Origin of the sequence: Alkaliphilus serpentinus (assembly GCF_009017255.1) — a bacterium.
GTDB classification, from domain to species: Bacteria; Bacillota; Clostridia; order Peptostreptococcales; family Natronincolaceae; genus Alkaliphilus_D; species Alkaliphilus_D serpentinus.
The window spans coordinates 1-57671 of sequence record NZ_WBZB01000002.1; the positions used below are offsets into that span (position 1 = coordinate 1).

The 57671-nt window shown below is 38.0% G+C and carries 46 protein-coding genes and 1 riboswitch (1 of these 47 running past the window's edge); of the genes, 2 read left to right on the plus strand and 44 right to left on the minus strand.

Annotated features, from left to right (window positions below; genetic code table 11):
- Positions 1 to 238: 238 nt before the first annotated feature.
- The 13 genes from F8153_RS00165 to whiA form a co-directional block, all read right to left on the minus strand.
- Positions 239 to 3700, minus strand: a complete 3462-nt coding sequence (locus tag F8153_RS00165; RefSeq protein WP_151864321.1) for a DNA polymerase III subunit alpha — start codon at positions 3698 to 3700, stop codon at positions 239 to 241.
- Between the two features lie 75 nt (positions 3701 to 3775).
- Positions 3776 to 4354 carry a nucleotidyltransferase family protein gene (locus F8153_RS00170; RefSeq protein WP_192929578.1) on the minus strand — a complete coding sequence of 193 codons (579 nt, stop codon included), beginning with the start codon at positions 4352 to 4354 and terminating at the stop codon, positions 3776 to 3778.
- Positions 4351 to 5115 (minus strand): selenium cofactor biosynthesis protein YqeC, encoded by a 765-nt coding sequence (yqeC, locus tag F8153_RS00175; RefSeq protein WP_151864323.1) that lies wholly within the window; start codon positions 5113 to 5115, stop codon positions 4351 to 4353. The genes F8153_RS00170 and yqeC overlap by 4 nt, the downstream gene beginning before the upstream one ends.
- A 314-nt stretch (positions 5116 to 5429) precedes the next feature.
- Positions 5430 to 5729 carry a protease complex subunit PrcB family protein gene (locus F8153_RS00180; RefSeq protein ID WP_151864324.1) on the minus strand — a complete coding sequence of 100 codons (300 nt, stop codon included), beginning with the start codon at positions 5727 to 5729 and terminating at the stop codon, positions 5430 to 5432.
- Positions 5730 to 5812: 83 nt separating this feature from the next.
- Positions 5813 to 8884: an AAA family ATPase gene (locus F8153_RS00185; RefSeq protein ID WP_151864325.1), complete on the minus strand. Its 3072-nt coding sequence runs from the start codon at positions 8882 to 8884 to the stop codon at positions 5813 to 5815.
- A gap of 235 nt (positions 8885 to 9119) precedes the next feature.
- Positions 9120 to 10454, minus strand: coding sequence for a type I glutamate--ammonia ligase (glnA, locus tag F8153_RS00190; RefSeq protein WP_151864389.1), 1335 nt, complete (start codon positions 10452 to 10454; stop codon positions 9120 to 9122).
- A gap of 180 nt (positions 10455 to 10634) precedes the next feature.
- Positions 10635 to 10757 carry a hypothetical protein gene (locus F8153_RS16505; RefSeq protein WP_279237087.1) on the minus strand — a complete coding sequence of 41 codons (123 nt, stop codon included), beginning with the start codon at positions 10755 to 10757 and terminating at the stop codon, positions 10635 to 10637.
- A gap of 169 nt (positions 10758 to 10926) precedes the next feature.
- A complete protein-coding gene (locus F8153_RS00195; RefSeq protein ID WP_151864326.1) occupies positions 10927 to 11544 on the minus strand; it encodes a cyclodeaminase/cyclohydrolase family protein in 618 nt (205 codons plus the stop codon).
- Positions 11538 to 12809 carry an imidazolonepropionase gene (gene hutI, locus F8153_RS00200; RefSeq protein ID WP_151864327.1) on the minus strand — a complete coding sequence of 424 codons (1272 nt, stop codon included), beginning with the start codon at positions 12807 to 12809 and terminating at the stop codon, positions 11538 to 11540. Before hutI ends, F8153_RS00195 begins: the two co-directional genes overlap by 7 nt.
- Before the next feature lie 5 nt (positions 12810 to 12814).
- A complete protein-coding gene (gene ftcD, locus F8153_RS00205) occupies positions 12815 to 13711 on the minus strand; it encodes a glutamate formimidoyltransferase (RefSeq protein WP_151864328.1) in 897 nt (298 codons plus the stop codon).
- A 105-nt stretch (positions 13712 to 13816) separates the two neighbouring features.
- Positions 13817 to 15841 carry a urocanate hydratase gene (locus F8153_RS00210; RefSeq protein WP_151864329.1) on the minus strand — a complete coding sequence of 675 codons (2025 nt, stop codon included), beginning with the start codon at positions 15839 to 15841 and terminating at the stop codon, positions 13817 to 13819.
- A gap of 27 nt (positions 15842 to 15868) precedes the next feature.
- Positions 15869 to 17548, minus strand: coding sequence for a formate--tetrahydrofolate ligase (locus F8153_RS00215; RefSeq protein WP_151864330.1), 1680 nt, complete (start codon positions 17546 to 17548; stop codon positions 15869 to 15871).
- Positions 17549 to 17758: 210 nt separating this feature from the next.
- Positions 17759 to 18706: a DNA-binding protein WhiA gene (gene whiA, locus F8153_RS00220; RefSeq protein ID WP_151864331.1), complete on the minus strand. Its 948-nt coding sequence runs from the start codon at positions 18704 to 18706 to the stop codon at positions 17759 to 17761.
- A 132-nt stretch (positions 18707 to 18838) separates the two neighbouring features.
- Here whiA and F8153_RS00225 point away from each other — a divergent pair, with 132 nt between their 5' ends.
- Entirely contained in the window at positions 18839 to 19003 is a 165-nt protein-coding gene (locus F8153_RS00225) for a DUF1540 domain-containing protein (RefSeq protein ID WP_151864332.1), read from the plus strand.
- A gap of 14 nt (positions 19004 to 19017) precedes the next feature.
- Here F8153_RS00225 and F8153_RS00230 read toward each other — a convergent pair whose 3' ends face one another.
- From F8153_RS00230 to fdhD, 10 genes are all read right to left on the minus strand, one after another.
- Positions 19018 to 19443 carry an NUDIX hydrolase gene (locus tag F8153_RS00230; protein WP_151864390.1) on the minus strand — a complete coding sequence of 142 codons (426 nt, stop codon included), beginning with the start codon at positions 19441 to 19443 and terminating at the stop codon, positions 19018 to 19020.
- A gap of 161 nt (positions 19444 to 19604) precedes the next feature.
- Positions 19605 to 20987 carry a tryptophanase gene (locus tag F8153_RS00235; protein WP_151864333.1) on the minus strand — a complete coding sequence of 461 codons (1383 nt, stop codon included), beginning with the start codon at positions 20985 to 20987 and terminating at the stop codon, positions 19605 to 19607.
- A gap of 150 nt (positions 20988 to 21137) precedes the next feature.
- Positions 21138 to 22397 (minus strand): gluconeogenesis factor YvcK family protein, encoded by a 1260-nt coding sequence (locus F8153_RS00240; RefSeq protein ID WP_151864334.1) that lies wholly within the window; start codon positions 22395 to 22397, stop codon positions 21138 to 21140.
- Positions 22397 to 23272: an RNase adapter RapZ gene (rapZ, locus tag F8153_RS00245; protein WP_151864335.1), complete on the minus strand. Its 876-nt coding sequence runs from the start codon at positions 23270 to 23272 to the stop codon at positions 22397 to 22399. Before rapZ ends, F8153_RS00240 begins: the two co-directional genes overlap by 1 nt.
- Before the next feature lie 29 nt (positions 23273 to 23301).
- Entirely contained in the window at positions 23302 to 24216 is a 915-nt protein-coding gene (murB, locus tag F8153_RS00250) for a UDP-N-acetylmuramate dehydrogenase (protein WP_151864336.1), read from the minus strand.
- Positions 24217 to 24315: 99 nt separating this feature from the next.
- Positions 24316 to 25671: an ABC transporter substrate-binding protein gene (locus F8153_RS00255; RefSeq protein WP_151864337.1), complete on the minus strand. Its 1356-nt coding sequence runs from the start codon at positions 25669 to 25671 to the stop codon at positions 24316 to 24318.
- 103 nt (positions 25672 to 25774) lie between these two features.
- Entirely contained in the window at positions 25775 to 26194 is a 420-nt protein-coding gene (locus tag F8153_RS00260) for a hypothetical protein (RefSeq protein WP_151864338.1), read from the minus strand.
- Position 26195: 1 nt separating this feature from the next.
- Entirely contained in the window at positions 26196 to 27128 is a 933-nt protein-coding gene (moaA, locus tag F8153_RS00265) for a GTP 3',8-cyclase MoaA (RefSeq protein WP_330577579.1), read from the minus strand.
- Positions 27100 to 27258 (minus strand): hypothetical protein, encoded by a 159-nt coding sequence (locus F8153_RS15875; RefSeq protein ID WP_192929579.1) that lies wholly within the window; start codon positions 27256 to 27258, stop codon positions 27100 to 27102. The genes moaA and F8153_RS15875 overlap by 29 nt, the downstream gene beginning before the upstream one ends.
- A riboswitch (molybdenum cofactor riboswitch) is annotated at positions 27232 to 27351 on the minus strand. It overlaps the preceding gene by 27 nt.
- 48 nt (positions 27352 to 27399) lie before the next feature.
- Positions 27400 to 28182, minus strand: a complete 783-nt coding sequence (gene fdhD / locus F8153_RS00270; RefSeq protein WP_151864340.1) for a formate dehydrogenase accessory sulfurtransferase FdhD — start codon at positions 28180 to 28182, stop codon at positions 27400 to 27402.
- A 174-nt stretch (positions 28183 to 28356) separates the two neighbouring features.
- Between fdhD and F8153_RS00275 the strand changes: the two genes are divergently transcribed.
- Positions 28357 to 28851: a ferritin-like domain-containing protein gene (locus tag F8153_RS00275; protein WP_151864341.1), complete on the plus strand. Its 495-nt coding sequence runs from the start codon at positions 28357 to 28359 to the stop codon at positions 28849 to 28851.
- A 27-nt stretch (positions 28852 to 28878) separates the two neighbouring features.
- On the opposite strand, the gene F8153_RS00280 is transcribed toward F8153_RS00275, so the two are convergent.
- The 21 genes from F8153_RS00280 to ftsX form a co-directional block, all read right to left on the minus strand.
- Positions 28879 to 29592, minus strand: a complete 714-nt coding sequence (locus F8153_RS00280) for a hypothetical protein (protein WP_151864342.1) — start codon at positions 29590 to 29592, stop codon at positions 28879 to 28881.
- A 407-nt stretch (positions 29593 to 29999) separates the two neighbouring features.
- Entirely contained in the window at positions 30000 to 32675 is a 2676-nt protein-coding gene (gene fdhF, locus F8153_RS00285) for a formate dehydrogenase subunit alpha (RefSeq protein ID WP_151864343.1), read from the minus strand.
- Between the two features lie 42 nt (positions 32676 to 32717).
- The gene (nuoF, locus tag F8153_RS00290) at positions 32718 to 34628 is read right to left on the minus strand and encodes an NADH-quinone oxidoreductase subunit NuoF (RefSeq protein ID WP_151864344.1); all 1911 of its coding nucleotides are present in this window, start codon (positions 34626 to 34628) and stop codon (positions 32718 to 32720) included.
- 18 nt (positions 34629 to 34646) lie between these two features.
- Positions 34647 to 35120, minus strand: a complete 474-nt coding sequence (locus F8153_RS00295; protein ID WP_151864345.1) for an NADH-quinone oxidoreductase subunit NuoE family protein — start codon at positions 35118 to 35120, stop codon at positions 34647 to 34649.
- A 511-nt stretch (positions 35121 to 35631) separates the two neighbouring features.
- The gene (gene hydF / locus F8153_RS00300) at positions 35632 to 36825 is read right to left on the minus strand and encodes a [FeFe] hydrogenase H-cluster maturation GTPase HydF (RefSeq protein ID WP_151864346.1); all 1194 of its coding nucleotides are present in this window, start codon (positions 36823 to 36825) and stop codon (positions 35632 to 35634) included.
- Entirely contained in the window at positions 36825 to 38132 is a 1308-nt protein-coding gene (gene hydE / locus F8153_RS00305; protein WP_192929580.1) for a [FeFe] hydrogenase H-cluster radical SAM maturase HydE, read from the minus strand. Before hydE ends, hydF begins: the two co-directional genes overlap by 1 nt.
- Before the next feature lie 21 nt (positions 38133 to 38153).
- Positions 38154 to 39527, minus strand: a complete 1374-nt coding sequence (hydG, locus tag F8153_RS00310; protein ID WP_151864347.1) for a [FeFe] hydrogenase H-cluster radical SAM maturase HydG — start codon at positions 39525 to 39527, stop codon at positions 38154 to 38156.
- Between the two features lie 21 nt (positions 39528 to 39548).
- Entirely contained in the window at positions 39549 to 39794 is a 246-nt protein-coding gene (locus tag F8153_RS00315) for a TM1266 family iron-only hydrogenase system putative regulator (RefSeq protein WP_151864348.1), read from the minus strand.
- Between the two features lie 202 nt (positions 39795 to 39996).
- Positions 39997 to 41736, minus strand: coding sequence for an NADH-dependent [FeFe] hydrogenase, group A6 (locus F8153_RS00320; RefSeq protein WP_151864349.1), 1740 nt, complete (start codon positions 41734 to 41736; stop codon positions 39997 to 39999).
- 25 nt (positions 41737 to 41761) lie between these two features.
- Positions 41762 to 43549, minus strand: coding sequence for an NADH-quinone oxidoreductase subunit NuoF (gene nuoF / locus F8153_RS00325; RefSeq protein ID WP_151864350.1), 1788 nt, complete (start codon positions 43547 to 43549; stop codon positions 41762 to 41764).
- A complete protein-coding gene (locus F8153_RS00330; RefSeq protein ID WP_151864351.1) occupies positions 43549 to 43929 on the minus strand; it encodes a (2Fe-2S) ferredoxin domain-containing protein in 381 nt (126 codons plus the stop codon). Before F8153_RS00330 ends, nuoF (F8153_RS00325) begins: the two co-directional genes overlap by 1 nt.
- 18 nt (positions 43930 to 43947) lie before the next feature.
- Complete coding sequence (locus F8153_RS00335; protein ID WP_151864352.1) at positions 43948 to 44421, minus strand: NADH-quinone oxidoreductase subunit NuoE family protein; 474 nt, start codon at positions 44419 to 44421, stop codon at positions 43948 to 43950.
- 367 nt (positions 44422 to 44788) lie between these two features.
- Complete coding sequence (gene hprK, locus F8153_RS00340) at positions 44789 to 45709, minus strand: HPr(Ser) kinase/phosphatase (protein ID WP_151864353.1); 921 nt, start codon at positions 45707 to 45709, stop codon at positions 44789 to 44791.
- Positions 45710 to 45974: 265 nt separating this feature from the next.
- A complete protein-coding gene (locus tag F8153_RS00345) occupies positions 45975 to 46166 on the minus strand; it encodes a PspC domain-containing protein (protein WP_151864354.1) in 192 nt (63 codons plus the stop codon).
- A gap of 158 nt (positions 46167 to 46324) precedes the next feature.
- Complete coding sequence (gene uvrC, locus F8153_RS00350; protein ID WP_151864355.1) at positions 46325 to 48193, minus strand: excinuclease ABC subunit UvrC; 1869 nt, start codon at positions 48191 to 48193, stop codon at positions 46325 to 46327.
- Between the two features lie 287 nt (positions 48194 to 48480).
- The gene (locus F8153_RS00355; protein WP_192929581.1) at positions 48481 to 49110 is read right to left on the minus strand and encodes a flagellar brake protein; all 630 of its coding nucleotides are present in this window, start codon (positions 49108 to 49110) and stop codon (positions 48481 to 48483) included.
- A gap of 59 nt (positions 49111 to 49169) precedes the next feature.
- Positions 49170 to 52028, minus strand: coding sequence for an excinuclease ABC subunit UvrA (uvrA, locus tag F8153_RS00360; RefSeq protein WP_151864357.1), 2859 nt, complete (start codon positions 52026 to 52028; stop codon positions 49170 to 49172).
- Between the two features lie 2 nt (positions 52029 to 52030).
- Positions 52031 to 54022 (minus strand): excinuclease ABC subunit UvrB, encoded by a 1992-nt coding sequence (uvrB, locus tag F8153_RS00365; RefSeq protein ID WP_151864358.1) that lies wholly within the window; start codon positions 54020 to 54022, stop codon positions 52031 to 52033.
- A 453-nt stretch (positions 54023 to 54475) separates the two neighbouring features.
- Positions 54476 to 55693 (minus strand): S41 family peptidase, encoded by a 1218-nt coding sequence (locus tag F8153_RS00370; RefSeq protein ID WP_151864359.1) that lies wholly within the window; start codon positions 55691 to 55693, stop codon positions 54476 to 54478.
- Positions 55694 to 55847: 154 nt separating this feature from the next.
- Entirely contained in the window at positions 55848 to 56996 is a 1149-nt protein-coding gene (locus F8153_RS00375; RefSeq protein WP_151864360.1) for a murein hydrolase activator EnvC family protein, read from the minus strand.
- A 23-nt stretch (positions 56997 to 57019) separates the two neighbouring features.
- Positions 57020 to 57671, minus strand: partial view of a permease-like cell division protein FtsX gene (gene ftsX / locus F8153_RS00380; RefSeq protein WP_151864361.1) — the 3' portion only. Its footprint extends 245 nt past the window's final position; only the last 652 of its 897 coding nucleotides appear in the window; the start codon falls outside the window, past its right edge; the stop codon is at positions 57020 to 57022.

Genomic DNA, 57671 nt, shown 5'->3' on the forward strand with positions numbered 1-57671 from the left:
TTGCTTCTGCAAATTTCCTCCTCAATTCAACATTTATAAGAACAAAAGCATTTCATGCATTAATTTTCTATGGTTAAATGCTTTTATTTTCCAGAGAACCCATGCGTTCTCTAGGACGCTTCCCTGTACTCTCCTTATTTTTATAAGGGGGAGGGGCCCCTTAAAATTCACCATTTAATAGGGGTAAAGAAATATTTCCTATTAAATAAATATAGCACATTTCTTATTTGAAATCCAGTTAATCTATAATAACACATTCTCTTCCGAAGGTCTCCTTCAGTCTGGTAATTAAATCCTCCTCCAGCTTAACCCACAGGTCTCTATGGGCCCTCATGGTTTTATTCTGGCTTTCTAAATAGATGTATATGGGTACACTTCCATGATATTGTCTTAACAAAGGTTTTGTACCTTCAAGTAGTGCCAGTTCTCTAGCTCCCTTTATAATAAGCTTTACCCCTTTAGCCTGCCCCTTAACAAGGGGCTTTATTTTATTGGAAAGAATTTTGGGAACTTCCTCTTCCTTAAAGTTTAATCCTCCCTCAACAATAATGGAGGAATCCACTTCTAAATACCTTTGAAACCTTGTATAGGTTTTGGGGAAAACAATACACTCAATTGTACCATACAAATCCTCTAAAGTAATGAAGGCCATTGTTTGTCCGTTTTTAGTAGTCTTTAAGCTCCTATCTATGATAAGGCCTCCAACCCTTACAGTATCTCCGTCCTTATAATTATACGCCGTTGGATCCTCTGCCATTTCCAGAAGCTGACTACTGGATAAATCAGTTTCCAGCTTTAGCTCCTTCTCCAACTCTGATAAGGGGTGTCCGCTAATGTATAGCCCTATTACCTCTTTTTCCATGCTCAGCTTCATTTTATCGTTAAATTCCTTAATATTGGGTAGAAGGTCCTCCTTAAAGGATATCGTCTCATCTTCAAGGACATCGAATAATGCAATTTGTCCTTTAATATTTCTTTTCTTATCATTGGAGACTCCCTCTAGTACTCCTTCATATATGGCCAACAGTTGAGCTCGGAAGGCCCCTAAGCAATCGAAGGCCCCACACTTAATCAGACTCTCCACAGCCCTTTTGTTCATATCCTTAGAATCTACCTTTTGACAGAAATCATAAAAGCTGATAAAGACTCCTTTTTCATCCCTAGCCCTGGCTATGGCATCAATAATAGATAATCCAACGTTTTTAACAGCAGCCAATCCAAAGCGGATTTTACCATCCTCTACAGTAAATTTGCTATAGCTTTTATTAATATCTGGCTTCAATACCTCTATTCCCATCCTTCTACAATCCTGAATGTAATGGGCCACCTTAGAGGTATTCCCCATAACGCTGGTCATTAGGGCAGCCATAAATTCTACCGGATAATATACCTTTAAATATCCAGTTTGGTAAGCCAATACAGCATAGGCAGCGGCATGGGATTTATTAAAGGCATAGTTGGCAAAGTCAATCATCTCATCATAAATCTCATTGGCAATTTTCTCTGGAACTCCATTTCGAAGGCATCCAGGAATTTCAACATTTCCATCCTCATCAATTTTTCCATAGATGAAATGCTTTCTTTCTTCCTCCATAACCTCCATTTTTTTCTTGCTCATGGCCCGACGTACAAGGTCGCTTCTTCCATAGCTGTAGCCAGCTAAATCTCTAACCACCTGCATAACCTGTTCTTGATAAACCATACAGCCATAGGTAACATTTAAGATTGGTTCTAAAAGCTTATGCTTGTATCGAATCTCAGAAGGATTATTCTTGCACCGAATGTAGGTTGGAATTGAATCCATAGGACCTGGCCTAAACAAGGAAATACCCGCAACAACATCCTCAAAGGAGGTGGGTTTTAGTTCCTTCATAAATTGAATCATCCCTGCACTCTCTAGCTGAAACAAGCCAAGGGTATCCCCTTTACTGATTAGCTCGTAGACCTTTTCATCCTCATAGCAGCTATTGGAAAAATCAATTTTAACTCCATGATTGGCCTCTATTAAATCTAAGGCATCCTTAATGACAGTAAGGGTTCTAAGACCCAAAAAGTCCATCTTTAATAGACCCAGCTCTTCTAGGGTTCCCATGGGAAATTGAGTGGTTACGCTGTTATCATGCATATATAGAGGCACATAACGGTCTAGTATATCCTTAGAAATTACTACACCAGCAGCATGGGTTGAAGCATGTCTCGGCATTCCCTCCAGCTTTTGGGCCATATCCAGTAAATATCTTGCCCCCTCATCATCCTCTGCCATTTGTCTAAGTTGCGGATTCACCTCTAAAGCCTTTTCTATGGTCATCCCGATGGCAAAGGGGATTTGCTTAGCGATTTGATCTACTTCGTTATAGGGCATATTAATAACCCTTCCAACATCTCTTATGGCGGCCCTTGCTGCCATGGTTCCAAAGGTGATGATTTGTGCCACCCTGTCTTCGCCATATTTCCTTTTTACATATTCTATAACTTCCTCCCGACGTTCGTAGCAGAAGTCAATATCTATATCCGGCATTGAAATCCTTTCTGGATTCAAGAACCTTTCAAATATCAGGGAGTATTTTATTGGATCAATGTCGGTAATCCCAAGGACATAGGCTACAATACTTCCTGCGGCACTTCCTCTTCCCGGTCCTACTGGGATATCATGATCCTTTGCATACTTAATAAAGTCCCAAACAATAAGGAAGTATTCAGTATAACCCATTTTTTCAATAACACCCAACTCATATTCCAAGCGTTCCACAAGCTCAGGGGTGGTTTCTCCATAGCGTTGTTTAAGTCCTTCATAACAAAGCTTCCGTAGGTATTCCTCCACCCTTCCTTCATTTGGATTGGTATATTGGGGCAAATGAATGGTATTAAAATCGAAGTCTACATTGCATCTCTCTGCTATTAATACAGTATTACTAATAGCCTCTGGTGCATATGGAAACAGGCCCTCCATTTCCTCCGTTGATTTAAGATAAAACTCATCATTAGGAAATTTTAATCGTTCTTGGTCCTCCAAAATTTTTCCCGTTTGAATACATAGTAAAATATCATGGGCCTCAGAGTCGTCTCTGTTGATATAATGACTATCATTGGTGGCCACAAGGGGTATACCGGTTTCTCGACTTAGCTTAACCAAATGATTGTTAATCTGTTTTTGCTCCTTTAATCCATGATCCTGAATTTCTAAGAAGAAATTGTTTTTTCCAAATAGCTTTTGTAGACTTAGGGCTTGCTCCTTAGCTTTATCATACAAACCCTTAAGCAGCAGCTGTTGGATATCTCCGGCCAAACAGCCACTTAGGCATATCAACCCTTTACTATATTCCTTTAATACATCATAGTCTATTCTAGGTTTATAATAAAAGCCCTTTGTATAGCCAATGGAAACCAGTCTAATTAAATTCTGATAACCCTCATGATTCTCTGCCAACAATACCAAATGCCCCATGTTTTTATCCAACACAGGGTCTCTATCCATTAAGCTCCTTTGAGCAGTATATACCTCGCAGCCAATTATAGGCTTTATCCCTTTTTTCTTAGCCATTTTATAAAAGTCCACAACACCGAACATTGAGCCATGATCGGTTATGGCAATGGACTTCATTCCAAGACCCTTTACATGATCCATCATTTTATGGATTGTTGTAAAGCCATCCAAAAGACTATATTCGGTATGGACGTGCAAATGAACGAAGTCACCCATTTTTTCACCTCATTTTTTACTCTAACTATAGCTTCTATGATAAAGCTTAATATCCTTTTTTACAATCCATTAATCCTACAACAACTTTGTTATTTTCTCGTAGGCCTCCTTGGTATCCACATCCATACCTAGATATTCTGCCTCTATTGGCAGAAAACCTACATCATCCTCTAAAGCCTCAATCAATCCTCTTCCTCCCGTATCCCCTTGAATTTCCAGTAAGCTTTCCTTTAAGGAGGCTGAGAACAAGGAAGGATTCCCCCGTCTACTGCCGTAGGTAGGGACAATAATGGATTTATCGCTGCTTTTAAACTCCTCTATAATTCTATTAATTACCCAACTCTCAACTAAAGGCTGGTCACCCACCATAAAAAGATATCCCTCTGCTTCCTTACTGGAATTTCGTATGCCTAGCTTCATGGAGGTGCTTTGACCTAAGTGAGAATTTTCATTGACAATTGCTTTGATGGCATATCGATCAGCAATTTTTTTCACCTCATGGTTTCGATAAATAAGGATGATTTCATCTAAAGATGAGGCTATGGCTGCCTTAATAACCCTTTCTATGGTGGGCACCCCACCAACAAGCTTTAAAAGCTTGTCTTCCTTAAACCTTCTGGAAAAGCCTGCCGCCATAATAATTCCACTGATCATCGATAACTCCTCCATAGCTTAATTGGATTCATGTCCTCCATTGCTGCTACAATAATAGTATCTAAACTATTATGTGAATCCTCCAATAGCTTAACCATTCCCTTTCCCAAAACTTCGTTGGTGTGACTCAGCTTATTAAACAAAAGTACTCTTTTACAATTATTTGGTGTATCCTTAAACAGCCCATTCTTATGAAGAACAAGGTTTTTCACCATTACTGGTGTAATCTCATCTTCAGGCCTTCCTCCAGTAATAAAACAAAATTCCTCTACCCTATGAACTGAGGTTTGGTTGATTCTAGTATATAGAGCATCTAATCCAATCACCCCAATATTGATGGTTGTTAAAGGATGAAGCATCGGTTCATGGGAAGCAGGGGCCTTAATAGGTCTGCCCTTTGAACCATCTGCCTCAATTAGTATTACATCAAATATTTCTGCAGCAATGATTTCTTCTAGGATATTAAAGGAAATGCCCAGTAGCTTCCCTTCTTTGTTAATTTCTTTACCGATTAAAGTTATTTCACCTTTTCCAATGTCCTTTAAAGGCTGTGGCATTCCTTCAGGGGCTAAAAAAAACCGATCAAAGGCATCTTCAGATGGAAAGTAAATTGCCGTGGTGGTGGTGACTAGAACCTTAAAGCCCTCATCCTTCATTTGCTGGGCCAGCCTAAAGATGGTTGTAGTCTTTCCTCCACCTCCCACAAGGGAGATGACTTCTCTTTTGTTTTTAGTTATTCCAAAGGCTTCAAGTAGTTTCATGAGATCACCCTTCTAATGAAATGTTGAATGACGAATGTTGAATGTTGAATTATTGATGCTTCGATGTATCGAAGCTAAAAATATTTAAAAATATATTATAATCAAAATGGTTTAAAAGAGTTCTAACTCATATAGTTTGCTTTCATTTTATTTATAGTTAATCAAATGGAATTTGCAGAAAGCAAATTCTACATCAATTCACCATTTAACATTAAACATTTAACATTATTTTTATATATTTTTTCTCTCTTTCATTATACCTCTTCTATACCAGATTTTTAAGAGAAAAAAAGAAAAGTCTCCAACTTGAGACTTTACTCATTTTTAAGGATAATTCTATATCTAGTGGGGGCTTCAGTGAGGGTTCCCTCCCAGCTGTCCTTTGGATAAGTAATAACCTGACGGCAGATGGCATCAGCTGCAGGATAAATTTTACTGTAGATTATGCTGATTTCATCCCCCTTTACTTCAACCTTTTTTATTTTTATTTTATATCCGGAGGTAGGTTTTTCACCCCAATGCAAAACAAGCTTCACTTTATTACCCTCAGTTGTGATAACTTCATAGGTTACATCATCCTGACGTTTTTTAAAATCTATAGATACCCGCCTCATACTTAACCTCCTTTATCCACCTTCATAAAATATATATTAAGGAGTTGCTCTATTTATTATCATTTTAGCCTAAAGCTTTTTAGTTATTGCAAGGCCTTATCATTTTTCTTTAATACCGCTAGGATTTCTGCTTCATAGCAGCCCTTAATCTGACTCAAATAATGTATTCCTTTGTCACAGTATTCCTTGAGGGGTAACTCCAATGCCTTGCTGAAGACCTTGTTTAGCTTGCTGCTATTTTCCATGTTGGCCTTGATTTCCGCCTTTACCCTATAAACCAAACCCTTCTCATAGGGATTTTTCATTCTTTCACTACATTCCTCAGCTTTTTTTAGCCTTTCAAGGGCTTTTTTATATTGCCCCTCTTTTATATTCAATATAGTCATGTAGCCCTCGGCTATGGATCGTCCCCAATGGAGGTCGAACTGCTGATAGAGTTTTAATGCATTGTTGAAGTATGTCTTGGCTCTTTCGTAATCCCCCATATCAAAGGCTGCCTGTCCTGCATTGGTATTAAAGATTGTTAAACCACCAGTAACCTTTTTTTCAGCACAAATTGCCATTGCTCTATCATAATACTTTAGGGCACTGGAAAACTTCATATTATATCTTCTTATTTCCCCTAAATAATTATAAACGGCTGCTACATTGAGAATGTATTTATCATCATATTTGCTAATATCCTCAAATAAATGGATGGCCTGCTGTAAAATTTCCTCTGCCTCTACGTATTCAAGGGCCATTATTTTACTTAAACCCTTTAACCGTAGCAATATTGCTGTTTCTGTTCTACTGTTAATTTCATCGGCTAACTTCAAGGCCTTTTCAATATATTCCTCCATTATACCTGTAGCATGGGTTTGAATACCATAATAAATCAGCTGCCTATAGCCCTTCAAAATGTATTCCTGATCACCAATGTCTTCTGCAAATCCAATCATATCCATAATGTTCTTGATACCCTTTTCATAATCCCCTTGCCTAATAAGGTATCTACCCTGCATATGTTGGAAGGCAATTTTTAGGCTTAAATATTCTTTTCTATCAAGATCCGTATCTTGAATCTGATTAAAGGATTCTTCTATTACTTTAATGGATTTTAATGCCTCATCAGAGGTTAAATACCAACTTTTTTCCTTTATTTTATAATTCTCACTAATAACAGGAAATAATTCATGACTATAATCCAAATAGGCATTTAGATTTTTTATTTGGTACTTAAGGGATAGGCTTAGATTTCCACTACTGCTAAAATGATATATTAGCCTTGAGTAGCTGAGAATATCACTTTTATCTCCCTTCAACTGTTTCTCTAATATCTGACCAATTCGGTTATGCAAGAATTTTCTCCTTGCAGGAGATAGCTGGTTATAGATAAACTCCCTCAGCTTTTGATGGGTGAATTGGTAGGCAATTTTATCTGATTCAGATGTTTCCGATATCAAGTATTTGTTTTCCAACTCCTCCATAGCCTCCAGAAGCTCCATTTCATCGATTCCCAACAGATCTTTTATAATATCCATGGAGGCCTTATCAAAGAATAAGGATATGATATCTAAAAGCCTTTTGCCCAATTGAGAAATATTTAGAAATCTGCTCTTTATGATATCCTGAAGCTTTGAGGACATTTCACTAAAGTTTCGATTTTCCCTTAGGGCGTTTAAATACTCCACGATGAAGAAGGTGTTACCCTCTGTTTCAGTAAATATTTTATCAATTAAATCCCTAGAAAAGCTTCTATTGGGAAGGGCTGCCTGCATGAATTCCTCTACTTGCTTTGCTGTAAACCTTTCTAATTTTATCTCTTCCAAAAGATTATACTTGTTAAGGAGGGTGATAAAACTATCGGTTCGGATGTCATACTCATTTCTACTGATACCCACCAGAAGTATTCTATTTTCCTTATCCTGATGAAGAAGATGCTTTAATAGGGCAATGCTTCGATTGTCCATCCATTGTATATCATCAAAAATCAGAAGAATTTTTCTGTTTTGACATAGCTTCCCAATTAAGCCTGAAATGGCATCCTCCACCAGCTTAAATTGCATATAATCCAGTTCTTCCACCAGATTTTCCTTGATGTTATCCTGATCAATTGCAAAAACGGGAAATACATAGCTTATAATATTGCTCCATATAATTGGAATTTCTATGCTTTCTTCCTTGATAATTTCTTTAATTCTTGCAAAAATAGGGTTCCATGGCTTTAGAACATAATCCTCCTCTGCCTGATAGCAGTTGGACTGAAAAACAAATAAATCCTTATGGTTTATTAAGGTTAGAAATTTTTCCTTTAAATTGGTCTTTCCTATCCCAGCTTCTCCGGTAATAATAACGGATTTATGGCCCTTGCCCTGTGAAAAATGATTAAAATTATCCATTAATAGCTTTAACTCCATTTCTCTGCCAAAGAAAAAGCCTTCGGAGGTGGAACTATTATTGGTCTTTTTGATGTTTCTGGCATCTATCAACTTCTCTAAGATCTTTTTACTGTCGCCATCGGGCTTTATTCCCATTTCTTTTTCCAGAATCTTTTCTAATCGATTATAAATTTCTATTCCTTTGTTATATGCACCCTCTTCCATATATTGATTCATCAATATTCGATAAGGCCTTTCATCAAAGGGATCAATGGTCATAATCAGTTTGCAATATTGTTCTACTATTTCATAGCCTTTAATCTGGCTCTCTTTATTAATTTCGTTGTAAAGTAAAGCTATATACAGATCTTTGTATAGCTCTCTCGTTGTATACATCCATTCTTCAAAGGCCTCTCCCTCTTTAAGGCTAAAGCCCTGTAAAAAGTCTCCAGTATAAGCTTTGATAGAGTGACTATTATGAAGTAAAAAGGTATCTATATCTGCCTCTATATGGATATCAGGATTCAGCATTACAACGGACTTTTGAGGAGATATGATAATATCTAAATTAAAGGCCTTTCGAATTTTATACATAGTATTCCTTAGATTTTTCTTTCCAACATCCTCAGGAACATCTGCCCAGAGTAAATTAACCAATTCATCCCTGGTTGCTTCCCTTTTATTACACACTAAATAGAAAAATAAAGCCTCAGCCTTACGAAAAGGAAATAATACCTTATGATTATCCATTATTACTGTTGGTGTATTAAAGAGCTTTACTTGTATTATCTTCACCTACTCCACCCTTTCCGTGGCCAATTCTGAAAAATATGTAAAAATATCGAAATCCAATTTGAACAATATAGTACAAAGATAAAAAGAAATTTGTATTAGAATATGGAGGTAATTCCTTAACCTTAATATATATATTCTTGATTTTTTCAGGAAGTCCTCCAAGTATTATTTAACACCTATACCTTACCTATAATAACATAAAAAACGACAAGGATTTTACCCTGTCGTTTATATTTTAATATAAGCTTAAATATTTTTCTAGCTCCCATTGATGAATTTCTTCATTATACTCTCGCCATTCCTGTTTTTTGACCTTAAGATATGTATTAAACACATGGTCTCCTAAGGTTTTTCGTACCAATTGGCTCTTTTCCATTTCATCTAGAGCTTCATTTAAAGAGGCCGGAAATCTCTTAATACCCTTTTTCTTTCTGGTTTCTTCATCCATCTCATAGGCACAACCATCATAATAGGGGGGGGGAGATATTTTATTATTGATTCCATCTAAACCAGCTGCTAATATCACCGCTAATGCCAAATAATGATTGGCAGTAGGATCAGGATTCCTTAACTCCACCCGAGTTGCCACGCCCCTTGAGCCTGGAATTCTTATCAAAGGAGTTCTATTACAAATTCCCCAAGCTACATCCGTTGGTGCCTCATAGCCAGGAACAAATCGTTTATAAGAGTTTACTGAGGCATTGGTAATTGCCGCCAGCTCCCTGCCATGCTCAATTAAGCCACCTATAAAATAATAGGCCTCTTGGCTTAATCCCAATTCATCCTCTTCATCATAGAAGGCATTTTTGCCATCCTTAAAGAGGGATTGGTTTATATGCATACAGGTTCCATTTGCCCCTCTAAAGGGCTTTGGCATAAAGGTGGCATGGAGGCCATGCTGCTTAGCTATAGTTTTAACAGCCAATTTAAAGGTTGTTATTTTATCGGCAGTGGCAAGGGCTTCATCATATTTAAAATCAATTTCATGCTGTCCTGGGGCAGCCTCATGATGGGATGCCTCAATTTCAAAACCCATTTTCTCAAGAAGTAAGCAGATATCTCTTCTTGCATCCTCTCCTAAATCCGTGGGGGCTGCATCAAAATATCCTGCATCATCATGGATTTTGGTGATGGGATTTCCCTTTTCATCCCTTTCAAAAAGGAAAAATTCCACCTCTGGGCCAACATAATAATCATAGCCCTGCTCCTTTAATTCACCTAAAACCTTCTTTAATATATTCCGTGGTCCACCGGTAAAGGGGGTGCCATCAATATTACATACATCACAAATGAGTCTAGCTGAGTTTCCATGGCTTCCTGTTCTCCATGGGAATATTTGAAAGGTTGAAGGATCAGGTTTTAACAACATATCTGATTCTTCCACCCGTTTATAGCCATCGATTGACGAGCCATCAAACATGATTTGGCCCTTTAGGGCTGTTTCCAACTGACTGGTTGTGATAGCAAGATTTTTTAGCTTACCAAATATATCTGTAAATTGTAGATTTATAAAGCGCACATTGTCTGCTTCAGCCCGACCAATTACTTCGTCACTACTTAAAGCTTTCACCAAAAATCAACTCCAATATTTTTTTACCTGTACAGGAGATTTTCTTAGTGTGATCACTCTATTAAATTTATCATAGATTGGGATTTTCTACAAACTACCCTAGTAAGCCTCTGACAAGGTAATCAATCCTTAATTGCTGTCTGGCCGACATAGCTTTATATTCTATAAAATACTTCTCCTTTAATCTGATATGATATCTATTACTCTGTTAAAGTCTTGTTTATAGGTGATTCTCTCTATAATCAATTGATATTCCTCTTTATCACCTTTTTTTCCTCTTTTGATTAGTAATTGATTATCCACCCTAACACCTCACTTCTATATATAAGAGTATACCACTAACCAAAAGGTTCATTAAATTATTTAAAATGGCATAAAAAAAATGGTAGACTCATTAACCCCTGAGAGATAGACCCCAGCCTTTAATGCTCCACCATTTTATAATATATTCTTAAATTTTAACCTGTTATGATTATAATACTACCTTAGATAAAATTCTACCTTCAACCTCAGTGGCCTTATCTTCTAATTCCTTAACCTTTGCAGTAGTCTCACTTACAAAGGCCTCATCCTTTATGGATGTAAGATTGATTTTCGTATTGAAAAGAGCTGACAATACTGCTGTTCTTGCCATCATTGCAGCTACAGCACCATCGGTAACCGCATTCTGATTACCCTTTACTACTACAGTTTCAATAATTCCCATCATATCAAAGGCAGTTTGAGCAACCTCCAATGGTACTAAAGCAGCTTTTTTAGTTGCTTCTTGAATGGCCTCTTTACGCTTTTCAATTTCTTCTTCAGTTTCCTTTGGAAGCTTAAAGGCTGCCATAACTTCATTGAAGGAATCTGCATCTTTATCAATATCAGCTAAAAGCTTCTCTCTAAGCTTTGAGGCCTCTGCTGCTATTCCCTTCATTTCTTCTTCAACCTCAACGTACTTTTTCTTTCCTACAGTTAAGTTTGCAACCATTTCAGTAAGGGCGGCAGCTGTTGCTGCAGACATTGCTGCAATACTTCCTCCACCTGGTACAGGATTACTAGATGCAGTTTCTTGTAAAAATTCATTAAGCTTCATGCTTGCTAACATAATAAATCTCCTCTCTTCTCTTTATCGTAAACTAGTTTTCCGTTTTTGATCACCTTTTCAACGGTACTTACTCCAATGTGATAGGGAATAAAGTGATAGGAAGGGAATTCTAATATCACAATATCTCCCCTTTTACCTTCGTCTATACTACCAATGGTATCAGCCATATCTAAGGCTGCTGCACCATTTATCGTAAAGGCCGTTATGGCTTCTTCAGTAGTCATTTTCATATATAAGGTAGCTAAGGCAATTATTAAGGGAATAGATTCAGTAAAGCAGCTACCGGGGTTTAAATCAGTGGCCAAGGCTACGGCGGAGCCATTATCAATCATTTCTCTTCCCCTTGCAAAGTTCTCCTTAAGACTAAAGGCCGTACCTGGTAAAAGAGTTGCTATTACTCCCCTTTCCGCCATTGCTTTTAAGCCCTCATCCGATGCCTGCAATAGGTGATCTGCAGATACAGCACCCAGTTCAGCAGCCAGCTCAGCACCACCTAACTGAACAATTTCATCAGCATGAAGCTTTAGCTTAAAACCCATTTCCTTGGCCCTAGTAAGTAATCTTCTAGATTGCTCTACTGAAAAAACTTTTTTCTCACAGAATATATCACAGAATTCTGCAAGGTTACCTTCGGCAACGATGGGAAGAACCTCATTTATCATATAATCAATAAATTCATCCTCTTTGCCTTTATATTCTACTGGTACTGCATGGGCTCCAAGGAAGGTTTTAACCACATCAATGGGATGCTTTTTATTGACCTCATCCATAGCCTCCAATTGCTTCAATTCCGTTTCTAGGTCTAACCCATAGCCGCTTTTCCCCTCTACTGTAGTTACTCCAAAGGTTAACATCGAATCTAGTCTCTTTAGTCCTGTCTTTACTAGCTCCTCCTTCGATGCTTCCTTTGTCATCCTTACGGAGCTTAGAATTCCTCCACCACGCTCCATAATTTCCATATAATTGGCACCCTTTAAGCGCCAAGAAAACTCCTCTGCTCGATATCCTCCAAATATTAAGTGGGTATGGGAGTCTACAAAGCCTGGCAATACAGCCTTACCCTTTGCATCTACCACTTGATAGTCTCCCTCATGATATTTTGCTAGAATATCTGCTGTTTTTCCAACGGCTTTTATAATCCCATCCTCAATTACAACTGCCCCATCCTCAATAACATGTAACTGGGACATCTCTTTACCAAACTTGGCCTTCCTGCCGCTACAGGTAACCAATTCATTGGCATTCTTTATTAATAGCCCCTTCATCTTCATCACTCCATTATTCTGGTTTCAAGTACCTGCTCCATTGAGAAATTCTCTACACCAAGATAGTAGACTGCTGTATCCACTAAGGCTTCCATAGGCAATAGTCCTATAATCTCGCTACCCACTACATTCACACCGTATCTTTTAGCTTCTATTTTAATTAATTCAAAGGCTCTATAAAGGGCGGTTTTTGTATAATCTGTCATGTTCATTGACACCTGCATCATACCTCGCTCCTTCAAGTCTATACCAATTGCCTTACAATATCGAAGACCTCCACCTAAGAATCGAACATTTCTAGCTATTTGGTTGGCAACCTCAAAATTGGTTGTATCTAGGTTTACATTAAAGGCCACCAAAGGCATTCTTGCACCAACGGCTGTTACACCTGCAGTTTCATGGATTTTGTCTGGTCCAAAGTCGGGCTTCCACTCAGGCTGGCCTATTTTTTCAGCCATACCCTCAAATTCGCCCTTTCTGATTTTTGCTAAATTTTCTCTTTCTGGATGGGTTGCAGCCTTTTCATATAGGAATATCGGTAGGTTATATCGCTTAGCTGCCTCCTGGGCAACCTCCTTTGATAGCTGAATTGCCTCCGTCATACTGACATTCTTTATGGGTATAAAGGGCACTACGTCCACCGCCCCCATCCTTGGATGCTGTCCTGTATGATTTCGCATGTCTATTGCTTCAATGGCCATACCCATTGCTTCTAGGATCGCTTCCTTTAATGGCTCCGGTTCTCCTACTACAGTTACCACCACACGATTATGGTCTTCATCTCTGCTATAGTCCAGAAGCTTAACACCATTTTTCCCCCTAAAGGGATGAATAATTCTCTCTATTTTGTCTAAGTCTCTTCCTTCACTGAAGTTCGGTACACACTGCACAATCTTATGCATTTTTTCAACCTCCCCAATAGATTTTTCAGGAATACTTAATGATCCATAGCCTCAATGAAGCAGGAAAACGTTTATTTTCCTGCCCCAAAGAGTTATTTAATATGTTTATTTCTTAAATGCTTTTTCAACTAGAGATTTCACCAATTGATCCTTTGGTATATAGGGTAAAGTGATATGTCCGTTATTTTGTGTCTTGTTAAATTCAATACTGGTGGTAATGGAGTTTTCGTTTCTAGCCCAAGCCCTTCTTGCAACTCCACCCATTACATCCCATGGCATTGCAGAGCTTAAGATTCTATCAACTCTTTCACTTCCATCCAGAACCATTCCGAAGCCACCATTAATAGATTTACCAATACCTACTCCACCACCGTTATGGAGGGCTATTAAACTCATTCCCCTTGCAGCATTTCCAGCAAAGCACTGGGTAGCCATTTCTGCCATAACATTACTTCCATCTTTTATATTAGCGGTTTCTCTAAAGGGTGAATCCGTTCCACTTACATCATGGTGATCTCTACCCAGCATAATCGGTCCTACTTCACCATTTCTAACCATTTCATTGAACTTTAGAGCGATTCTGGTTCTACCCTCTGCGTCCTGATAAAGGATTCTTGCTTGAGTTCCTACTACAAGTTGGTTTTCTTCTGCATCTCTAATCCAAACATAATTATCTCTATCCTGTCCACGTCTATTGGGATCAATGCAATCCATTGCAGCCTTATCTGTTTTTACCAAATCCTCATGATTACCGCTTAAGCATACCCATCGGAAGGGTCCATAGCCATAATCAAAAAGCTCAGGTCCCATAATATCTTCGACATAGGAAGGGAAAATAAATCCATCCTTTTCATCTACACCATTTTTGGATATTTCCTTTACTCCAGCGTCATATATTGCCTTCATAAAGGCATTACCATAGTCAAAGAAATAGGTTCCTCTATTAACCAGCTCTTTAATTAAATAAAAGTGCTTTGCCAAGGATTCATCAACCATTTTAATGAATCCATCTCTATCTGACTTAAGCATTTTTGTCCTTTCTTCAAAGGTGATTCCTTGAGGACAATAGCCACCCTCATATACTGCATGACAGGAGGTTTGGTCAGATAATAAGTCAATACTTATGTGATTATCTACTGCATATTGCAGTAAATCTATAATGTTACCATGATAAGCAATGGAGATGGGCTCCTTCTTCTCCTTATATTCCAATGCCAGCTTAAATACTTCCCTTAAGTCAGCTGAAACCATTTGAACCCAGCCCTGCTGATGTCTTGTTTCAATTCTTGATGGATCTACCTCAGCAATGATACCAATACCATTGGCGATTTCTATTGCCTTTGGTTGAGCTCCACTCATTCCTCCTAAGCCTGAGGAGACAAATATCTTTCCCTTTAGGTCTTCATCTTGTCCTAAGCCCAGCTTTTTTCGTCCGGCATTCAGGAGGGTATTAAAGGTACCATGAACAATTCCTTGGGGTCCAATATACATCCAACCTCCTGCTGTCATTTGTCCATAGCTGGCAACTCCCATCTGCTCAGCAATATCCCAATCCTTGATGTTATCAAACATTCCAATCATTAAGGCATTGGTTATAATAACCCTTGGGCTAATAGGGGATGACTTAAATAATCCCAATGGATGTCCTGACATAACCACTAAGGTTTCTTCAGTGGTTAAGTTTTCTAGATATTTCTTAATCAATTGATATTGCATCCAATTTTGACATACCTTCCCGGTCTCCCCATAGGTTATCAGCTCATATGGGTATAGGGCAACATCAAAATCTAGATTGTTGTCAATCATTACCTGGAAGGCTTTACCTTCCAGGCATTTTCCTTTATATTCATGGATTGACTTAGCCTTTATGTTACCATGGGGTCGAAATCGATAGCCATAAATTCTTCCAAGAGTGGTTAGCTCCTCCATAAACTCTGGAGCTAAGGTCTCATGAAGTTCCTCAGGGATATACCTTAAAGCATTTTTTAAAGCAATCTCCGTCTGCTGTGGAGATAGCTTAAATCCCCTATCAGGAGCCCTTCTAATACCCTCTACAAATGGAGGCATTTCTGGAAGTTGATTGTCTAGCTTAATGGTCATAGCCTCACTAATGACGGTGTTATTAATCATACACCTCTCCCCTTTCAATAAAGCATCTTAGAATAAACCAGAAATCTTTCCTTCCTTATCAACATCCATATTCTCAGCAGCAGGCACCTTAGGTAATCCAGGCATTGTCATTACTTCTCCGGTTAAGCACACGATAAACCCTGCTCCTGCCGATACTCTTACTTCTCTAACTGTAATTCTAAAGCCCTTTGGTGCACCCAATAATGCTGGGTTATCTGATAAAGAATATTGAGTTTTCGCCATACAGATTGGCATTTTATCTAGGCCAAGCTCTTCAAGCTTCTTAATTTCCTTCTTAGCCTTTGGTGTAAAGTCCACTCCATCTCCGCCGTAGATTTCCTTAACGATTCTTTCTACCTTAGCAGGGATAGATTCTTCTGAAGCATACAATGTCTTAAAGTTGGATTCACCCGCTTCAACCATTTTAACAAGTTCTTCAGCCATTTCTCTTCCGCCTTCTCCACCATTAGCCCAAACTTCATTAAGGGCAACGTTGATTCCTGCCTCCTGACAAAGGGAAATTAATTGCTCTACCTCAGCCTCTGTATCAGCTACGAATTTATTAACAGCAACTAATGCTTTTAAACCGAACTTTCTTATATTTTCAACCTGCTTTTGTAGGTTAACAAAGCCGGCCTTTAAAGCCTCAAGATTTTCTTGACCAAGATCAGCCTTGGCAACACCCCCATGCATTTTTAATGCTCTGATAGTAGCAACGATTACAACAGCTGAAGGCTTAAGGTTACCATATCTACACTTGATATCTAGGAATTTTTCAGCTCCTAGATCAGCTCCGAAGCCTGCCTCTGTTACTAAGTAATCTCCAAGCTTTAATCCAAGCTTAGTAGCCATGATACTGTTACAACCATGGGCAATATTGGCAAAAGGCCCACCATGGATTAATGCAGGAGTATTTTCAAGGGTTTGAACCAAATTAGGCTTTATTGCATCCTTAAGAAGCATTGCCATAGCTCCGTGAACGTTTAATTCTGCTGCAGTAACCGCCTTACCCTCATAGTTATAAGCTACAATCATCTTTCCAAGTCTTTCTCTTAAGTCCATTAGGTCATTAGATAGACATAAAACAGCCATAACCTCAGAAGCAACGGAAATCATAAATCCATCTTGTCTTGTATAGCCATTGGATTTTCCACCTAAACCTACGATTACTTCACGTAGGGCTCTATCATTCATATCTAGTACACGCTTCCAAACGATTTGATTGAAATCAATACCTAACTTATTTCCCTGGTGGATATGGTTATCTATAGCTGCTGATAATAAGTTATTTGCTGAAGTAATGGCATGGAAGTCTCCAGTGAAGTGAAGGTTAATATCCTCCATTGGAACTACCTGTGCATAACCACCACCTGCTGCTCCACCCTTTACACCAAATACTGGCCCTAAAGATGGTTCCCTTAAGGCGATAACGGTTTTCTTACCGATTTTGTTTAGGGCTTGTCCAAGACCAACGGTGGTTGTTGATTTTCCTTCACCAGCTGGAGTTGGGTTGATGGCAGTAACTAGAATTAGCTTTCCATCTGGCTTATCCTTTAAACGGTCAAAAATTTCTGGATTGATTTTAGCTTTATACTTTCCGTACAACTCTAATTCATCCTCTAAAATTCCCCATTCCTTAGCTACATTAGCAATGGGCTTCATGGTTGCCTGTTGTGCAATTTCGATATCACTTAGATACTTTGACATATGTAGTTCATCCTTTCTTTATTTAAATATTTTTATAAACCTATTTCTATTTGGTAGTCTACATAAAATTTATGATTTTATGCCCTACCACTACATTTTTTATTATATCAATCCACCGTCACCATATCGTCTACAGGATAGAATTTATTGCGAATTTTTTTAAAAATTCGCAATAAATATAAAAAAACAGGAGAGGATCCTGTTTTTTTGTTATTTATGTCTTATTCTATCTGCAAATTCGTCTATTTTCCTTAGCCTATGGTTTACCCCCGATTTTCCAATGGGAGGATTAAGCATTTGTCCCAGTTCCTTTAGGCTGGCATCTTGATTTTTCAATCTCAATTCAGCGATCTCCCTTAAATTTTCTGGAAGCTTATTAAGCCCTACCTGATCCTTAATCATCTCAATATTTTCTATTTGTCTCATAGAAGCATTTACGGTTTTACTTAAGTTTGCTGTCTCACAATTGACGATTCTATTAATATCATTTCTCATCTGCTTCATAATTCTTACATTTTCCAAATTCAGAAGGGCTGTATGGGCACCAATGATATTTAATAGGTCCACCACTTGATCCCCCTCCTTTAAATAGACTACAAAACTACCCTTCCTTGGGATAATCTTTGCAGTGAGCTGAAATTCTTCCATAACCCTTTTCAAAACCTCACTATGCTCTTTACTATTGGTGACAAACTCTAAATGATAGGTTTTTTCCGGATCACAAACTGATCCACCTCCTAGGAAGGCTCCCCTAAGATAAGCTCTTTTGCAACAATTATTCTTTATGATGGATGGAGGAATCTCATAGGTTATATCAAAGGAATCTTCAAATTTTTTTAAAATCCCTACCTTTTCAAGAATTAAATCTCCACCCATTTGATGGGTAATGACAATTAGATAATTGTTATTTTTTTTAAGTCTTGGATTTCTTCTCACCATCACCTCTGTGTGGATAGAAAAAACCTCTTTTATAAGTTTAAAAATCTTTCTAGCAATGGCTGGATTTTCTGTTGTGATATTTAAATTCAATTTTTGACTTCCCGCCAATTGAAGGGTTCCGCTCATCCTTATAAGAGCCGCCAGTTCTGCTAATTGACAGCATTTGTTATCGTCAAGGATTCTAGCTAATTCTCCTTTAGTTTTTGATGAAAAAGACATTTTCTTCACTACCTTTTTATGAATATTGATTTATTTTTCCCATATTGGACCATAAAAATTTTGAAATTATAAATCCTTTCCTTTTAGCCAATAATAAATTTGAAGGATATTAAAAAAATGGAGGTGTGTTTTATGAATCAGCAGCATCCATCTATGGAAGTTATGTGTCATGTCCACAACTGTAAGTTTAATGAGAATGACTATTGCTTTGCTCCTAAACTAGAAGTAAATCCTCTACAGGGCAGCGGAGCATCTAATTCAAAAGAAGCCCTTTGTACAACCTTCCAGCCCCGCTAAACCCTAATAAGACCTCACTTCTCTGGTGAGGTCTTTGTATATTCTTCAATGGCTTTTTTAATAATATCCTTTTCATCAGTATATTTGGCTAGGTCTACCACTCGATTAATATGTATGAATTTTGCCTCAATAAAGCCCTCTTCTTTTTGGGGTGTACAATTGATACTTCTTGATTGCATCAGAAACCAATGAACGGTTTTACTTATTTTATCATTATCCTCCCAGCTATTCTTATAGGTGTAGTGGATTTTTCCAAGGTACTGTATTACCTCTACCTTAACACCAGCCTCTTCAAGGACCTCTCTTATAGCTGTTTGCTCATAATCCTCATCAATTTCTACCTTCCCTTTTGGTAGAACCCAATCTCCATTATATTTTTTTAGCATTAAAATGGCATTGCCAAAAATCACTACTCCACCTGAACTAACTTCTTCCCGCACCTTCTCCACTCCTTTGTCTTTCATCTTCCAGTGCTTCTGCTTTTATGTAATTTTATCAAGTCTTATTTAAGTATATAATTAAATTATCATATTACTTAGATGATTTCAACATGATATATATAAAGGGAAAGCCATGGGTCTTCCCATGGCTTAGAAATTGATTATTCAACTGGCTTAAGCTTTGCTGTAAAATGTCTTAATACCTCAGGCTCATATGTAAATTCAAAGCCCTTTAAGGTATCTCTTCTTTTCCAAATTTCAATTAATGCATCAGCAACTACATCCATATGTCTATCAGTGTAAACTCGTCTTGGAATAGTTAATCTTAATAGTTCCATAGGAGATTCTAAATGTTCTCCTGTCTCAGGGTCTCTTCCTAATAAGAAGGATCCAATTTCAACTGCCCTTACGCCAGCTTCTTTATATAGCTCAACACATACAGCTTGGGCAGGGAACTGATAATAAGGGATATGGGGACAAAATTTCTTACAATCAACAAAAACCGCATGTCCTCCTACTGGTCTTTGAATAGGTATACCTGCATCAATTAATCTTTGACCAAGGTATTCTATCTGACCAATTCTATTTTCTAAGTAATCCTCTTCCACTACTTCCCTTAAGCCCCTTGCCAAGGCCTCCATATCTCTACCGGATAATCCACCATAGGTTGGGAAGCCTTCTATTGGAACAACCATTGATCGAACCATTGTATATAGCTCTTCATCATCCTTAATAGCAACCATACCGCCCATATTTACGATACCATCTTTTTTGGCACTCATAGTTAACCCATCACCATAGCTAAACATTTCTAAAATAATCTCAGCTACAGTTTTATTTTCATAGCCCTTTTCTCTTTGCTTAATAAAATAGGCATTTTCAGCAAATCTAGCTGCATCAAAGAAGACCCTTAAACCATAACGATCTCCAATTTCTTTAACTCCCTTGATATTCTCCATTGAAACAGGCTGCCCACCAGCACTGTTACAGGTTACAGTAACTAAAATAAAGGAGCAATTCTCAACACCCTTTTCCTTAATAAAGGCCTCAAGCTTTTCTAAATCAAAGTTTCCTTTAAAGGGATGCTCGGTTTCTGTATCGTATGCATCCTCTATAACAAAATTAACAGCTCTACCACCCTTTAGCTCTATGTGTGCTTTAGTAGTGTCAAAATGCATATTTCCTAGAACATAGTGGCCCTTTTGTTTGATCAAAAGGGGGAATAGTACATTTTCGGCGCCTCTTCCTTGATGGGTTGGAACAAAATATTTGTAACCAATAATATCATTTACACTCTTCTCTAGGTTATAAAAGTTTCTGCTGCCTGCATAGGATTCATCACCCATCATGATGCCTGCCCACTGCCAATCGCTCATGGCTCCTGTTCCACTATCGGTTAAAAGGTCAATATAGATATCCTCTGCCCTTAATGCAAATTGATTATAGCCAACTTCCTTTATTCTAGTTTCCCTTTCTTCCCTAGGGATTAGCTTTATTGGCTCAACCATTTTAATTTTATAGGGCTCTGCCTTTCTGTCGTACATATTTCATCCTCCTATCATTTGATTTATTAAAATTTTTTACTACTTAAAATTTTTTGTCATTTTATGAATTCTACAATTATTCTAAAATTCCTTCTAAAAATTTTGAATTTAATAAAACTATAATAGTATTACCTATTACCTGTATTCTTGCTACCCCTTTACCAGCCTTACGATAATCTTTGATAGCTTAATAGCATCATGTCTGACATAATCCTTCTTAATCTCGATTAAATTATCTTGAATAATATCAATATCCTTCGATTTTAATGAATTTCCATCTTCTTCTGAGAAACCAATTAGCTTAGCTCCTTCCAAAAGGTATTTTTCCCTTACCTCCTTAGGTATATCCCCAGTGTTAACAATTACATAATCTAAGCTAAGGCCACTACAATGATTATATAAGGCCTCTACATGCTTATAGGCCCCATATCCGTCGGTTTCGCCAGGCTGTGTCATAACGTTGGGAATATAAACCTTTATGGCTTCTGTATTTAAAAGGCTGTTTCTTATATTCTTAATTAGTAGATTAGGTATTATACTGGTGTATAGGCTTCCTGGACCAAGAACCACTATATCTGCATTCAGGATTGCTTCAACAGCATCTCCAACGGCTTCTGATTCCTTTGGCTTAATAAACACCCTTTCAATAGGACTCTTGTCCTCTAGACTCTTATAGGGGATATTGGATTCTCCCTTTATGATCCTTCCATTTTCCAGTTTTGCATAAAGGGTTACATTTTCTAAGGTTACTGGTAAAACCTGGCCCCTTACAGCTAAAACCTCACTCATGCTTTTTACTGCATCTTCAAAATTGTTACTTATACCATTCATAGAGGCTATAAACAGATTTCCAAAGCTTTGACCCTTCAAAGACCCTTCCTCAAATCTATATTGTAGCAGTTTCTCCATTGTGGGCTCCATCTCAGCAAGGGCCAGTATACAGTTTCTGATGTCCCCTGGCGGAAGCATTCCTAAATCCTCTCTAAGCTTCCCAGAGCCGCCACCATCATCGGCCACTGTTACAATAGCAGTAATATTAGAAGTGAATAGCTTAAGTCCACGTAGCAAAACAGATAATCCCGTTCCTCCTCCAATTACCACTACCTTTGGCCCTCTTGCCCTCAGCTTTATGTCGTGGACAAGATTGGGTTTCAGGGGCGTACCCCTCCCCTGAATTGAGATGCTTGTAGAAAATATGTTCATTATAGATGCCATAACCTTATAAAAACCAAAAATAGTAAGGGTTACACCTGCAACTCCAACCAACAGAGCAGTACCATTGGTAAAAGACCACTTGAAATCCCTCATTAAAACAGTAAAGGACAAGGCCATTAGGATTATTCCCGAAAAGCCAACTAGAGCCCATCTTTTTACTTGTAACCCTGGTCTCATCCACTGAATCCACTTCATTATTGTTTTTTCCTTTCCTTACCAATAAATGCGTCCCTATGATTTAAAATAACCCTATAGCCCTTGGCCTTAAGCTGTTGATGCATTAGGTGACTGATGGTTACCGATCGATGCCTACCTCCAGTGCAGCCTATGGCCAAAACCAGCTGGTTTTTACCTTCCTTTATATAATGGGGAATTAAGAAGTCCATCAGATCAAAAAGCTTGTTAACAAAGGTGACGCTTACCGGTGAATTCATTACATAATCTCTAATAACCTCATCATCTCCAGTAAAATCCCTAAGCTCTTCATCGTAATAAGGATTCGGCAAAAACCTCACATCAAAAACAAGGTCAGAATCTATGGGGATGCCATGCTTAAAGCCGAAGGATACTATAGAAATCATTAAATTATTAGAGTCATTGCCCTCAATATAAATGCTTTTTAGCTCCTCCTTTAGCTGAGAAGGTATTAATCGAGTGGTGTCGATGATGTTATTGGCCATTTTCTTTAAGTCCTTTAGCATTTCCCTTTCCTTCTCTATTCCCTCACTAATGGAGGCTTCCGGAGAAAGGGGGTGACTTCTTCTGGTTTCTTTAAAACGTTTTACTAAGACTTCATCACTGGCATCCAAAAATAGTACCTCAAACTGATGACCCAAATCCTGTAAATCCTTAAGACTTTTGGAGAGGTCATTAAAAAAGAGGCCTCCTCTAATATCTATCACCAGAGCAATTTTCTCAATTTTTCCCTGGGTTTGATTACATAGTTCCATAAACTTAGGGATTAATATTGGTGGTAGATTATCTACACAGTAAAAGCCAAAATCCTCCATATGTTTAACAGCTTGGCTTTTGCCGGCACCAGATAAACCTGAAATGATTACTGCCTTCATCAAAACACCTTCTTCCTATGGTCATTAAATTACTCCTCACCTATTAGCTTTATCTCTGTTTCAAGGTCAACTCCAAAGTTATTCTTAACTGTTTTTTGAATGTGCTTAACTAAATCCATAACATCCTTAGCTGTTGCATTACCTACATTGACTATAAACCCACAATGAAGCTCTGAAACCTGGGCCCCGCCAATACGGAAGCCTCTAAGATTGCTATCTTGAATTAGCTTTCCTGCAAAATACCCCTCAGGTCTTTTAAATACACTGCCTGCACTTGGCAAATGGAGGGGCTGCTTTGTGGTTCTTTGAAAATTTAAATCATCTACCTTTTCTTTAATAAGACTATATTCCTTCTCCTGAAGCTCCATCTCCACCTCCAGTACAATATAGCCTTCCTTCTGAATAATGCTGGTTCTATAGCCCATTCCCATCTCTTCAATTGATAGGTCAATAACATTGCCCTTTTTATCAAGGGCCCTTACAAGTTTAACAACATCCTTCATTTCACCGCCATAGGCTCCTGCATTCATGGTTACAGCACCACCTAAGGTTCCCGGTATGCCACTGGCAAATTCCAAACCACTTAGGCTGGCCTTTAAGGCATGCTTCGATAGGGTAGATAAAAGAATCCCCCCTTGGGCCATTATTTTATTACCTTCAAGGGTAATTTGATTAAAATTTTCGGCTATCTTTATTACAACACGTCTTAAACCCTTGTCGCTAATTAAAAGATTCGAACCATTACCCATTACAAAATACTCAATATCCTCTTCGTTACATATATGTATAATACCTTGGATTTCATCAATGGTTTTCGGTAGTAATAAGAAATCTGCAGGTCCCCCAATCTTAAAGGAGGTATGATTTTTCATTGGTTCATCCTGTAGAACATTCTCTTCCTTTATGACTTCTATAAATTGCTTTCTCAGCTGGGCTTTATTCATGTATATTCACTCCTATTATTAAGTGGTTGCAATCTATTATATCCATTTCGATTTATTTCAAGTATATACTTTTTTAGAATAAGGGTCAATTCCATGTAGTTAATTCCTCATTTTAAGGTTTATTAGGGCTTTTATATTATCTTCAGCATCCTTTAGGAGTTGAGGCACATTCTTCTTCCCTAGAAGCCCCTGATGAATTTCCTTTTGCAAGGCGGCGTCAATGTCCTTCCAATAGGGATGGGGTGGAATAATAATGGTGTTTTCCAAGGATGTATAAAGCATGGACATCATAGGATCTCCCATATAGATATTTCCTACAGAACTCTTCACAGGAAAAACCCCTAATCTATACAGTTGCTGCTGGTGGTCATCCTCAACTAAATGCTTTAAAAAGGCAACACACATTTTTAATTTCTCTTCCTCCTCTTGATGGCTAATTCCATAAGACCCAAAGGTGTTGCTCATTGATACAGGTTTGCCTAAAGCTCCGGTGGGAAATAATGCAACTCCATAACTAAATCCATTACCGCTGTTTCTAAGATTTTCAAGGACGTTTAAAGCCCAGGTCCCCGATGGAATTACAGCTACTCTTTGATCCTTATAAAAGGACTCCCACACTTGATTGGAGGTATTCTCTCCGAAGGCTGGATGGGTTACATGATATTGATACTTTAAATCCATCACCTTATTTAGGCCACTGATGGCTAAGTCTCCGTTAAACACATATGCTAGTTCTTCATTAATTACAGTAGCCCCATCACTTAAAAAAATCCCCCATAAATTATAATAGCCTGGACTTACAAAGCTATTGAAACCATAATAGTCTATTTGATCCCCACCCTTACTATCGAAGGTTAGTAGCTGAAGCTTTTCAACAAATTCCTCATAGGTCCAAATACCCTCTTTGGGTGGCTCTACACCCCGTTGCTGAAAGATGTCTAAATTTAATAGAAGGCCATAGGTATTCATCATCCATGGCATAGCCAAAATCTTTCCGTTATAGGTAACTGCCCTAATGGCCTCTTGTCTAAAGCTCCTTATTTCATCTACCGTCATATATTGATCTAAGGCTTCCAGCTTGCCACTGGCAATAATAGTGTAATCGCTTCCCACAGGTAGTATATCTGGAGGATTCCCAAGCTTTAAGGCTGTCTCCAGCTGCACAGGCCCCTTCTCCCAATCAATAGGGGTTAAATCTATATATACTCCGGGATATTTTCTTTCAAAGCTATTAATTTTCTCCCTTATCCATCTATACTGAGTACCCGTTAAGCGATCTAATCTGGGATAATCCCAAAGGGATATGATGCCCCTCCAGTAGGTTTCTTCTTGAGATTCATTGAAATCCACCTCAAGGGGCCTATTTCGGAAAAAGTAAAAGGGACCTAGAATAATAAAAATAAATAACAAGATAAACAATAAAAATTTAATTTGAAGCTTTCTTAATGAATTCATATATACCCCTCCCCTTAAATTTTATTCCCTAAGGAATACTGATATACTAAGGGGACAGAAAAACAGGATTTTTTTCCAAAAACTAAAGCCAATCTATGATAGATTAGCTTCTACTTCTGATTATCCCTTCATCTCCAACACAAACGCTACCCTCATGAAGGATTCTTCCAAAGGCTATCTCATCCCTGAGACTACATGGGTCACCCTTCTTTAATAAAGGACAATCTCTATGACAATCTTTGCCAGACTCCTCTACTAGAAAGACTGCATCTCCTACATGAATTTGTACATTTTTTTTGATATTGCCCGGGAAATCGACATCTAATACAAAGTTTCCTACAAATTTATTATGACAAAATCCTCTTTCAGTACTGTTTTCAATGGTATTATAGCCCCTTACTGATATAAAACTCACCTGTCTAGGTTTACTATCATCAAAGGTTCTAGGATTTACATGTATTTCATTAAGGGGGATGAATTTTTTATCTGTGTCCTTAATAAATATATAAGTGATTCTTCCCATCTTATCCCCCAATTTCCGACATGTTCCTTTTGCTAATCTCATGCCTATTTGAATATAAAAAGTGTCTTTCAGGTTTTTGCATGATTGAATTCTTAAGGACCTCAGCTATCTCCTGAGGATTGTTTCTAACAACCTGCATAATATCTATTTCATGGTTACTGTGGAGACAGGGCTTCAGCCTTCCATCACTGGTAAGTCTAATTCTATTACAGCTTCCACAAAAGTGACTACTGATGGGGTTGATAAAACCAACTCTTCCCTTTCCTTCTGGCAACCGATAATATTCAGCTGGACCTGAAGTCTTTTCATGGATGGGTATTAATTCTCCAATAGATTTCTTCACCTCATGGTTGGATATAAATCTCTCTGTAGCCCATTGGCTTGCCTCTCCTACCGGCATCAATTCTATGAATCTTACATCGATTTCGTCCTTCAAGGTTAATTGAGCAAAATCTACTACTTCATCATCATTAAAGCCTCCAATGATAACGGTGTTAAGCTTAATAGGGGTCATCCCTAAATTTATTGCCTCTTGAATACCATCTAATACCTTATATAGATCCCCACCCCTAGTTATCTCCTTAAACCTATTGGGTTTTAAAGAATCAATACTAATGTTTACTCGTTTTAAGCCCGCCCTTTTTAAATCCTTGGCCATATCCTTTAGGAATATTCCATTGGTTGTTAAAGCGATATCGTCAACTCCATCAATGGCAGCTACTCCATCTATTAGCTGAAGGATATCCCTTCTCACCAATGGCTCTCCACCAGTTATTCTAATTTTATTAATCCCTAGCTTTGCTCCTGCTTCAACTATTGATATGATTTCTTCAAAGGTGAGGATTTCCTTATGGAGCTTTTTATTACGAATGCCTTCCTCTGGCATGCAATATTGACATCTTAAATTACATAGGTCTGTTATAGATATCCTCATATAATTTATTCTTCTTGAATATATATCCTTCATCATCCTTCACCCCTTCATCCTTATACAAGATCCAATATAAAAGCCAGTCCTTGAAAGGACTGGCGAATTCATCAATTCCAGCTAATTTCCTTTCCAATAGAGGGAGGCAAAAGAATTTCTTCTTTAACCCGTCGGCCATTCTTCATAGATGGTGGTCCTTAGAAGGTAAGGCTCGGAAATTTGTTATTTTTATAATAATTATTTTTTAACAGTTTTTCTTATTATAGCATTTTTATGCTTAAAATGATACTCTATTTAAGTCATGATATATATTCATTTTCTTACCTCTAGCGAAACCTATTAGAGTAACCCCCAATTCCTTAGCTATACTATAGGTCAATTCAGTAGGGGCTGACCTTGAAATTACAACTGGTATTTCCCTCTTGCTGGTTTTTATTATCATCTCAGAGGATATTCTACCGCTGGTAATCAGTAGCTTATCTCCCAAGTTTATTTCTTTAAGGATAGCTTCTCCGATTATTTTATCTAGAGCGTTGTGTCTTCCAACATCCTCATGGAATAAAATAATGTTTTTATCGTCACATAAGCAGCAACTATGAACTCCTCCAGTATTTCTAAAGAGGGTTGACATTTGATTAAATCTACCCACAAGACTGTATAGTTCCTCTAAGGCAATACTTACATTCCCTTTAATTTTTTGGGTACCCAATGAATCAAGAACATTGTAGAAAATGGTTCCCTTACCACAGCCGGTTGTAACCGTTCTTTTTCCATAGAGCTTTTCAGTTATAGCTGAAACTTCTCTTATATTAATATATCCATGTCCTTTTTCTTCATCAATTCGAATATCTATTACATCCTCAATGGATTTTATGAAACCCTCTGAGGCTAAAAAGCCTATTAATAGGTAGTCAAGGCCTTTGGGGGTGCAAAGAAGGGTAATAAACTCATTACCGTTTACAAATATGGTAAATGGGTACTCTATAACTAGAATATCATCTACCTCATTAACAGTATCTTCAAAGACTTTATGAATTTTAATGGTTTTTACTTCATCCATATCATCAGCTCCAATGCTTTACATATATTTATATTATAACATTAGATGAAATTACAATTAATAATTAATAATTAGTAATTTATAATTGGAAATTTGCTAGGCAAATTCTTCATCAATTCAACATTTAACATTCAACATTAGATTATATTTTTTATGTCGAAAGGAGTAGTTAAAATGCAAAAATACATAAACATCCTTAAGTATGCCATGGAAATGGAAAAGCAGGGTCATCATTTTTACAAAACAAATGCTGAAAGATTCTCTTCTGCTACTGCAAAGGAGCTATTTGAAAGACTTGCCGAAGTTGAATTGGATCATTATCACTTTTTAGAGGAACAGTTGAATTATTATATAAAGTTTAATCAGCTACAGGATTATAGTTTAGATAGCAACCGTGAAGCAGATCTATTTGATAAAAGATTTGAAGCTGAGAATATTGAGCAGAGCCTTCACGATTCCTTAACCCCAGACTTAACCATTTTAAGAATGGCCTATCTTATTGAAAGGGATTATGCTGAATTCTATAAAAAACAATCTGAGGAAGCAGAGGATAAAAATATCGTAAAGCTTTTTAAAACTCTAGCAACCTGGGAGGAAGGTCACCAGGAGCTTTTCAAAGCTGAATATGATCGTCGGATGGAGGAGTACATTAATGGACAGTGGGGATAGGGGAGAGAGTCCAATGGCATTTATTAACTATACAGGTAGTAATGTTATTAGATACCCCCCTGCTACTAAGCTGGCAAAATTGGCTAATACGACATAGGCAAAAACTCTTTGTGGATGATGCTCCTTGACATAAGCCTTAAAGGCAAACCCTTCCACGATAAATACCCATAGTTCTCCAAAAAAGAGAGAAAATATAAGGTAGCTTTCCCAAGGATAGGAACCATTAAGCCAGATATTTAGTCCTCCTTGGGTAATGAGATTAATTACAATAAAGGCTAACCAAGACCTTTTATTTCTAAAACCCAGTAAAAAGAATATGAGGCCTTCAATTACAAGGGTTACCATCACCCTTAGAGAAACAAGTTTAATAGTCCTTGGTAAGGATTTTCCCTCTGTTAAAGATCGATCCTTTAAATTAAGGGTAAATACGTTATTGTAGGTTTTAAGAGAGTTATCTATTTCTATCTGAAAGCTGGTGTTACCTGAAACTACCTTGATATTATAATTCTTGGTATTCTTCAAATCTTCTAGATAAAAAGCATAGTAACTTTCTTTCATTTTCTTTGTTTTTCGTCCCTCTACAAAACTACCATTTTCCTCTATGCTTATTACCAAATCTACAGGCGGATTAGGAACAATAATAACGATGGATGGCGGTTCTGCAGCATTGCCATAGACTTCATAGGAAAATGGAAAAATAAGAACTACTACAAGAAAAAATGTGAATATCCCTTTGTTCATGGTTTTGATACCCCTTCGATAGATTATATACTTGATTATACCACAATTTCACAGAAGGAACTCTATATCAAGTGAACACTGAGCATAAATAGTTAGTAGGACAGAGGAGGGTTCTTCATGTAAGAACAAAAGCATTTCATGCGTTAACTTTCTATGGTTAAAATGCTTTTGTTTTCCACAGAACCCATGCGTTCCCTAGGACGCTTCGTTTTCGGTCGTCTCACCGTCTCGACGCCGTTCGTAGCATAGTGTCACTTATTCGTGACACAACTCACCTCTCCTTACTTTAATAAGGGGGTTACCCCCCCCTTAAAATCCCCCATTTAATAGGAAAAAAGAGAACTTTTTCCTATTAAACAAGAAAAATGCGACAGAGAAAACTGACCGTCCCCTGTCGCATTCTTAACTTATGCTAGTTTTTCAATTTTAACTCCACATACCTTCAGTTCTGGTATTTTCGAATATTTATCTAACACAGAACCGTTGGTTAAAACATTGGCTGCACCCTCTGCCCAGTGGAAGGGAATAAAGACAACCTTCTCTGAAACAATATCAGTGATTTTGGCCTTCGTCTCGATGGCACCCCTTCTAGATGCAACCTTCACCCTTTCACCATCATTTATACCCAGCTCTTCAGCTAACTTAGGATGGATTTCTACATAGCTCTCTGGAGCCTTTTGATTTAATCCTTCGGTTTTTCCAGTCATGGTTCTCGTGTGATATTGATACAATACTCTACCAGTGGTCATAACTAAAGGATACTCCTCGTCGGAAAGCTCTCCTGATGGGGAATAGCTAACGGGCATGAATAACCCCACACCCCTTCCACACCTTTCTTGATGAAGGATCTTTGTTCCCGGATGATCCTCCGTTGGACATGGCCACTGAATACCAACAGCATCGATTCTATCATAGGTTATTCCAGCATATTGGGGAGTAACCATCCTGATCTCTTCAAATATTTCTGAGGGATTATTGTATTCCTTGTTGTATCCAAGCTTATTCATAAGCTCCATCAGAATTACCCAGTCTGCTTTAGCAACTCCAGGTGCATTAACGGCTTTTCTAATTTTTTGAACCCTTCTTTCAGAATTTACAAAGGTTCCATCCTTCTCTGCAAAGGCAGCAGCAGGTAAAACCACATCAGCCAACTCTGCTGTTTCTGTTAAGAAGATGTCCTGGACCACTAGGAAGGTCTTCTTTAGGGCCTTTTCAACATGGGCAGTATCAGGATCAGATACCATTGGATTTTCTCCCATAATATACAGGACCTTGATGTCTCCGTGTTCAGCCCCATGCATAATCTCTGGAATTGTCAAACCAACCTCCTTTGATAAGTCAACTCCCCAAGCCTTTTCAAATTTTTCTACAACTTCAGCCTTTGTAACGGGCTGATATCCGGGGTATACATTTGGTAGGGCCCCCATATCACAGGCACCCTGAACATTGTTTTGTCCCCTTAAAGGATTCACACCTGTCCCTTCTCTTCCAAGGTTCCCAGTTAATAGCGCAAGGTTAGATAAGCTCATTACATTTTCTGTTCCATTATGATGCTGAGTTATACCCATGCAGTAGACAATACTTCCCCTTTCGGCTTGGGCATAGATTCTAGCAGCCCTTCTAATATCTTCTGGATCAACCCCACAAACCTCTGCAACCTTCTCAGGAGTATAACCCTCAACCAGCTTAGCAGTTTCTTCGAAATTCTCAGTTTTTTCATTAATATATTCCTTATCTTGAAGGCCTTCTTCAATGATTACATTCATCATGGCATTTGATAGGGCAATACTGGTACCGGGCTTAATTTTCAAGAATACATCAGCGTATTTGGCCAACTCAATTTCCCGAGGATCAGCAACGATTAGTTTTGTTCCCTTTTTAAGGGCTTGTTTAATTTGGGCCCCTATAACAGGGTGATTTTCTGTTGTATTAGATCCTGTAAGGAATATAGCATCCGCCTTCTTCACTTCACGAATACTATTTGTCATAGCTCCACTACCTAGTGTGATTGCAAGACCTGCAACCGTTGAACTATGTCAGAGACGGGCACAGTGGTCTACATTATTGGTGCCAACCACAGCCCTCATCAGCTTTTGAAGAAGATAGTTTTCCTCTGTTGTACATCTAGCTGAGGATAAACCCGCAACTGAGTTGGGTCCTAAGGTTTCTTTAGCTTCCGCTATTTTACTTGAAATTAATTCATAGGCCTCTTCCCAGGTTCCTTCTTCTAGCTTCCCGTTTTTCCTAATTAGAGGAGCCTTCAATCTATCTGGATGACCAATAAAGTTATAGGCGAATTTCCCCTTTACACAAAGGAGCCCTTCATTGGAGGGACCCATGGCGGGTTGAATTTCTACAATCTTGTTATCCTTAACCAATAGATCCATCTGACATCCTACACCACAATAGGAGCAGGTGGTTCTAACTGGGGAAGTCTCCCAATATCTAAACTTTTCTTTACTCTTGGGCACCAAGGCCCCTACTGGACAAACGGAAACACAGTTGCCACAGGAAACACAGGTGGATTCTTCTAAACCCTGATTAAAGGGTGTAGCTATGTGGGTTGGGAAACCCCTTTCTGCAAAGCCTATGGCATCGGTGCATTGTAGTTGAGAACAGACATATACACATTTGCCACATAGTATACATTTATTTTGATCGCTATAATAGAAGGGGTTGCTATTATCTATTTCAAACTCCTTTTTCGCACCACCATAGGAGCTTTCCTTTACATCATACTGAAAGCATAGGTCCTGCAAAGCACATCTTCCTGCTTGCTGACAGGTTAAACAGTCCAATGGATGGTTTGCCAACAATAAATCAAGAATTTCCTTTCGTGCTTCTACAACACCTTCGCTTTCAGTTTCAACCTCCATCCCCTCAAAGACTGGTGTGGTACAGGCAGTAGGTAGATTCCTGCCTCCTTTTACCTCAACAGTACAGATTCTACAAGATCCATGGGGTCTTAGCCTTGGATCATGACAAAAGGTTGGAATTTTAATACCAATTTTATTTGCAGCTTCCAGTATGGTTGTATCCTTTTCAACCTTTACTTCAAAGCCATTTATTTTTACGGTAATCATCCTTAATCCTCCTTATGAAATACTAAAGATTACGTTAAAGCCTTAACCCTTTTTAATGGCCTTGAAGGGACAGGCTGCCATACAAGCTCCACACTTTATACAATCAGCTTGTCTAATAACATATACTTCTTTACCTTTAACTCCATCAATACAGTTAACGGGACACTTATTAGCACAGATTCCGCATTTCTTACATGCCTCTGGAATTACAAGGTATTGTAATAAGCCTTGACAAACTCCAGCGGGGCACTTTTTATCTTTAACATGGGCTTCGTATTCATGTCTAAAATAGTGAAGGGTAGATAATACCGGGTTAGGTGCCGTTTGCCCTAAACCACATAATGACGTATTCTTGATGGTTTTAGCTAAGGATTCCAGCTTGTTTAAGTCAGCTTCTTCTCCTTCGCCTTCAGTAATTCTCTCAAGGATTTCTAGCATCCTCTTTGTACCCTCACGACAGGGTGTACATTTACCACAGGATTCATCTACAGTAAAATCCAAGAAGAATCTAGCGATATCCACCATGCAGTTATCTTCGTCCATTACAATCATTCCACCGGACCCCATCATAGACCCCAGGGAGATTAAGTTATCGTAATCAATGGCTGCATCAAGATGGTCTGCAGGAATACATCCACCAGAGGGGCCACCAGTTTGAACAGCCTTAAAGGCCTTACCATTGGGAATTCCTCCCCCTACTTCATATATAACCTCCCTTAGGGTTGTTCCCATTGGGATTTCCAGTAAGCCAGTATTATTAATCTTTCCTCCTAGGGCAAAAACCTTTGTTCCTTTAGATTTCTCGGTTCCGATACTTGAATACCATTCCGCCCCATTTAAAATTATCTGAGGGATATTTGCATAGGTTTCTACGTTATTTAATAGGGTTGGCTTATCCCAAATTCCCTTATGGGCAGGGAATGGCGGTCTTGGTCTTGGCATCCCTCTTTTTCCTTCAATTGAATTAATAAGGGCCGTTTCCTCTCCACATACAAAAGCTCCTGCCCCCAATCGTATCTCCATATCAAAATTAAAATCTGTTCCAAAAATAGATTTACCTAAAAGACCAAATTTTCTTGCATCCTCTATTGCTATTTGCAGCCGGGCTACAGCAATTGGATATTCTGCTCTAATATATACGTAACCCATATCAGCGCCTACTGCATAGCCTGCTATAGCCATGGCTTCAACAATAGCATGGGGATCCCCCTCCAACACTGAACGGTCCATAAAGGCTCCTGGATCTCCCTCATCTGCATTACAGGCTACATATTTCTGGTCCCCCTCTGCCTTAGCTGTAAACTCCCACTTTAATCCAGTAGGAAATCCACCGCCACCCCTACCTCTAAGGCCTGATTTTTTTACTTCATCGATTGCTTCTTCTGGAGTCATTTCTGTCAATACCTTGGAAAGGGCCTTATAGCCATCAAAGGCAATATATTCTTCTATATCCTCTGGGCTAATTAATCCACAGTTTCTTAAAGCCACCCTTTGCTGCTTTTTGTAAAAGTCCACTTCATCGATGGGCTTTACTTGATCCCCATCTATGGCTCCCTTAAATAATAGGTGGGTTACTACCTTTCCCTTTAATAGGTGCTCCTCTACTATTTCCTCTACATCCTTCTCTTTAATTCTACTATAGAAGGCTCCCTCTGGGTGGACTATTACAATGGGTCCAGCTTCACATAGTCCAAAACATCCTGTTTTTATAAGCTTAACTTCCTTTTTCAATTGGTGTTTTTCAAGCTGAATTTCCATTTTATTGATAATTTTTTGGCATCCTGAGGAAGTACATCCTGTTCCTCCACATACCAACACATCCTTAGGTTTTCCATCTGTTAACCCCTCACCGGAGGCTTCAGCTTCTACATTTGCATCCTCTACATTCCTTCTCAAATTCACCTTTTCCAGGGATTTTTGACGAATTCTATCAAGATCTTGAATAGACTTCATATCTATCCTTCCCTCCTTTTAATATTTCTCAATGATTGCGGGTATATCTTTAAGCTCTAATCGTCCGTATACATCTTCATTAACAGTTATAACAGGTGCCAAGCCACAAGCACCTATACATCTTGTAGCCTCTAATGTAAATTTTCCATCCTCCGAGGTTTTGCCAACCTTGGTATTGGTTAATTGGCTAATTTTATCCAATATTGGTTGGGCTCCCCTCACATAACAGGCTGTACCCATGCATACTCCAATAACAAACTCCCCCCTAGGCTCTAGGGTAAATTGTGAATAGAAGGTTACTACACCATAGATTTCACTTATAGGGATTTTTAGCGACTCTGATATCACTTTTTGAACCTCAAGGGGTATACATCCAAAAATCCTCTGAGCTTCATGAAGTACAGGCATAAGGGCTCCCTTAGTTTCTTTGTTGGCAGCAATCACTTCATCAAGTCTGCTAAAGTTCTCTTCAGTAAACAAATTCTTAGCCATAAAACTCCTCCTTGCTTTATATCAATTTCAAACTTATCCTAGTAAAATGAATTGATACAATAATCTCATTATTCTATCAACAATCATTATATCATTTAATAGCGACGTTAAATTTATAACCATTTTGTGTAATAATTAAAAAATCCATAAGATATCTTATGGAAGTGTCTTTCAGTCTTTAATGATTCTTTTGTTTTCAGCACTTTTGAAGGATTTTCTTCTTTTCTTGTTTATCAGATTAAATTCCTTTTAGTAGTTTTCCCTCCATTAAAAGGAATTTTCTTTAAATAAAAGGGATAAAATAATCATATTTTTCAGAATCTTTGATAAATATTTATCATTAATCGAGATTTCTAATTTGAAATTGTAAAAACACTACAAATAAACAATCTTCTTATTTACTGTTGAGAATCTTTTTCATAAAAAAACCCCAAATGTAGTGATGTTTTCCTACCTTTGGGATTTACTAAATCCTATTTAGCATTTATATTTAAATATCTAATCTGTCTTATCAACCTTTTTTTAAAAAAGGTGCAATTGTTCTGTCAAGGATACCATTTACATAGGATATCAACACTCCATAGTTGACTATAGGTACACCAGCTCTTTCTGCCACCCCAATTCTATAAAGCATCTCTTTGCGATTTTGCATACAGGACCCACAATGGACCACAAGGTCAAAGCCCTCTAGGTTGTCTGGAAAGGCAGTTCCTTGAACCCATTGGAAATCTAATTTCTTTCCACTAATCTGTTCCAACCATTTGGGAATCTTTACGGTACCTATATCCTCATCCTGCCTATGATGGCTGCATCCCTCTGCAATGAGAACCTTAGCTCCATCTCGTAATTTTCTTATTCCATTGGTGCCCTCCACCAAGGTTTTTAGATCTCCCTTATGGTTGGCATAAATAATTGAGAAGGAGGTTAGGGGGATATCCTTTGGCAACTTTTCATTTACCTCTTTAAAGGCTTGGGAATCGGTTATAACCAATTTAGGCCCATTCTTCAGATGACTCAAGGTTTCCTCCAACTGAGTTTCCTTACAAACCGTCATAACGGCATCGGCATCTAATATGGCCCTGATCACCTGCACCTGAGGCAATATCATTCTGCCCTTCGGTGCAGAAGAATCTATTGGGGTTACCAAGACAATCATATCTCCTTTTTCAACTAAGGTATCCAATAAGGGTTTTTCTGCCGTAGAAGGAGCAACATCAATTATGAGCCTCTTTAGCTCCTCAATACCCTCTTTATATTTTGCACTGAGGCTGATTGTTGGCAACCCTGCATAATGGATTTCTTTATCGTTCGTGTTTACTAAATCAATTTTATTTACAGCAATAATCGTAGGAATTTTTCTTTCCTTCATAATGGCTATAAGCTCTTCTTCGAAGTTGCCTATTGCTATTTGAGGATCCGTAACAATGATGGCCACATCAGTTTTGTTAAGAACTTCCTTGGTTTTCTGTATTCTGAGGTTACCCACAATCCCTTCATCATCTATGCCAGCTGTATCGATGATCAGCACAGGACCAATTGGCAATATCTCCATGGCCTTATAAACAGGGTCCGTAGTGGTGCCTGCCACCTCTGATACCAAGGCAATATCTTGATTGGTCAAGGCATTAATCAGGCTAGATTTTCCTGCATTTCTTCTGCCAAATATAGCAATGTGCAATCTATTTCCTCTAGGGGTCTGGTTCATTATATCCCCTCCTTACTGGTAACTTTTAAATACTTGGGTAGCCTTCTATTGGCCCCTTTAACTGCATCTATGGCTGATTGGATATCAATCATGTTTTTGTTTTTATATAGTTGATAGCTTTTTTTATATTTATCAGGAGTTGAAATTAGCATAATGGTGTTGGCACCAACCTCCAGGGCCTTCCTCTGACCATCAGCATCAATTGAAGCCAAGGCTGTGGTTGCTGGTAGAAATACATTCTTACATACAATTCTAGTTACTGCTATGGCCTTTAAGGTCATCTCCACGCTGCCAGTTGGTAAATTTTCATAGGGTGTACCCGGCGCAGGAATGAAGGGTCCAATACCAATCATATGAATACCCATATCTCTATAATAAACAATATCATCGGCTATATCCTCAACGGTTTGCCCAGGTAGACCAATCATATTGCCAGAACCATTAACATAACCCAATTCCTTAAGCCATTTAGCACATTGTAGTCTTTGGTCAAAATCATTATCTGGATGGATTCTTTCAAAAACCTCTTGATTGGTGGTTTCAATTTTCAATAGAAAATTATTAGCTCCCGCTTCTCTAAACTTCAGGTAATCTTCCCGACTACGTTCACCGATACTGAGGGTAATCCCCATTTTCGTTTCTTTTTTAATCCTTCTGAGGATGCTACAGATTTTTTCTGTGGTGTAGTAATCATCTTCTCCCGACTGTAGTATTACCGTCTTTATCCCTAGACTTAAAATATCCTTAACTGCCTCCAATATCTCATCCTCCTCCATACGATAGCGGTGGGGAAGATCACAGCCCTTTCTAATACCACAGTAATTACAGCTCTTTTTACAGTAGTTAGAAAACTCAATAGCCGCTCTAATCTCTACTATATCTCCAACAATTTCCCTTCTAAGTCGGTCGGCAACCCCATAGAGAGTTTCAATTTCCTTCTTGGATTCAGTCTTAAGAAGAAGAAGGATATCCTCTTTGGTAAGGTCCATTCCCAACTCTATCTTATTCATAACTACTTGGAAGGCTGTTGAGATATTTTGATTTTTTAAAGCCTCCATTAACCCTGTTAGTTTTCTGGTTTCATATGGATGTATTGAAAATTTAATATTGGTATTCTCTAAAGATTCCTCTGCACTTTTCTTGTCTATTTCTTCTAAAAGAATAGAGGTACTACAAATGGATCCATATTGACTGGGGGTTGGAACAAGGTCAACAACTAGACCCCTTTCCCTCAGTATAGTATCTGCCTTCAGCATGTGATTGGTAGAACTGCATACAATTATAATTCTTTTAATTTGGGTAGTCATCGATGGCCTCCTTAACCTTGTTTAGAAGAAAAGATCCCGCTTACCTTTTTCTGTTTCCTTTAGCTTTTCTTTTGTTAACTCTTTAATATTTTCATTTTCAATCTCTTCAAGGGACTTTTCTATCAGTTGGTCTCCTATTTCTTTTAATTCTTCATCTCCAAAGTCCAGTAAATGCTCCTTAAGGGTTAGAATGGCATTAGATTGACAGAATTCATGGATTTCTGCTTCCTTTGCTAAGCCCATAAAGACCTCTCCAGTTCTTTTAGCCCGATAGCAGGCAGTACAGAAGCTGGGTAAATGTCCTTGATTACAGATTACTTTAAGAACCTCCTTTAAGCTTCTTTCGTCGCTGGTTTCAAACTGTTCGGCATCATGGTCCTCATTGTGATAACCTCCAGGATTGGTCTTAGACCCCGCTGATGCCTGAGAAACCCCTAGGTCAAAGAGCTCATCCCTTAGTTTACTAGGTTCCCTAGTTGATAATATAATTCCAGTGTAGGGTAGGGTTAATCTGTATACGGCTATGATTTTTTTGAAGTTCTCATCGGTTACTTCATAGGGAGTTTCCTTAATGGCAGCGTCAATGGCTGGTCTTAGTCTGGGAACGGAAACTGTATGGGGACCAACATTAAGGGTTTCATCCATATACTGGGCATGCATAAGGGTTGCCAAAACATCAAAGCGATAATCGTATAACCCTAGTAAAACCCCAATTCCTAAATCATCTATTCCTGCTTCAAAAGCCCTGTTAATGGCCAATAATCGATAGTCATAATCCTTTTTTAAACCTGAGGGATGCATTTGTCGATAGGTGTCCCGATGATAGGTTTCTTGAAATATTTGATAGGTTCCTATTCCCGCCCCCTTCAAGGTACGGAAATCCTCCACTGACATAGGTGCAGCATTTACATTAATTCTTCTTATGTCTGTATGATCATATACTGCCTTTAGGCTTTCAACAATATGGGTAATGGTGGTGTATCTTGGATCTTCACCACAGACCATTAGAATTCTTTTATGACCCTGTTCCTCTATTGTTTTAGCCTCTTCCACTACCTCATCTATATTTAATGTCTTTCTATGAAGATGCTTGTTGTCTACTCTAAATCCGCAATACAAACAGTTATTTATACAATGATTACTGGTATATAGAGGTGCAAAAACTACGATCCTTTTACCATAGATGGTATTTTTAACTTCCCTAGCAGCATGGTACAAATCCTCCATCAAATCTAGATCCTCCAACTGAAGCAATGCCGCAGCCTCCTCTAGGCTTAGTCCTTTACCCCTTCTGCCTTTATTAATAATTTCAATAATCTCTGCTCTTTTAAAGTTTTTGCCTTGATGAAGAAGTTTTTCAATTTTCACTTCATTTATTATTTTTAAAGTATCCATTTTTTTACCTCCTTTATATTACTACTTTTTAGTTAATACACTTTTTACTGTAACTCCCGATAATCTTCCCAGTTTGCCAGTAAGACCTCCAATTTCATCGGTGGTACCATCAATTAAAACCGATATGATGGATACCCCCTTTTCTTTGTAGGGAACCCCCATCCTTCCGATGATGATATCTCCATATTTACTTAACAAATCATTAACCTCATGTATATTACTCTTTTCTTCAACTATGATGGCCACAACACCTATACGCTTTTCCATTCCATTACACTCCCCTTGTTGAATAATCCTTTGGTAAGAAGTAAAAGGAGCCCTCAAAAAGTAGGAGGGCTCCAATATTTCACTAATCCTTCTCACCTTTTGCTCAGTTATACTTCACAATCAGTTACCTATATTCAGTTCTTTAAATCCTTTCCTCTTGATGAATCCTAATCCATCCTTCAGAAAATCTTATATCTCTTAATTAGTATTTATCTCTAACTGTATAATGGGTGTGAAGAAGCTTATGGGCAAGATGACTGTTGGGCTTTAATAGGAAGTTTTCATATAACTCCAGCACAGCTTTATTCTTGTGGGATTTACGTTCCTTCATGGTTTGATCCTCTTCATATAAAGCCTTTGCCCGTTCCACCCTTAGGTCAATGTCTATTTTATCCTTAGCAGCTACATGGGGTTGACCTCCCCCCGTTACACAACCACCGCTGCAGCCCATTACTTCGATGAAATCATATTCCTTTTCACCTGACTTAATCATGTCTAATAGTCTACTGGCATTGGCAGTACCATGGGCAATGGCTATTTTAATAGTCTTCCCACCAAGAACCAGTTCAGCCTCTCTAATTCCTTCTGTTCCTCTTATTTCTGTATAGTCAATTTTAGCAAGCTCTTTATCCTCTAGAATATCTGCCACTGTCCTTAATGCCGCCTCCATAACTCCTCCTGTGGCACCAAAAATCACTCCTGCTCCAGCATAGCCACTAAGCTCGTGGTCAAACCGCTCATCCGGAAGCTTATGAAAGTCTATCCTAGCTTGCTTAATCATCTTAGCCATTTCTCTAGTGGTTATAACGGCATCTACATCCCTTAACCCATCAACAGCCAATTCTGGTCTGGCAGCTTCATTCTTCTTAGAGGTACATGGCATCACTGATACAACAAAAATCTTTTTAGGGTCAATTTTTTGTCTTTCAGCATAATAGGATTTAATTAATGCGCCATTCATTTGTTGAGGAGATTTACAAGTCGATAGATTTGGTAAAAATTCAGGATAATTAAACTCACAGAATCTTACCCAACCAGGAGAACAAGAGGTGATCATAGGAAGAACCCCATTGTTCTGAATTCTATCAAGCATTTCATGGCCTTCCTCCATTATGGTTACATCGGCTGCAAAGTTTGTATCAAACACCTTATGGAAGCCTAAACGTTTAAGGGCTGCCACCATCTTGCCGGTTACCCTTGTACCTATGGGTAATCCCATTTCTTCGCCAAGGGCTGCTCTAACTGCAGGGGCCGTTTGTACAACCACATGGGTATCTGGGTTTTCCAAGGCATCCCATACCCTGTCAATGTCTTCCTTTTCCTTTAAGGCTGCCACTGGACAGGCTACAACACACTGTCCACAGAATATACAGGCTGTATCCCCCATTGATTTATTAAAGGCAGGGGCGACTTCAGTATTAAAGCCTCTATTGGTAAATTCAAGAATTCCAATTTTTTGCACATTTTTACAGGTGCTAACGCATCTTCCACATAGTATGCACTTACTGTTGTCCCTTACGATTGATGGTGATAAATCATCAATCACTGGCTGAGTTTTTTCACCTTCAAAAGGGATAGCATCTATATTTAATTCCTCTGTTAGCTTCTGTAGCTCACAGTTTCTATTTCTTGAACAGGTTAAGCATTCTCTATTATGGTTTGATAAGATTAATTGAAGGGTGGACTTTCTAACATCCCTTAGTTTTTTAGTATTTGTTTTTACAGACATCCCTTCAGCAACAGGTAGAACACAGGATGCTTGAATATTTCTATAGCCCTCTACCTCCACCATACACACTCTACAGGCACCAACTTCATTGATTCCCTTCAGAAAACATAGGGAAGGTATTTCAACGCCTACCTTTCTAGCTGCTTCCAGGACAGTAAAATTACTTGGTACTTCTACTTTTATACCATCAATGGTCAAGGATACTTTTTCCATTAGTGTTTACTCCTTTCGATATAGACTATATTACAATCGCCTTGAATGGACATTTATCTAGGCAAGCTCCACACTTAATACACTTTGCTTCATCAATTCTATGGAGTTCCTTCTTCTCTCCGATGATGGCATCAACTGGACAAGCTTTTTTACATAATGTACATCCTTTACATGCATCCGTAATTGTGTAGGATAATAAAGCTTGACATACTCCAGCAGGACATTTCTTGTCTATGATATGGGCTTCATATTCATGCTTAAAATAGTGTAAAGTTGATAATACAGGGTTTGGAGCAGTTTGTCCCAATCCACATAGGGATGCAGACTTGATGGTATTGGCCAAGTCCTCTAGCCTTCCAATATCCTCTATTTCACCCTTACCTTCGATGATTTTGTCTAAAAGCTCCAGCATTCTCTTTGTTCCTATTCTACAGGGAGCACACTTACCACAGGATTCATCTACCGTAAAGTCTAAGAAGAATCTTGCGATATCCACCATACAGTTGTCTTCATCCATTACAATCATTCCACCGGAACCCATCATTGAACCTAAGGCAATTAGATTATCATAGTCTATTGGAGTATCAAGGTGTGCTGCTGGGATACATCCTCCCGAGGGCCCTCCCGTTTGAACGGCTTTAAAGGCCTTTCCATTGGGGATTCCTCCGCCAACCTCATAAATTACTTCCCTTAGGGTTGTTCCCATAGGTATTTCCAATAAACCGGTATTATTGATTTTTCCGCCAAGGGCAAAAACCTTTGTACCCTTAGACTTTTCTGTTCCGATACCTGCAAACCAGTCTGCTCCCTTTAACATAATCTGAGGGACGTTTGCATAGGTCTCTACGTTATTTAGAAGGGTTGGCTTATTCCATATTCCCTTATGGGCTGGGAATGGTGGTCTAGGTCTTGGCATTCCCCTCTTACCTTCTATTGAATTGATTAAGGCAGTTTCCTCACCACAAACAAAGGCTCCTGCTCCTAAACGGATCTCCAAGTCAAAATTAAAATCTGTTCCGAAAATGTTTTTTCCTAAAAGCCCATATTCTTTTGCTGCTTCTATGGCAATTTGAAGACGTTTAACGGCTATTGGATACTCTGCTCTAATGTATACATAACCCATATCTGCCCCAACTGCATATCCAGCTATAGCCATGGCTTCTATGATGGCATGGGGGTCTCCCTCAAGTACAGAACGATCCATAAAAGCCCCTGGGTCTCCCTCGTCGGCATTACAAGCAACGTATTTTTGATCGCCGGTAGCCTTAGCTGTAAACTCCCACTTCAATCCGCTGGGGAAGCCTCCGCCGCCTCTACCCCTTAAACCAGATTTTTTCATAACATCAATTACTTCTTCAGGGGTCATTTCTGTTAATACCTTTGCTAAGGCTTTGTAGCCATCAAAGGCAATGTATTCATCTATTTCCTCAGGGTTTATAACTCCACAATTTCTTAAAGCTACTCTTTGCTGCTTTTGGTAAAAGCCTACTTCATCTATCGACTTAACCTTACCCTCTTCAACAGCATCCTTAAAGAGTAAACTAGTTACAATTCTTCCCTTTAGTAGATGCTCTTCTACAATTCGTTCTACATCTTTTTCTTCAATTCTGCTGTAGAAGGCTCCCTCTGGGTATACGATTACAATTGGCCCCGCCTCACATAATCCAAAGCATCCAGTCTTTATAACCTTTACTTCCGTCTCTAACTGGTGCTTTTTCAGCTCCGTATCCATTTTATCAATAATCTTCTGACATCCAGAAGAAGTACATCCTGTTCCTCCACACACTAACACGTGGGATCTGAATAATTCCATTATTTAACCCCCTTATCCTCATAAGCTCCAATAGTATATTCATCCACCACTTTACCATTTACAATATGATCTGCGATGACTTTTTTAGCCTTATCTGCTGTCATTTCAACATAGGTCGTCTTTCCTTCGCCTTCCTTATAAACTTCTATGATAGGTTCTAACCTACATACACCTATACATCCCGTTTGGGTAATAATTACATCCTCTAGATTTCGTTTTTGAGCTTCCTCTAAAAGGGCCATTAAAACAGGTCTAGCTCCTGCTGATATACCACAGGTGGCCATTCCAACCACTATTCTTGTTCCCTTTCTATCAGTCCTTAAATTAACCTTTTCGAGGGCTGCTTGCCGGATTTTTTCCAGTTCTTGAATAGATTTCATTTCAATACCTCCCCTATACTAGTATTTTTCTATAATTCCCGGTATATCCTTTAGTTCTAGTCGTCCATATACGTCTTCATTGACAGTTATTACAGGAGCTAATCCACAGGCCCCGATACATCTTGTTGCTTCTAAAGTAAATTTTCCATCCTCTGAGGTTTTACCTACTTTTGTATTTGTTAGCTGACTTATTTTATCCAATATGGGCTGGGCTCCCCTTACATAACAGGCTGTACCCATACAAACTCCTACTACATATTCTCCCCTTGGTTCTAGTGTAAATTGTGAATAGAAGGTAACTACTCCATAGATTTCACTTAAAGGGATCAATAATTTTTCCGCAATGATCTTTTGTACCTCCATCGGTACACATCCAAAAATCTTCTGGGCTTCATGTAGTATAGGCATTAAAGCTCCTTGCTTCTGTCGATTAGCTTCAATAACCTCATTAAGCCTTTGAAAATTTTCTTCTGTAAACAAATTCCTGGCCATAATGTTCCTCCTTTAAAATGTGTGGTTAAAATTTTAACGTTATTATATGAAAATAAAAGAGCATCAAAACTAGAAGTGCTCTATTTTGTGTTAATCATTGTCAGAATATTTATACTATATATCTGGCTACAACATTGGAACTTCTTGCTTTCATTATATATTATATATAATATTTATACAAGAAAAAATTTTAAAAAGTCACAACATCGTAGATGATTTGGTTATTAAAATATTAACAATATTGTCTGATTTTTTAGAATCGTTACTAAACTTTTATCTTTTTTTATACCTACAAATTTTAAGTTAATAAAAATTCTCCCCAACCATCCTTTGTATCACCAAGAATTGTTAGGGAGTCTCTTATTTATTATTTATCCCTCATCAGGTTATTCATGAGTCTTTCCTCGAATTCTCTAGCAGCATGATAGCCCATGGATTTTTGGCGATGATTTCTGGCTGCCACCTCTATTAGTAGAGCGATGTTTCTAGCTGGCTTCACCGGGATGGTAACCTCCTCCACCTTCATTCCAAGAATTTCTCTATAATTATCATCAAGACCCAATCTATCATAATCCTTATCTTGATCCCATTCTTCCAATTGGATGATTAAGCTTATATGGGTGCTTTCCTTTATGGCACTAACACCATAAAGACTTCGTACATCCATTAGACCAATGCCCCTTACCTCCATCATATATCTTATAATTTCTGGTGCTGAACCTATCAAGAAGTCTTGACCAATTCTTTTAACCTCCACAGAATCATCAGCCACAAGTAAATGACCTCTTTTGATGAGCTCAACTGCCGTCTCGCTTTTTCCAATACCACTCTTACCTGTTATGAAGACCCCAACCCCATAAACATCCATTAATACCCCATGTAGGGTCACTATGGGAGCTAGTTTGATCTCTAGATAGTTTATGAGATTGCTTATAAGCTTTGTAGTATTTCTGTGGCTCCGCAATAGCTTCCTTTGATGCTTATTAGCCGCTTCCAGCATTTCATCAAAAACCTCGAGGTCTCTACTGATTATTAGGCAGGGTATTTCATAGGAAAAGAGCTTGTCTAGCCTTTCAGCCCTTAGATTGCTATCCAACTGACTAAGATACTGGTGTTCCACTTTACCGATCACTTGAATCCTCTCATATCCAAAATAATCGAAGAATCCAGTCAACTGTATCCCCGGACGATTAATCTGCATCGTAGTGATATTGATTTGATTTGAAGGGTTATTGATTTCCTCCAGTTGCAGCTCTTCTACCATTTGTCTTACTGTAATGGACTTCATAATGGACCTCCTAAGTAAATAATAAATTGATTAACAAAAAGACTAATGTTGAATGTTAAATGTTGAATGTTGAATTGATGTAGAAAATTGCATGTAATTTTCATAGTTTTTTCCTTATCAGTGCTTCTAAATCACTTGACAATTGCATTCTTAGTTATCTATAATCTATAATCTCTCAACTATAATCTGGTGCCTCATTACTCATTGTCTGACTTAATGTTACAAGAAGCTATATGGAGGGTACCCCCATTATAGCTTCTTATCATTAGTATTTGGGCATAACAGCTGCTGCGATAAAGTAAGCTATTACTCCACCGATTACTGCAGTGCCGAATACAGTAACTGCTATATAGACCAATCGAACCACAGTAGAGTCAATCTCTAAATATTCAGCAATTCCACCACATACTCCAGATATTTTTTTATCCGTCTGAGATAGAGTTAATCTTTTTTTCATCTAACCACCCTTTCATTTAACATACCACTATTCATTAGAAACTATGTTGTAGCAAAAATTATCATTCACTATTAAGCTTAGTAGTTTATCTACCACAAACATATCACTCTTATATAAATATACGTGATTGACTAATGATAAGTCTGATGAAATAAAAATTAATCATCATTTTTGTTTAAATGCTGTTTAATTTCTTCCGCAATAGTCTGATTAATACCCTTTACCTCCATAAGCTCATGGATGGATGCTTTTTTGATATTGGCTATACTACCAAACCTATGGAACAAATCTATTTTCCTTGCTTTACCAATCCCCTTTATCTCATCTAAATCCGACTTCAACATCTCATTCTTCCTTAGGGTTTTATGGTAGGATATCGCAAAACGATGGACCTCTTCTTGAATCTTATAGATCAATCTAAAAAGACTGCTTTGTTTGTCTAGAATAATCTCTTCTCCACAATAGGCCAAACCCCTTGTTTTATGCTTATCATCCTTAATCATGCCACAAACGGGTATCTCGACATGCAAATCCCTTAAAGCCTTTTCAACACTGGAAACCTGCCCAAAACCACCATCAACCAGTATTAGGTCTGGAAATACACTAAACTTTCCATCATTAATAGAGAGCTTCCCTTCTATAACCAGTTGGGTTTCTTCCATTCCCCTTTTAAACCTTCGCTGTATGATTTCCTCTAAGCTACCATAATCATTGGGGCCTTCTATGGTTTTTATTTTAAACCTTCTATAATCCTTATTCTTGGGTTTACCTGACTGAAATACAATCATAGAGCCTACAGATTGCAATCCAGTAGTATTGGAAATATCATATGCCTCTATTCTATCTGGGAGATTATCTAAATCTAATAGCTCCTTCAGCTCCTCCAACAGTAGATTGTGGTCAACTGGATTTTCCAGTTTTTGTCGTTGTTCCATGGAAATAGCTGCATTCTTCTTGACCATCTCCAACAATCTTCGCTTGTCTCCCCTTTGGGGAGCTCGAAGACTTACCTTGGTACTCCTTTTATTGCTTAACCATTCCTCTAAAACCAACTCTTCCTCCAGTTGCTCCTCAACCAAAATCTCCTTGGGGATAAAGGAGGCATTATCATAATACTGCTTTATAAAGGCCGCTAAAACCTCTCCTCTGCCCTCTTGATGACCAATATCAATAGTGAAGTTCTCTCTATGGATGAGCTTCCCTTCCCTAATTATGAAGACCTCAATAATTGCAACCTCTTCACCCATCTCAATAGCAATTACATCTTGATCTACATTGTTGGTTGTGATAATCTTCTGTTTTTCCAAGGTATGGTCTAGGGCCCGCAGCTGGTCTCGATAAAGGGCAGCCCCTTCATAATTTAAGGCCTTTGCAGCCTCCTTCATTTTTTCCTCTAATTTATCTTTTAGCTCATTATGCTTATTACTTAACAGCATAATAATCTCTTCTATCATGTGGTTATATGCTTCTTTTGTAACCCCTCCAGTGCAAGGGCCAATACACTTTTTAATGTGATAATTTAAGCAAGGTCGTTCTTTTCTTGTGATCAATCTTTCAATATTTTTGCTACAGGTTCTAATTGGATATAACCGATGGATTATCTCAAGGGTTTCTTTAAAGGCTCCACCACTGGTATAGGGGCCAAAATATCGATTACCGTCCTTCTTTATGCCTCTGGCCTTCATTACCCTAGGATAGTCCTCCGAGGTGGTTACCTTAATATAGGGGTAGCTTTTGTCGTCCCTTAATAGGACATTATATTTAGGCAAATATTTTTTAATTAGGTTACATTCTAAAATTAACGCCTCTAGCTCTGAGTCGGTAACGATATATTCAAAGTGATTGATGTTTTCAACCATTGCCTGTACCTTAGAGGGATGATTTTTAGAGGATTGAAAGTATTGGCGCACTCTATTTTTTAGAGAAATGGCTTTTCCCACATAGATTACCTTATCATCTTTATTTTTCATTAAATATACCCCAGGTGCATCGGGTAAAAGCTTTAGGTTTTGTTGTATATCAAACATCCAAAGTGCCATCCTTCCTCTTTTTAGTCAATAGCAGCTATATTTATTCTCTACCCTTTAGATGGGTACCTAATAGTTTATGGAGTAATTTGTCTCTATTACTATTTTATCATATCTTTATAGATACAAGCTATCATGGTGATTATAGTTAATCCTAGGATAAAAAATAAAATATACACCCTTTTGCTCATAACTTAAGAACTACAGTATATTAATTTTCCACATAAATCAACAACATCCTCTATATGTTACAAAAACATTAAAAAAGGTAGCATATACAATCTATGCTACCTTCGTTTATTTTTTAATTGTTGTTTAGAGGCAAAGTTTATTAACTGCATTAAATTGCTATCGTCTAAGCCGATAAACTCACATCCCATATCCCTTGTTGCATCGGTTTGATTCTCCTCATTTCTTAAAACCTTTGCAGTCAATATCAAGGATATTCCATCCAAGTTAATTTCAAAGACTACCACCGTTCCAATGGGAAGAGAAACACTGCTGTTGATCAATACCCCTCCTCCACTAATGTCTTTAGCAATGGCAGATATATATTTATTGGTTTCTATTTTTTGATCATTGATCCCTAATATAAAGCATTGAACTCCTATATCAATAGGTACTCTGATATATCTTCTTCTCTGAAGGACTTGCACCTTATTGTTATTAGGCATTTCAATAATCAGCATGTTTTTTTGACTACCATGGATAATGGTATCAAATATACATACCTTTTGCTCGGTAGGAAGGGTGCACTTTACTTTTCTAGGCTCTTTTTGAATATATTGGCCCGATATCTCTACAATAAATAGTTTTTTTTCAATCTTATATACCCTACCCCAAAAGGATAGGAAAGGTGGGATAACATCTATTTCTAATTTGATTCGTTCTCCCTCTTGGAGATATTTCGAAAGCATTAGAATCCCCCCCATGAAAATAGTCTTAGAATTATTTTATCTCTATACAGAAGAAATTTCTATAGGATTTTATGCTCATTTAATTCAGAGATAAGAATTCTTTTTAGGAATTGCCCAGTATAGGATTTTTTAATAGCAGCTACAGCTTCAGGTGTCCCTTCTGCCACAATCTCCCCACCATTGATGCCTCCTTCTGGGCCAAGGTCAACTATATGGTCTGCAGTTTTTATAACATCAAGATTATGCTCTATAACCAGCACTGTATTGCCTGTATCAACCAATCTTTGCAGTACATTAATCAACTTATGGACATCAGCAAAATGTAAGCCCGTCGTAGGTTCATCTAAAATATATAGGGTTTTACCAGTACTGCGCTTACTTAACTCTGTTGCCAGTTTTATTCTTTGGGCTTCTCCTCCAGATAGTTGGGTGGAGGGTTGACCTAATTTTATATATCCTAATCCTACTTCAAATAAAGTTTCTAATCTTCTTTTGATCTTTGGAATATTTTCAAAGAAATCTAAGGCCTCTTCAACATTCATATCGAGGACATCGGCAATGGTCTTGCCTTTATATTTGATTTCTAAGGTTTCCCTATTGTACCTTTTCCCCTTACATACCTCACATGGAACATATACGTCTGGCAAGAAGTGCATTTCAATTTTAATAATTCCATCTCCCGTACAGGCTTCACATCTTCCACCCTTTAGATTGAAGCTAAATCTTCCTTTTTGGTAGCCCCTCATTTTTGCCTGTGGAGTTTGGGCAAATACATCTCTAATATCATCAAACAAGCCTGTATAGGTGGCAGGATTTGATCTAGGTGTCCTTCCAATGGGTGATTGATCAATTTCAATTACCTTATCAAGAAACTCTAATCCTTCAATTGATTTATGGGCTCCGGCCTTAGCCTTAGCTCCATTTAGCTCATGGGCTATTTTTTTATACAAAATATCATTTATTAAAGTACTTTTTCCCGAGCCAGAAACTCCAGTAACACAAGTAAATACTCCCATAGGTAATGACACATTTATATCCTTTAGATTATTCTCCTTGGCTCCCTTAATCTTTAACCATTTTCCATTAGGTTCCCTTCTTTGCTGGGGAATTTCTATTCTCCTAGCACCACTTAAATATTGCCCTGTGATGGAGTCCTTACAATTGATGATGTCCTCTACAGTTCCTTTAGCCACCACCTGACCACCATGGATTCCAGCCAAGGGACCAATATCCACTATATAATCAGCCTCATGCATTGTATCTTCATCATGTTCAACAACAATGACAGTATTTCCTATATCGGTTAAATGCCTTAAGGTTTTTAAAAGTCTATCATTATCCCGCTGATGTAATCCAATACTGGGCTCATCTAGAATATATAATACCCCCACTAAACTTGATCCAATTTGTGTGGCAAGACGTATTCGTTGAGATTCTCCTCCAGAAAGGGTACCTGCACTTCTTGATAAGGTCAAATAATCCAATCCAACATCTACTAAGAAGCTTAAGCGTTCCTTAATCTCTTTTAGTATCTGATGGGCTATCATCCTACTTCTATCATCAAGCTTTAGCTGATTAAAGAAATCCCTTACTTCCCTTATGGACATCTCAGTAATATGGTGAATATTTTTCTCTCCTACGGTAACAGCCAATATTACGTCCTTTAACCTGGCTCCGTTACAGCTTTGACAGGGACTTTCACTCATAAATTCTTCTATTTTCTCCCGCATATAATCGGAATTGGTTTCTCTATGGCGTCTTTCGAGATTTGGAATAACTCCTTCAAAAGCAGCTGAAAAGGTTCTTTTACCAGAATACTTTGATTCATATTCAAAGGTGACCCTTTTTCCATTTGTTCCATAGAGGATTTCATCCACAAAATCCTTTGGCAAGTTTTTAACTGGAGTATCGATGCTGATCTTATATTCTTTGGCTAGCTGCTCCAGCATTTTAAAGTAATAGGTATCTTCCGATTGACCATTTGTTCCTGCCCATGGCAAAATTGCCCCTTGTCTGATACTCAATCTTTCATCAGGAATAACCAATTGAGGGTCTACCACCTTTTTATGACCTATACCATTACAGGTTGGACAAGCTCCAAAGGGACTATTAAAGGAAAACATCCTTGGTGACATATCCTCTATTCCAATACCATGCTCTGGGCATGCAAATTTTGTGGAGAATTGTGTTTCTTCCCCACCTATAACATCTACTAAAACCAACCCCTCTGAAAGCTTTAATACCGTTTCAATGGAGTCAGCTAAACGTTGTTGGGAGCCTTCCTTAATGATAATCCTATCCACCACCACTTCAATGGTGTGCTTCTTGGTTTTTGCTAATTTAATATCGTCATGGAGCTCCATCACTTCACCATCAATTCTAATCCGAACATAGCCTTCCTTCTTTATATCCTCCAGAAGCTTAGCATGCTCTCCCTTTTTGCCTCGTACTACTGGTGCTAAGAGCTGTAGCCTTGTCCCCTCTCCGAAATCCATAATCTTATCCACAATCTGCTCAACAGTCATCTGGGTAATTTCCACTCCACATACTGGACAATGGGGAATTCCTACTCGAGCAAATAACAATCTTAAATAATCATAAATCTCTGTAACAGTACCCACTGTTGATCTTGGGTTCTTGCTGGTGGTCTTTTGATCGATTGATATAGCAGGTGATAATCCCTCAATATACTCTACATCTGGTTTTTCCATTTGGCCAAGAAACTGTCTTGCATAGGCAGACAAGCTCTCAATATAACGTCTTTGACCCTCTGCATAAATGGTATCAAAGGCCAATGAGGTTTTACCAGAGCCAGAAAGCCCGGTAAAAACAACAAACTTGTCCCTTGGAATCTCTAAATCAATGTTTTTTAAATTGTGCTCCTTGGCACCCTTAATAATAATTTTGTCCCTTACCACTATTACACCTCTTCTGCTAGTGAATTTTCCTTTATCATTCGTTTAATTTTGTCCCTAAGGTCTGCAGCCTTTTCAAATTCTAAATTCTCTGCTGCATTAAACATTTCAACCTCTAATCGTCTTATTTCGTCAATTATTTCCTGTTGATCAGCAACAGATTTGCCCTTATTTCCATAGCCTTCCTCTGTTTCTGCAACCTTTGTGATTTCAATAATATCCCGAACCTTCTTCTCGATGGATTTAGGATTTATATGATTCTCTATATTATATTGATGCTGAATTTGTCTTCTTCTTTCGGTTTCTCCAATTGCTCTTTCCATAGAACCGGTAATTTTATCAGCATATAGGATAACCTTACCCTCAACATTCCTTGCAGCTCTTCCGATTGTCTGAATCAATGAGGTCTCTGACCGAAGGAAGCCTTCCTTGTCGGCATCCAAAATAGCTACTAAAGAAACCTCTGGGATGTCTAAGCCTTCCCGTAGTAGATTTATACCCACCAACACATCAAAAGCACCAAGCCTTAAGTCTCTAATAATCTCCATTCGTTCCATAGTATTAATATCAGAGTGAAGATATTTTACTGCTATGCCCATTTCCTTAAAATAGTTGGTTAAATCCTCTGCCATTTTCTTGGTCATGGTTGTTACTAGAACTCTTTGCTTTTTATCTGTTCTAAGCTTAATTTCTCCAATAAGGTCATCAACTTGTCCCTTGACAGGCTTCACCTCAACGATGGGATCCAATAGTCCTGTAGGTCTAATAATTTGTTCCACCACTGGTGCTTCCTTTGCCATCTCATAGGGTCCAGGTGTTGCACTAACATAAAGAATTTGATTCACCATTCCTTCAAACTCATTAAATTGTAATGGGCGATTATCAAAGGCAGAGGGTAATCTAAAGCCATAGTCAATCAGGGTTTCTTTTCTAGCACGATCACCATTATACATCCCTCTAATTTGGGGTATTGTCACATGGGACTCATCCACGATGATCAAATAATCCTTAGGAAAGTAATCCATTAAGGTGTAGGGCCTACTACCAGCGGCCCTACCCGTTAAATGGCGGGAGTAGTTTTCGATACCTTGACAAAAACCCAACTCCCTTAACATTTCTATATCATACATGGTTCTCTGTTGTATTCTCTGGGCCTCCAAAAGCTTGTCTTTGCTTTGAAAGTATTTTACCCGCTCCACCAGCTCTTCTTCAATTGCTGAAATGGCCTTCTCAATCTTCTCATAACCTGTTGCGAAGTGGGAGGCAGGAAAAATGGATATATGGCTTCTAGTTGCCAGAATCTCTCCCGTTAATGGGTTTACCTCTGTAATAGATTCTATTTCATCCCCAAAAAAATCTATCCTAATGGCCTTTTCTGCAGCGGAGGCTGGATATATTTCAACTACATCTCCACGAACTCTAAAGGCACCTCTAACAAAGTTTATGTCATTTCTTTCATATTGTATATCTACAAGCTTTCTTAAAACCTCATCTCGATCCTTTATCATTCCTGGCCTCAAGGAGAGGGATAATCTACTATATTCCTCCGGGTCCCCTAGTCCATAGATACAGGATACACTGGCTACAATTATTACATCCCTTCTCTCCAACAAGGAAGATGTAGCCGAGTGACGAAGCTTATCAATTTCGTCATTAATGGAGGCATCCTTCTCAATGTAGGTATCAGAATGAACCACATAGGCCTCTGGCTGATAATAATCATAGTAACTTACAAAGTATTCTACTGCATTATCTGGGAAGAATTCCTTAAATTCACTACATAGCTGGGCTGCCAAGGTTTTATTATGGGCAATAACCAAGGTGGGTTTCTGTACCTTTTCTATTACATTGGCCATGGTAAAGGTTTTTCCTGAGCCAGTAACCCCCAATAGAGTTTGGTGTTTATTTTGTTTCATTATGCTTTCCGTTAGCTGAGTAATAGCCCTAGGCTGATGGCCTGTAGGCTTATAATCCGAATGAATTTTAAACTTTCCCATAAAATCACCTCAATAATTTCAGTTTATAGTTAATAGTTCAGTAATGAGTAATTAGTAAAGAGTAATTAGTAATTAGTAATTAGTAATTAAGGATAACGATTTAAGATTTAAAGATTATTATTAAATTACAGAATGGAAATTTACATAGTAAATTTCTTCAATAATTCAGCATTCAACATTTATCATTCAACATTGTAATTACAAAGAACATTTGTTCGCACATTTAATTATAACCTTACCCTAGAGGATTGTCAACTTCATATAAAAAAATCCCAATTGGGATTTTTTTATAGTTTTTAATTAATAATTTTATTGTAAGAAAGATATTTAGTATATTCCTATCACTTTCATTTTTAATTCTTCATTTTTCATTTTTCATTTTTAATTCTTCATTCTTCATTTTTCACTTTTCACTTTTAATTTTTCACTTTTAACTTTTCACTTTTCACTTTGTTAATTTCCAATCTTCTCCAACATAACCTCAATAGCTTTTTGTAGTTGGGTATCATCTTCTCCTTCAACCTCTTGACCTTCAAGATCTTCTGGTAATTTGACTTCTATGTCTGGATCAATACCAGTTCCATGGATATAGTTTCCATCGGGGGTATAGTATTGGGAAACAGTAAATTTAAAGCCAGTTCCATCAGAAAGGGGCTTAAACTGTTGAACTAAACCTTTTCCAAAGGTAGTAGTACCAATAATGGTTCCTGCTTCTCCATCCTTTACCGCTCCTGCCAAAATTTCAGAAGCACTTGCACTACCTTCATTAACCAGCAACACCAATGGATAATCAACTTTTTCTTTATCAGATTTCTCTACTTTTCTAACACCATGGCGATCCTCGGTATAAACGATCACCTGATCACCTAGTAGCATATCAGCTATTTCAATACAGGTTGTTAATAACCCTCCGGGATTATTTCTTAAATCAACTATTAAGCCCTGAATGTTTTTCTCATCAAGGTCTGTTAAATGCTGTCTAAAGTCATTAGCAGTTTCCTCATCAAAGGCTGTTAATCTTATATAGCCTATATCATTTTCCAACACTTCAGATCTAACAGTTTTTAATCTAATTTCTTCTCTAGTTATATTAAGCTCTATAAACTCTTTGGCACCCTCCCTCAGTATAGATAGGGTTACTGGAGTGCCAGGCTCACCCTTCATTATATCCACTGCTTGATCTAACTTTTCTCCAAAAATATCTTGGCCATCAACTTTAATGATTTTGTCTCCAGTTTTTATTCCAGCCCTTTCACCGGGAGTATCCTCAATTGGTGAAACAACGGTAACATATCCGTCCTCCCCGGGAGTAACGATGATTCCGATTCCCCCATATGTACCTTGGGTTCTTGTGATTAAATCATTGTATTCCTTTTCATTCATATAAACAGTATAGGGATCGTCAATGCTTTCAAACATCCCTCTTACAGCTCCTTCAATCAATTTATGCTCATCAAGCTCTTGGTAGTAATTTTCTACAAGATAATCCTTTAAGGTAAATAGTTTTCCATACTCATCTTTAAGTCCTTTATAAAATTCATGGGTGCCCTTGGTAATAATCACCTTATTGCCTATTTGCAATGCAATTAAGTTCCCAACAGTGATATTTAGTACTGTTGTAATAATAATTAGGATTATTGCACCAATAAGAGCTTTTTTCTTGCTTATCATCCTTATCTCCCCTTCAGCTGATGCTTAATTTGATATCTAATTATAGCTTATTAATACCCATTATAACATATACTTATTATCTAAGGAAATTTTCAAAACCGAAAAATTCAGCCAGGGAGTACTCCCTGGCTGTTAGCTTAACTATATAATCATGCTACTTACCCTTTACATAGGGTATTGGATCTGAGTGTTTTCCATCCTTTCTAACCTCAAAGTGAAGATGGGGCCCTGTTGAAAAACCAGTACTTCCTGCTGCAGCAACCTTTTGACCCTTGGATACCTCATCCCCTACTGAAACAACCAGCTTAGAGTTATGGGCATAAAGGGTTATGATTCCTCCACCATGATCTATCATAATTACTTTTCCATATCCCCCCAAATTACCAGCATGTACAATTTTTCCCCTAGTGGCAGCTACTATATCCGTTCCAGTAGGGGCCGGTACATCTATACCGCTATGGAATTCTCGTCTTTTGGTAATTGGATGGGTTCTATATCCATAAGGGGAGGAGATTCTAGTGTGACCCTTTACAGGCCATTGCATTTCTCCGCCTACATATTCATTATCAGACTGAAGTTGTCTAATCATATTTTCAGATTCCTCAATCTGCTTTTCAAAGGCTTTAGCTTGCTTTTCTAGTTCTACTTTATCGGCTGCTAATTCCTTTCTAAGTCTTTCTTGAGTACCTCTGCTGGCAATGATATCCTTATGTTTCCCTTCAGCTTCACCCTTTAATACAATTAGCTCTGCCCTTTGATTCTCTAGCTGGGCCTTTTTATCATCAATCTTATCCCTTTCGGCCTGTAGATATTTTAATAAATCTACATCATGTTTTACGATTAGCTTTACCATATCAAAATTGCTTAAAAACTCGGAAAAGTTCTTAGAGCTTAATAGTACTTCTAAATATCCAATGTCTCCATTTTTATACATGGTATTTAATCTACTGGCAAATAAATCTTCTTTAACCTCAATATTATCTTCAGCCTCTTGAAGCTCTTCTGTTGTCACAAGGATTTTCTTTTCAGTGGTTTCAATATCTTTGTTTAATAAAGCAATCTCATATTCAGTTTTCTCTATTAGAATCTCCAAACGTTGAATTTCAGCATAAACCGACTTTTGCTTCTGCTCATTCTGTTTAATGTTCTTTTCAGCCTGTTGTAGTTGCTGATTTAGGCTATCTATTTTCTTGTTTAAATCATCAACTTCCTTATTATTAGTGCTATTGGCAGACACCGCCAAAGAAGAGATTGTTAAAATAACCAACAGAAATATACACAGTATTTTACTTTTCCTTTTCATAAAGATTATCCCCCTTTAACGATTTAAACTCTTAAATGCTTTCTTAAGGAAACTATACTACCAAGAGCACCTACTCCAGCTCCTATAACAGCAAACATCATCATAGTTCTACCCATTAATATATCTAAGGGTAATAGGTAGGCACTGAAGACTACCGTAAATTTATTGTTTATTGCATCAAAGGTATATCCATACCCATAACGTACTACCACCAACGCAATCATTGCACCTAATAAACCTAAAATAACTCCCTCCACAATGAAGGGCCAACGTATAAACCAGTTGGTGGCTCCTACGTATTTCATAATGTTAATCTCTTGTCTTCGGGCATTTAATGCAAGTTTTACGGTGTTGGATATGATAAACATAGCCACCAGAATCAATATTCCGATGAGGGCTAAGCCTACTGTTCTTATAAAGCCTGCAATTTTCAAAAGGTTTTCTATGATTTCCTTATAATATTTTACCTCATCAACACCCTCTAGATTTTTTAAATTTGAGACCACTCCGTCTGCATAATCAATACCTTCCAAATTTATTACATAGGAATTGGGTAAGGGATTCTCTTCTAAAGTCTCCAGTAGATACCCCTGTTCCCCCCATCGTTCCTTCATATTCAACATAGCTTGTTCCTTTGATTCATATAGAGCTGTTTCCACACCTTTTATAGCTTCA

Bases quoted from the DNA above. Each gene is read 5' to 3' on its own strand.
- F8153_RS00165 (WP_151864321.1), bottom strand. From the start codon at position 3,700: ATGGGTGACTTCGTTCATTTGCACGTCCATACCGAATATAGTCTTTTG.
- F8153_RS00170 (WP_192929578.1), bottom strand. From the start codon at position 4,354: ATGATCAGTGGAATTATTATGGCGGCAGGCTTTTCCAGAAGGTTTAAG.
- yqeC (WP_151864323.1), bottom strand. From the start codon at position 5,115: ATGAAACTACTTGAAGCCTTTGGAATAACTAAAAACAAAAGAGAAGTC.
- F8153_RS00180 (WP_151864324.1), bottom strand. From the start codon at position 5,729: ATGAGGCGGGTATCTATAGATTTTAAAAAACGTCAGGATGATGTAACC.
- F8153_RS00195 (WP_151864326.1), bottom strand. From the start codon at position 11,544: ATGTTAGCAAGCATGAAGCTTAATGAATTTTTACAAGAAACTGCATCT.
- hutI (WP_151864327.1), bottom strand. From the start codon at position 12,809: ATGAAGGGGCTATTAATAAAGAATGCCAATGAATTGGTTACCTGTAGC.
- ftcD (WP_151864328.1), bottom strand. From the start codon at position 13,711: ATGCATAAGATTGTGCAGTGTGTACCGAACTTCAGTGAAGGAAGAGAC.
- F8153_RS00210 (WP_151864329.1), bottom strand. From the start codon at position 15,841: ATGATTAATAACACCGTCATTAGTGAGGCTATGACCATTAAGCTAGAC.
- F8153_RS00215 (WP_151864330.1), bottom strand. From the start codon at position 17,548: ATGTCAAAGTATCTAAGTGATATCGAAATTGCACAACAGGCAACCATG.
- whiA (WP_151864331.1), bottom strand. From the start codon at position 18,706: ATGTCTTTTTCATCAAAAACTAAAGGAGAATTAGCTAGAATCCTTGAC.
- F8153_RS00225 (WP_151864332.1), top strand. From the start codon at position 18,839: ATGAATCAGCAGCATCCATCTATGGAAGTTATGTGTCATGTCCACAAC.
- F8153_RS00235 (WP_151864333.1), bottom strand. From the start codon at position 20,987: ATGTACGACAGAAAGGCAGAGCCCTATAAAATTAAAATGGTTGAGCCA.
- F8153_RS00240 (WP_151864334.1), bottom strand. From the start codon at position 22,397: ATGAAGTGGATTCAGTGGATGAGACCAGGGTTACAAGTAAAAAGATGG.
- rapZ (WP_151864335.1), bottom strand. From the start codon at position 23,272: ATGAAGGCAGTAATCATTTCAGGTTTATCTGGTGCCGGCAAAAGCCAA.
- murB (WP_151864336.1), bottom strand. From the start codon at position 24,216: ATGAATAAAGCCCAGCTGAGAAAGCAATTTATAGAAGTCATAAAGGAA.
- F8153_RS00255 (WP_151864337.1), bottom strand. From the start codon at position 25,671: ATGAATTCATTAAGAAAGCTTCAAATTAAATTTTTATTGTTTATCTTG.
- F8153_RS00260 (WP_151864338.1), bottom strand. From the start codon at position 26,194: ATGGGAAGAATCACTTATATATTTATTAAGGACACAGATAAAAAATTC.
- moaA (WP_330577579.1), bottom strand. From the start codon at position 27,128: ATGAGGATATCTATAACAGACCTATGTAATTTAAGATGTCAATATTGC.
- fdhD (WP_151864340.1), bottom strand. From the start codon at position 28,182: ATGGATGAAGTAAAAACCATTAAAATTCATAAAGTCTTTGAAGATACT.
- F8153_RS00275 (WP_151864341.1), top strand. From the start codon at position 28,357: ATGCAAAAATACATAAACATCCTTAAGTATGCCATGGAAATGGAAAAG.
- F8153_RS00280 (WP_151864342.1), bottom strand. From the start codon at position 29,592: ATGAACAAAGGGATATTCACATTTTTTCTTGTAGTAGTTCTTATTTTT.
- nuoF (WP_151864344.1), bottom strand. From the start codon at position 34,628: ATGAAGTCTATTCAAGATCTTGATAGAATTCGTCAAAAATCCCTGGAA.
- F8153_RS00295 (WP_151864345.1), bottom strand. From the start codon at position 35,120: ATGGCTAAGAATTTGTTTACTGAAGAGAACTTTAGCAGACTTGATGAA.
- hydF (WP_151864346.1), bottom strand. From the start codon at position 36,825: ATGAACCAGACCCCTAGAGGAAATAGATTGCACATTGCTATATTTGGC.
- hydE (WP_192929580.1), bottom strand. From the start codon at position 38,132: ATGACTACCCAAATTAAAAGAATTATAATTGTATGCAGTTCTACCAAT.
- hydG (WP_151864347.1), bottom strand. From the start codon at position 39,527: ATGGATACTTTAAAAATAATAAATGAAGTGAAAATTGAAAAACTTCTT.
- F8153_RS00315 (WP_151864348.1), bottom strand. From the start codon at position 39,794: ATGGAAAAGCGTATAGGTGTTGTGGCCATCATAGTTGAAGAAAAGAGT.
- F8153_RS00320 (WP_151864349.1), bottom strand. From the start codon at position 41,736: ATGGAAAAAGTATCCTTGACCATTGATGGTATAAAAGTAGAAGTACCA.
- nuoF (WP_151864350.1), bottom strand. From the start codon at position 43,549: ATGGAATTATTCAGATCCCACGTGTTAGTGTGTGGAGGAACAGGATGT.
- F8153_RS00330 (WP_151864351.1), bottom strand. From the start codon at position 43,929: ATGAAATCTATTCAAGAACTGGAAAAAATCCGGCAAGCAGCCCTCGAA.
- F8153_RS00335 (WP_151864352.1), bottom strand. From the start codon at position 44,421: ATGGCCAGGAATTTGTTTACAGAAGAAAATTTTCAAAGGCTTAATGAG.
- hprK (WP_151864353.1), bottom strand. From the start codon at position 45,709: ATGAAGTCCATTACAGTAAGACAAATGGTAGAAGAGCTGCAACTGGAG.
- F8153_RS00345 (WP_151864354.1), bottom strand. From the start codon at position 46,166: ATGAAAAAAAGATTAACTCTATCTCAGACGGATAAAAAAATATCTGGA.
- uvrC (WP_151864355.1), bottom strand. From the start codon at position 48,193: ATGTTTGATATACAACAAAACCTAAAGCTTTTACCCGATGCACCTGGG.
- F8153_RS00355 (WP_192929581.1), bottom strand. From the start codon at position 49,110: ATGCTTTCGAAATATCTCCAAGAGGGAGAACGAATCAAATTAGAAATA.
- uvrB (WP_151864358.1), bottom strand. From the start codon at position 54,022: ATGGGAAAGTTTAAAATTCATTCGGATTATAAGCCTACAGGCCATCAG.
- F8153_RS00370 (WP_151864359.1), bottom strand. From the start codon at position 55,693: ATGATAAGCAAGAAAAAAGCTCTTATTGGTGCAATAATCCTAATTATT.
- F8153_RS00375 (WP_151864360.1), bottom strand. From the start codon at position 56,996: ATGAAAAGGAAAAGTAAAATACTGTGTATATTTCTGTTGGTTATTTTA.